This window comes from Corynebacterium callunae (assembly GCF_046592015.1).
Lineage (GTDB): Bacteria > Actinomycetota > Actinomycetes > Mycobacteriales > Mycobacteriaceae > Corynebacterium > Corynebacterium callunae_A.
This window is the reverse complement of record NZ_JAWVOB010000001.1, coordinates 114,781-172,451: the sequence shown is the minus strand read 5'-3', so window position 1 is coordinate 172,451 and position 57,671 is coordinate 114,781. Positions and strand designations below refer to the sequence as shown.

General features: G+C 53.0%; 52 protein-coding genes and 1 pseudogene (2 of these 53 only partly in view). 20 read left to right on the top strand and 33 right to left on the bottom strand.

The genetic code is table 11. The features are described from left to right. Together SFC07_RS00815 and SFC07_RS00810 are read left to right on the top strand one after the other, a co-directional pair. Positions 1 to 602, top strand: the 3' portion of a protein-coding gene (locus SFC07_RS00815; protein ID WP_411206331.1) for an ABC transporter permease. 226 nt of this gene lie to the left of the window's left edge; 602 of the gene's 828 nt are visible here — the last part of the coding sequence; the start codon falls outside the window, past its left edge; its stop codon occupies positions 600 to 602. Beyond that, positions 553 to 2,031 carry an ATP-binding cassette domain-containing protein gene (locus SFC07_RS00810; protein ID WP_411206330.1) on the top strand — a complete coding sequence of 493 codons (1,479 nt, stop codon included), beginning with the start codon at positions 553 to 555 and terminating at the stop codon, positions 2,029 to 2,031. Before SFC07_RS00815 ends, SFC07_RS00810 begins: the two co-directional genes overlap by 50 nt. 4 nt (positions 2,032 to 2,035) lie before the next feature. On the opposite strand, the gene thpR is transcribed toward SFC07_RS00810, so the two are convergent. Together thpR and SFC07_RS00800 are read right to left on the bottom strand one after the other, a co-directional pair. Beyond that, complete coding sequence (thpR, locus tag SFC07_RS00805) at positions 2,036 to 2,587, bottom strand: RNA 2',3'-cyclic phosphodiesterase (RefSeq protein ID WP_411206329.1); 552 nt, start codon at positions 2,585 to 2,587, stop codon at positions 2,036 to 2,038. Positions 2,588 to 3,037: 450 nt separating this feature from the next. Continuing rightward, complete coding sequence (locus SFC07_RS00800) at positions 3,038 to 4,033, bottom strand: bile acid:sodium symporter family protein (protein ID WP_411206328.1); 996 nt, start codon at positions 4,031 to 4,033, stop codon at positions 3,038 to 3,040. Positions 4,034 to 4,184: 151 nt separating this feature from the next. Between SFC07_RS00800 and SFC07_RS00795 the strand changes: the two genes are divergently transcribed. Continuing rightward, positions 4,185 to 4,952 carry a D-hexose-6-phosphate mutarotase gene (locus SFC07_RS00795; protein ID WP_411206327.1) on the top strand — a complete coding sequence of 256 codons (768 nt, stop codon included), beginning with the start codon at positions 4,185 to 4,187 and terminating at the stop codon, positions 4,950 to 4,952. On the opposite strand, the gene glcB is transcribed toward SFC07_RS00795, so the two are convergent. Then, positions 4,949 to 7,162 carry a malate synthase G gene (gene glcB / locus SFC07_RS00790; RefSeq protein ID WP_411206326.1) on the bottom strand — a complete coding sequence of 738 codons (2,214 nt, stop codon included), beginning with the start codon at positions 7,160 to 7,162 and terminating at the stop codon, positions 4,949 to 4,951. The two genes, SFC07_RS00795 and glcB, sit on opposite strands and share 4 nt — an antisense overlap. A gap of 496 nt (positions 7,163 to 7,658) precedes the next feature. Between glcB and aceA the strand changes: the two genes are divergently transcribed. Both aceA and SFC07_RS00780 read left to right on the top strand, forming a co-directional pair. Further along, positions 7,659 to 8,957, top strand: a complete 1,299-nt coding sequence (gene aceA / locus SFC07_RS00785) for an isocitrate lyase (RefSeq protein ID WP_411206325.1) — start codon at positions 7,659 to 7,661, stop codon at positions 8,955 to 8,957. A 449-nt stretch (positions 8,958 to 9,406) separates the two neighbouring features. Next, positions 9,407 to 10,582, top strand: a pseudogene (locus tag SFC07_RS00780) (FUSC family protein); the annotation flags it as partial. A 367-nt stretch (positions 10,583 to 10,949) separates the two neighbouring features. On the opposite strand, the gene SFC07_RS00775 reads toward SFC07_RS00780, so the two are convergent. Beyond that, positions 10,950 to 11,597: a metallophosphoesterase gene (locus tag SFC07_RS00775; RefSeq protein WP_411206324.1), complete on the bottom strand. Its 648-nt coding sequence runs from the start codon at positions 11,595 to 11,597 to the stop codon at positions 10,950 to 10,952. A gap of 80 nt (positions 11,598 to 11,677) precedes the next feature. Here SFC07_RS00775 and SFC07_RS00770 point away from each other — a divergent pair, with 80 nt between their 5' ends. After that, positions 11,678 to 13,543, top strand: a complete 1,866-nt coding sequence (locus SFC07_RS00770) for a BCCT family transporter (protein WP_411206323.1) — start codon at positions 11,678 to 11,680, stop codon at positions 13,541 to 13,543. A 58-nt stretch (positions 13,544 to 13,601) separates the two neighbouring features. Here SFC07_RS00770 and SFC07_RS00765 read toward each other — a convergent pair whose 3' ends face one another. After that, a complete protein-coding gene (locus SFC07_RS00765) occupies positions 13,602 to 13,874 on the bottom strand; it encodes a three-helix bundle dimerization domain-containing protein (protein WP_411206322.1) in 273 nt (90 codons plus the stop codon). Between the two features lie 375 nt (positions 13,875 to 14,249). On the opposite strand from SFC07_RS00765, the gene SFC07_RS00760 reads away from it, so the two are divergent. From SFC07_RS00760 to SFC07_RS00735, 6 genes are all read left to right on the top strand, one after another. Continuing rightward, a complete protein-coding gene (locus tag SFC07_RS00760; protein WP_411206321.1) occupies positions 14,250 to 15,248 on the top strand; it encodes a hypothetical protein in 999 nt (332 codons plus the stop codon). 132 nt (positions 15,249 to 15,380) lie between these two features. Beyond that, positions 15,381 to 16,991: a lamin tail domain-containing protein gene (locus SFC07_RS00755; RefSeq protein ID WP_411206320.1), complete on the top strand. Its 1,611-nt coding sequence runs from the start codon at positions 15,381 to 15,383 to the stop codon at positions 16,989 to 16,991. Positions 16,992 to 17,276: 285 nt separating this feature from the next. Further along, positions 17,277 to 18,680, top strand: coding sequence for an Abi family protein (locus SFC07_RS00750; RefSeq protein ID WP_411206319.1), 1,404 nt, complete (start codon positions 17,277 to 17,279; stop codon positions 18,678 to 18,680). A 56-nt stretch (positions 18,681 to 18,736) separates the two neighbouring features. Further along, positions 18,737 to 19,114 (top strand): hypothetical protein, encoded by a 378-nt coding sequence (locus SFC07_RS00745; protein ID WP_411206318.1) that lies wholly within the window; start codon positions 18,737 to 18,739, stop codon positions 19,112 to 19,114. A 216-nt stretch (positions 19,115 to 19,330) separates the two neighbouring features. Further along, positions 19,331 to 19,717 carry a hypothetical protein gene (locus SFC07_RS00740; protein WP_411206317.1) on the top strand — a complete coding sequence of 129 codons (387 nt, stop codon included), beginning with the start codon at positions 19,331 to 19,333 and terminating at the stop codon, positions 19,715 to 19,717. A gap of 97 nt (positions 19,718 to 19,814) precedes the next feature. Continuing rightward, positions 19,815 to 20,111: a hypothetical protein gene (locus tag SFC07_RS00735; protein WP_411206316.1), complete on the top strand. Its 297-nt coding sequence runs from the start codon at positions 19,815 to 19,817 to the stop codon at positions 20,109 to 20,111. A 177-nt stretch (positions 20,112 to 20,288) separates the two neighbouring features. Here SFC07_RS00735 and lepA read toward each other — a convergent pair whose 3' ends face one another. After that, complete coding sequence (gene lepA / locus SFC07_RS00730) at positions 20,289 to 22,136, bottom strand: translation elongation factor 4 (protein ID WP_411206315.1); 1,848 nt, start codon at positions 22,134 to 22,136, stop codon at positions 20,289 to 20,291. Between the two features lie 237 nt (positions 22,137 to 22,373). Here lepA and SFC07_RS00725 point away from each other — a divergent pair, with 237 nt between their 5' ends. Together SFC07_RS00725 and rpsT are read left to right on the top strand one after the other, a co-directional pair. Beyond that, positions 22,374 to 22,979 carry a type II toxin-antitoxin system PemK/MazF family toxin gene (locus SFC07_RS00725; protein WP_411206314.1) on the top strand — a complete coding sequence of 202 codons (606 nt, stop codon included), beginning with the start codon at positions 22,374 to 22,376 and terminating at the stop codon, positions 22,977 to 22,979. A gap of 198 nt (positions 22,980 to 23,177) precedes the next feature. Beyond that, complete coding sequence (rpsT, locus tag SFC07_RS00720; RefSeq protein ID WP_411206313.1) at positions 23,178 to 23,441, top strand: 30S ribosomal protein S20; 264 nt, start codon at positions 23,178 to 23,180, stop codon at positions 23,439 to 23,441. 53 nt (positions 23,442 to 23,494) lie between these two features. On the opposite strand, the gene SFC07_RS00715 is transcribed toward rpsT, so the two are convergent. From SFC07_RS00715 to obgE, 15 genes are all read right to left on the bottom strand, one after another. Beyond that, positions 23,495 to 24,166 (bottom strand): LysE family translocator, encoded by a 672-nt coding sequence (locus SFC07_RS00715; RefSeq protein ID WP_411206312.1) that lies wholly within the window; start codon positions 24,164 to 24,166, stop codon positions 23,495 to 23,497. A gap of 4 nt (positions 24,167 to 24,170) precedes the next feature. Further along, positions 24,171 to 24,572, bottom strand: coding sequence for an ankyrin repeat domain-containing protein (locus SFC07_RS00710; protein ID WP_411206311.1), 402 nt, complete (start codon positions 24,570 to 24,572; stop codon positions 24,171 to 24,173). Positions 24,573 to 24,615: 43 nt separating this feature from the next. Beyond that, positions 24,616 to 25,563, bottom strand: a complete 948-nt coding sequence (gene holA / locus SFC07_RS00705) for a DNA polymerase III subunit delta (RefSeq protein ID WP_411206750.1) — start codon at positions 25,561 to 25,563, stop codon at positions 24,616 to 24,618. A 55-nt stretch (positions 25,564 to 25,618) separates the two neighbouring features. Continuing rightward, on the bottom strand, positions 25,619 to 27,271 hold the full coding sequence (locus SFC07_RS00700) for a ComEC/Rec2 family competence protein (RefSeq protein WP_411206310.1): 1,653 nt from the start codon (positions 27,269 to 27,271) through the stop codon (positions 25,619 to 25,621). Beyond that, positions 27,268 to 27,939: a ComEA family DNA-binding protein gene (locus SFC07_RS00695; RefSeq protein WP_411206309.1), complete on the bottom strand. Its 672-nt coding sequence runs from the start codon at positions 27,937 to 27,939 to the stop codon at positions 27,268 to 27,270. The genes SFC07_RS00700 and SFC07_RS00695 overlap by 4 nt, the downstream gene beginning before the upstream one ends. Positions 27,940 to 28,002: 63 nt before the next feature. Next, complete coding sequence (locus SFC07_RS00690) at positions 28,003 to 28,827, bottom strand: DegV family protein (protein WP_411206749.1); 825 nt, start codon at positions 28,825 to 28,827, stop codon at positions 28,003 to 28,005. A 30-nt stretch (positions 28,828 to 28,857) separates the two neighbouring features. Beyond that, positions 28,858 to 29,568, bottom strand: coding sequence for a histidine phosphatase family protein (locus tag SFC07_RS00685; RefSeq protein ID WP_411206308.1), 711 nt, complete (start codon positions 29,566 to 29,568; stop codon positions 28,858 to 28,860). Positions 29,569 to 29,581: 13 nt separating this feature from the next. After that, positions 29,582 to 30,055: a ribosome silencing factor gene (gene rsfS / locus SFC07_RS00680; RefSeq protein ID WP_411206307.1), complete on the bottom strand. Its 474-nt coding sequence runs from the start codon at positions 30,053 to 30,055 to the stop codon at positions 29,582 to 29,584. Positions 30,056 to 30,225: 170 nt separating this feature from the next. Further along, positions 30,226 to 30,891, bottom strand: a complete 666-nt coding sequence (nadD, locus tag SFC07_RS00675) for a nicotinate-nucleotide adenylyltransferase (protein ID WP_411206306.1) — start codon at positions 30,889 to 30,891, stop codon at positions 30,226 to 30,228. Between the two features lie 55 nt (positions 30,892 to 30,946). Continuing rightward, entirely contained in the window at positions 30,947 to 31,897 is a 951-nt protein-coding gene (locus tag SFC07_RS00670) for a hypothetical protein (RefSeq protein ID WP_411206305.1), read from the bottom strand. A gap of 85 nt (positions 31,898 to 31,982) precedes the next feature. Continuing rightward, on the bottom strand, positions 31,983 to 32,894 hold the full coding sequence (locus tag SFC07_RS00665; RefSeq protein ID WP_411206304.1) for a hypothetical protein: 912 nt from the start codon (positions 32,892 to 32,894) through the stop codon (positions 31,983 to 31,985). Positions 32,895 to 33,042: 148 nt separating this feature from the next. Beyond that, positions 33,043 to 34,341 carry a glutamate-5-semialdehyde dehydrogenase gene (locus tag SFC07_RS00660; RefSeq protein ID WP_411206303.1) on the bottom strand — a complete coding sequence of 433 codons (1,299 nt, stop codon included), beginning with the start codon at positions 34,339 to 34,341 and terminating at the stop codon, positions 33,043 to 33,045. 123 nt (positions 34,342 to 34,464) lie between these two features. After that, a complete protein-coding gene (locus SFC07_RS00655) occupies positions 34,465 to 35,379 on the bottom strand; it encodes a D-isomer specific 2-hydroxyacid dehydrogenase family protein (protein WP_411206302.1) in 915 nt (304 codons plus the stop codon). Between the two features lie 74 nt (positions 35,380 to 35,453). Then, positions 35,454 to 36,563 carry a glutamate 5-kinase gene (gene proB / locus SFC07_RS00650; RefSeq protein WP_411206748.1) on the bottom strand — a complete coding sequence of 370 codons (1,110 nt, stop codon included), beginning with the start codon at positions 36,561 to 36,563 and terminating at the stop codon, positions 35,454 to 35,456. Between the two features lie 229 nt (positions 36,564 to 36,792). Next, positions 36,793 to 38,301 (bottom strand): GTPase ObgE, encoded by a 1,509-nt coding sequence (obgE, locus tag SFC07_RS00645; RefSeq protein WP_411206301.1) that lies wholly within the window; start codon positions 38,299 to 38,301, stop codon positions 36,793 to 36,795. A 228-nt stretch (positions 38,302 to 38,529) separates the two neighbouring features. Between obgE and SFC07_RS00640 the strand changes: the two genes are divergently transcribed. Next, positions 38,530 to 40,464, top strand: coding sequence for a solute carrier family 23 protein (locus SFC07_RS00640; protein WP_411206747.1), 1,935 nt, complete (start codon positions 38,530 to 38,532; stop codon positions 40,462 to 40,464). 82 nt (positions 40,465 to 40,546) lie between these two features. Here the strand turns inward: SFC07_RS00640 and SFC07_RS00635 are convergent, their stop codons facing one another. Then, entirely contained in the window at positions 40,547 to 41,464 is a 918-nt protein-coding gene (locus SFC07_RS00635; protein WP_411206300.1) for an aldo/keto reductase, read from the bottom strand. A 64-nt stretch (positions 41,465 to 41,528) separates the two neighbouring features. Between SFC07_RS00635 and SFC07_RS00630 the strand changes: the two genes are divergently transcribed. Continuing rightward, positions 41,529 to 42,197 carry a hypothetical protein gene (locus SFC07_RS00630; RefSeq protein ID WP_411206299.1) on the top strand — a complete coding sequence of 223 codons (669 nt, stop codon included), beginning with the start codon at positions 41,529 to 41,531 and terminating at the stop codon, positions 42,195 to 42,197. A gap of 72 nt (positions 42,198 to 42,269) precedes the next feature. Here SFC07_RS00630 and rpmA read toward each other — a convergent pair whose 3' ends face one another. The 4 genes from rpmA to SFC07_RS00610 form a co-directional block, all read right to left on the bottom strand. Further along, complete coding sequence (rpmA, locus tag SFC07_RS00625; protein ID WP_411206298.1) at positions 42,270 to 42,536, bottom strand: 50S ribosomal protein L27; 267 nt, start codon at positions 42,534 to 42,536, stop codon at positions 42,270 to 42,272. 48 nt (positions 42,537 to 42,584) lie between these two features. After that, entirely contained in the window at positions 42,585 to 42,890 is a 306-nt protein-coding gene (gene rplU / locus SFC07_RS00620; RefSeq protein ID WP_003859302.1) for a 50S ribosomal protein L21, read from the bottom strand. 217 nt (positions 42,891 to 43,107) lie between these two features. Then, positions 43,108 to 46,131 carry a translation initiation factor IF-2 N-terminal domain-containing protein gene (locus SFC07_RS00615; RefSeq protein WP_411206297.1) on the bottom strand — a complete coding sequence of 1,008 codons (3,024 nt, stop codon included), beginning with the start codon at positions 46,129 to 46,131 and terminating at the stop codon, positions 43,108 to 43,110. 257 nt (positions 46,132 to 46,388) lie between these two features. Further along, entirely contained in the window at positions 46,389 to 47,069 is a 681-nt protein-coding gene (locus tag SFC07_RS00610) for a hypothetical protein (RefSeq protein WP_411206296.1), read from the bottom strand. A gap of 489 nt (positions 47,070 to 47,558) precedes the next feature. On the opposite strand from SFC07_RS00610, the gene SFC07_RS00605 reads away from it, so the two are divergent. Continuing rightward, entirely contained in the window at positions 47,559 to 48,602 is a 1,044-nt protein-coding gene (locus tag SFC07_RS00605; RefSeq protein WP_411206295.1) for a pirin family protein, read from the top strand. Then, positions 48,603 to 49,055 (top strand): carboxymuconolactone decarboxylase family protein, encoded by a 453-nt coding sequence (locus SFC07_RS00600; RefSeq protein ID WP_411206294.1) that lies wholly within the window; start codon positions 48,603 to 48,605, stop codon positions 49,053 to 49,055. 54 nt (positions 49,056 to 49,109) lie between these two features. Here SFC07_RS00600 and ndk read toward each other — a convergent pair whose 3' ends face one another. Further along, positions 49,110 to 49,520, bottom strand: a complete 411-nt coding sequence (ndk, locus tag SFC07_RS00595) for a nucleoside-diphosphate kinase (protein ID WP_015651862.1) — start codon at positions 49,518 to 49,520, stop codon at positions 49,110 to 49,112. A gap of 48 nt (positions 49,521 to 49,568) precedes the next feature. Further along, complete coding sequence (locus SFC07_RS00590; RefSeq protein ID WP_411206293.1) at positions 49,569 to 49,889, bottom strand: hypothetical protein; 321 nt, start codon at positions 49,887 to 49,889, stop codon at positions 49,569 to 49,571. Positions 49,890 to 49,938: 49 nt separating this feature from the next. On the opposite strand from SFC07_RS00590, the gene SFC07_RS00585 reads away from it, so the two are divergent. Then, positions 49,939 to 50,280 carry a GNAT family N-acetyltransferase gene (locus tag SFC07_RS00585; protein ID WP_411206292.1) on the top strand — a complete coding sequence of 114 codons (342 nt, stop codon included), beginning with the start codon at positions 49,939 to 49,941 and terminating at the stop codon, positions 50,278 to 50,280. A gap of 57 nt (positions 50,281 to 50,337) precedes the next feature. On the opposite strand, the gene SFC07_RS00580 is transcribed toward SFC07_RS00585, so the two are convergent. Genes SFC07_RS00580 through SFC07_RS00570 form a run of 3 tightly spaced genes read right to left on the bottom strand, consistent with a single transcriptional unit; the run spans position 50,338 to position 54,973 of the window. Next, on the bottom strand, positions 50,338 to 50,763 hold the full coding sequence (locus SFC07_RS00580) for a DUF4233 domain-containing protein (RefSeq protein ID WP_411206291.1): 426 nt from the start codon (positions 50,761 to 50,763) through the stop codon (positions 50,338 to 50,340). Next, positions 50,760 to 52,235, bottom strand: a complete 1,476-nt coding sequence (folC, locus tag SFC07_RS00575) for a bifunctional tetrahydrofolate synthase/dihydrofolate synthase (protein WP_411206746.1) — start codon at positions 52,233 to 52,235, stop codon at positions 50,760 to 50,762. The genes SFC07_RS00580 and folC overlap by 4 nt, the downstream gene beginning before the upstream one ends. 26 nt (positions 52,236 to 52,261) lie before the next feature. Next, positions 52,262 to 54,973: a valine--tRNA ligase gene (locus SFC07_RS00570; protein WP_411206290.1), complete on the bottom strand. Its 2,712-nt coding sequence runs from the start codon at positions 54,971 to 54,973 to the stop codon at positions 52,262 to 52,264. A 159-nt stretch (positions 54,974 to 55,132) separates the two neighbouring features. On the opposite strand from SFC07_RS00570, the gene SFC07_RS00565 reads away from it, so the two are divergent. Next, positions 55,133 to 56,587, top strand: a complete 1,455-nt coding sequence (locus SFC07_RS00565) for an Hsp70 family protein (RefSeq protein ID WP_411206289.1) — start codon at positions 55,133 to 55,135, stop codon at positions 56,585 to 56,587. Here the strand turns inward: SFC07_RS00565 and SFC07_RS00560 are convergent. After that, a complete protein-coding gene (locus tag SFC07_RS00560; RefSeq protein WP_411206288.1) occupies positions 56,584 to 57,171 on the bottom strand; it encodes a TIGR00730 family Rossman fold protein in 588 nt (195 codons plus the stop codon). The genes SFC07_RS00565 and SFC07_RS00560 overlap by 4 nt on opposite strands. A 9-nt stretch (positions 57,172 to 57,180) precedes the next feature. Further along, on the bottom strand, positions 57,181 to 57,671 hold the 3' portion of the coding sequence (locus SFC07_RS00555; protein WP_411206287.1) for a malate dehydrogenase. 481 nt of this gene lie beyond the right edge of the window; 491 of the gene's 972 nt are visible here — the last part of the coding sequence; the start codon falls outside the window, past its right edge; its stop codon occupies positions 57,181 to 57,183.

The window sequence follows — 57,671 nt, the reverse complement described above, 5'->3', positions numbered from 1 at the left end:
TCGGTGTGGTGGCAGTTGCTGTCTCCGGGCTGCTGGGCACACCTCTAGGAATTATCGCTGGTATGCGCGGTGGCTGGTGGGAGGCCCTGATTATGCGCGGAGCTGACCTTTTGCTTGCCTTCCCAGCGCTGCTGCTGGCGATTGTCTCCGGCGCAGTCTTTGGTGCTTCCACCTGGTCTGCAATGTTAGCAATTGGCATTGCAGGCATTCCCAGCTTTGCGCGCGTGGCACGCGCAGGCACCCTGCAAATAATGAGCCGTGACTACATTGCGGCGTCGAAAAGCGCTGGGGTAAAGGCCCTGGTCATAGCCTTAAGGCATGTGCTGCCCAATATTATGAGCATGCTCATCGTGCAGGCCTCGGTGGCGTTTGCGCTGGCGATTCTGGCGGAGGCGGCGCTGAGTTTTCTGGGGCTGGGCACTACCCCGCCCGATCCGAGCTGGGGCCGCATGCTGCAAAGTGCGCAGGCTTCCCTCGGCGTGACCCCGATGCTGGCAATCTGGCCCGGACTGGCGATTGCGCTGACGGTGCTGGGCTTTAATCTTTTTGGCGATGGTCTGCGCGACGCCATCGATCCACAACGGGAGGTCGGACGTGCTTAAAGTTAAAAACCTCACCATCGGGCCGGATTTGGTCAAAAATATCTCCTTCGACATCGCCCCCGGCGAGCGCCTCGGCCTCATCGGCGAATCCGGCTCCGGAAAATCGCTCACCGCGCTCACCATCATGGGCCTTGCCGACCTCCCCCACACCGGCACTACCACCCTCGACGGCGAACCCTCATGGACCCACCGCGGCAAGCGCATCGCCATGATCTTCCAAGAACCGATGACCGCCCTCAACCCGCTCATGCGCGTCGGCCGCCAAATCGCAGAGATCATGCAGGTGCATGGCGTGTCCAAAAAGCTTGCGCAGGAGCGCATGAAAAAGATGCTTCTCGACGTCGCCCTGCCCGAGCGGGTTGCGCGCGCCTATCCCCATGAGCTCTCCGGAGGTCAGCGTCAAAGAGCTCTCATTGCGATGGCCATGGCTAATGATCCAGAACTGCTTATTTGTGATGAGCCGACCACCGCTTTGGATGTGACCGTACAAAAACAAATTGTGCAGCTGCTGCTCAAACTCAGTGCGGAACGTGGCACCGCCTTGCTTTTTATTACCCATGACCTTGGCCTGGTTGCGCAGACCTGCGAAAGAGTCCTGGTGATGAAATCCGGCGAAATTGTCGAATCCGGACCTATTGCATCGGTATTGGAGCAGCCCGCCCACCCCTATACCCAGCGCCTTTTGGAAGCCTCCGTGCTGGACACTCCCGAGGTTGTGGAAAATTACGGCAAGCCGGTGGTGTCGGTTTCTTCCGTATCTCGGATGTACCGGAAGAACACTGCGCTTGATTGCGTCTCCTTGTCCGTGCGCAAGGGCGAAAGGCTGGGCATTGTGGGCGGCTCCGGCTCTGGTAAAACCACTCTGCTTAAACTCCTCGCCGGTCTAGATAAACCCAGCTCAGGCACTATTTCTGTGGAGGGCCGAACCCAAATGGTCTTCCAAGATCCACAGTCCAGCCTGGATCCGCGCATGAAAATCCGCTCCATTGTTGGCGAGACCCTCATCGGCTGGCCTGCTGCTGAAAAGGATGCACGAGTAGCCGAGGTCCTTAGCCAAGTTGGGCTAGGCAGCGACGCCCTGGATAAATATCCCCATGAATTTTCCGGTGGCCAGCGCCAACGCATTTCCATTGCGCGCGCCCTTGCCCCCAAGCCCGCCATTTTGCTTGCCGATGAACCCGTTTCCGCCCTTGATGTTTCCGTGCGCAAACAGGTCCTTGATTTGCTTTCCTCCTTGATCGAGGAATATGGCATCACCTTGGTATTTGTATCCCATGACCTCGCAGTGGTGCGCCATATTTGCACCAGCGTCATAGTGATGAACCAGGGCGAAATTATCGAGCGTGGCCGCGTGGACTTAGTCTATGAAAACCCGCAGGCCGACTATACAAAAGTGCTGCTAGAGGCAGTACCACGGCTTGAGCTTTAGGTGTCTAGACCAGCGCTGAGGACAAGCTCAGGGTAGCAATGGTGGTGTACAGTGGCCCACCACTTCTACCCTTGCCCGGCTCGGAGGAAATAAGTTCAATATCTTCCACAGGCCAATCCGGACCATCATAAACAGACAAAGCACGGACCAAATCCGGAATAACTGGATCCCAACCATTGCTTCTTTGGCGCTGCGTGGGCCGCGCCACCGTTAGATGAGCCCTTTGGCGTTTGCGTTCCTCCGGATCCAGCGAGGAATCGGCCATGAGCTGGCGCAACTTCTTAGTTTCCCCGCCTACACCCATCCACAGATTTTTGCGATTAAAGGAACCAGCGCCTTTGATCCTGATGGTGAATTCTTCATTGAGGCGGGCTACCTGACTCAGGTGTTCCACCAGGTCATCGACTGCTCCATCGGGCAATTCCCCATAAAAGGCCAGGGTGATATGCCAGTTATCGGGATCTGACCAGCGCAAATCATCCTTATAGGGGCGCAGGGCAGTAGCTAGATGCTCGGTAACCTCAACCGGCGGAGTGATGGCTGCGAACAATCTCATGCAGCCATCTTAGTCACCACTTCCCCACTTTTAGGAGGAAGTAATGTGCAAAAGAATGTCAGTGGAAAGAATTCTCTCCTCTGACACTTCAAAAACTTGGTTGAGGTACTCAACCTGAGCATCAAATTCATGTGCATTCATCATTGCTGACTATCATAGACCTCCCCCAGCCCGAATACACGTCCACCGACACCAAAACTGTGCCAGAACCTACAAAAAGTTACTGCACATGTTCTACCTTGTAGATTCTGGCACGAAAAAGGGTGCTATATTGTGCCAGAACCTACAGAACACACATTCCCATAGTAGTTTTTGCAGAATCTGGCACACTTTGTGAATAGAATCCCCAAAAGGGCGAAAAAGTCGAGGCTCTAGAATCGATTCTGAGCCTCCAACAATACGCCCTAAAGGGTAAAACTCATAGCACTATGTTCGACCCTGGAAATCGGATTAGTTAGCGATAGTCGCTTTCTCCCCTGCGGACGCCTTTTCAAGCGAACGATTTCGCATCAAAGCCACATAAACAGCACCAGTAATATTGTGAACCACTGCTGCCACTGCACCGGGAAGCGCTGCCTCTGGAGAGAAGAAGCGACCGGCCATTCCTGAAGAGAGACCTGCAGATTGGGTACCAATTTCAATAGCCATGGTGCGATTAACGGCCTCTGGGAATTTAAATAGACGACCGGTGAGATAGCCCAACACATAGCCCAAAACATTGTGCAAGATCACCGCTAGAAAAACGATCAATCCAACATTTAGCAAGCGTTCGGCGTTGGCAGCAACCGCGCCAAAAACAACTCCTCCGATGCCAAGAATGGATAGATAAGGTAGTACCGGCAGAATTTTATCAATCCACTTATTGAGGAAAACTCGCAGAAAAAGGCCAATGATCACCGGAAGGAGCACTGTCTGAACCAGACTCCAGGCCATTCCCCAGCCATCAACTGCAGTTTCAGTTCCCGCCAGCATGAGCATCAAAAATGGAGTCATAATAGGCGAAACAATGGTGGAAACCGAGGTCATGGTGACAGACAGCGCCACATCTCCACGCGCTAAAAAGGCAATAACATTTGATGAGGTACCACCTGGAACAGAACCCAGCATTAACAATCCCACTGCCAGTGCAGGATTAAGATTCAAGGCTTTCGCCACAAATACAGCCAATAAAGGCATGATCACAAACTGGGCGATTACGCCAATAATTACTGGAAGCGGCCTCTTAAGGACCATTTGAAAATCTGGCACTGTGAGTGTCAGACCCATGGTGAACATGATGATGGTGAGAAAGAGGTTGATATAGCTGGTCAGCGGCACAAATGGGGCTGGAAAAAGGAAAGCAATAATTGCACCAAGCAAAATAAAGGTCGGAAAGGCATAAACAATAATGGCTGCAGATCGGCCTTCTTGCTGCTCTTCTGGTGCACTTTCAATTGTTGAGGACACGGGGCAACTCCAAAAAATCAAGAAATATAGGGAGATAAGCCGTGCTTTGGGTGGGCACAGAAAATAGTTCACTGATGTGCGAACGCTCATATTCTATGCATATATGTTATCCCCGACATTTTCAGGGGTACTCAGCTTAGAATCAACAACTATGAATACCTATTTCTCAACCAGCAACCTAAAAATCTCCGCAGCTGGCGGCCATCTCACCTCCGCCAACTCCCCCAGCGGTGAACTTCTTTTCCTCAGCTCCGCCACCGAAGAAGGAGAAGGCAAGGCAATTCGCGGCGGTGTCCCGATTATCGCGCCGTATTTTGGCACCCTGCTAGGAATTGAACCTTCCCACGGCTGGGCCCGACGCTCCATCTGGGAAGTTACCCAAGCCGAAGCAGAAACCGAGAGCCTGCACGCCAGTATTTCCCGCGAAGGTCTCGCGCTCGACGTGCACGCCCAAGAACTTGACGATGGTTTTAGCATTTCTTTGCGCCTGACAAATACCACCGACGCCGTCGAAACTGTTCAACTTGCTTTCCACCCGTATTTCAAGGTGTCCAATATCGGTGACGCGCAGGTAGAGGGCTTTGACGGCGTGGAGGTTCTCGATCGCCTCACTGACACCACATCCACCCAGGTAGGCGCGATTACCTTCGATGGAGAATTTGATCGCATTGCTTTGGGTACGCCAACGGCAATTATTTCCGATGCTAAGCGCACCATTACGATCACCGCACAAGGCCATGATTCCACGGTGGTGTGGAATCCAGGCGAAGCACGTGCGGCGGAGCTTAAAGATCTAGGCGCTGGTGAATGGCAAGATTTTGTCTGCGTGGAACCAGCGCTGCTTGGTGCCGATCAGCAGGGAGTGAAGGTGGCTCCCCAGGAATCGGTCACCCTCGAGATGACGGTGCGCGCTAACTAGGCTTGGGCTTTGAACTGGCGGCGGCGTGCGTGCAGGATCGGCTCGGTGTATCCGGCCGGGGACTTTGTCCCCTCGAAGATTAGGTCGTGCGCCGCTTGGAAAGCCACGGAGTCATCAAAGTTGGGCGCCATGTTGCGGTAGAGCGGGTCCCCAGCGTTTTGCTTGTCGACGACAACCGCCATCCTTTGGAGGGCTTCCGTCACATCATTTTCAGAAACGATGCCGTGGCGGAGCCAGTTTGCGAGGATCTGCGAGGAAATACGCAGCGTCGCACGGTCTTCCATGAGGTCAATATTGTGAATATCTGGAACCTTGGAACATCCAACTCCGTGCTCGACCCAACGAACCACATAACCCAAAATGGACTGGCAGTTATTGTCCAGCTCTTCGCGCTTTTCTTCAGCACTCCACTCGGTGTTTGGTGCGAGCGGAATGGTGAGGATCTTGCGCAGGCTATCGCGTCGACCAGCTGAGCGCAGCTTTTCCTGCACCTTGAATACATCAACAAGGTGGTAGTGGGTGGCGTGCAAGGTCGCACCAGTTGGTGAAGGAACCCAAGCGGTATTAGCACCCTCGCGTGGCTGACCGATCTTCTTCTCCAGCATCTCGGCCATCTGCTCGGTCATTGCCCACATACCCTTACCAATTTGGGCCTTGCCCGGAAGTCCACGCTGAATACCAGCATCAACGTTATTGTCCTCATAGGCCTGCTTCCACGGTGCGCTCTGCATATCTGCCTTGCGAACCATTGCGCCGGCTTCCATGGAGGTGTGGATTTCATCGCCGGTACGGTCAAGGAATCCGGTGTTGATGAATGCTAGACGATCGGCAACCTCCATAATGCAGGCATCGAGGTTGACGGAGGTACGACGCTCCTCATCCATAACACCAACCTTGAGAGTGTGGCGTGGCAGGTCAAGCAGATCTTCAACACGGCCGAAGAGTTCATTGGTGAAGGCAACTTCTTCTGGGCCATGCTGCTTTGGCTTCACAATGTAGATGGAGCCCTTGCGGGAGTTGCGCTTCTTGTTCTGCGGTGCGATTCCTGGAATTGCGCAGACAGTGGTAAGTACTGCGTCCATGATGCCCTCGTAGATTTCCTCGCCATCAACCAAAATGGCAGGGGAAGTCATCAAGTGTCCAACATTGCGGACAAAGAGCAAAGAGCGGCCATGCAGTACTAGCTCGGTGCCATTGCGTCCGATATAAACACGGTCATCGTTGAGCTTGCGGGTGAACGTCTTGCCATTCTTGGTAATATCCTCGTGCAGCTCACCGGTGTTGAGGCCAAACCAGTTTTCATAGCCCAAGGTCTTATCATCGGCATCAACTGCTGCGACAGAATCCTCGAAGTCCATGATGGTGGTGATGGCGGATTCCAACACAATATCCTTGAGGCCGGTCTTATCGGACTGACCAATAGGGTGAGTTGGATCAATGTGCAGCTCGATGTGCAGGCCGTTGGTCTCCAACAAGATGGTGTGGGGATCCAGGAAGTTGCCATTGAAGCCACGGTAAGAATCGCGGTTCTTTAGACGGTAGGTGCTTTCACCAATATGAGCTGCCAGTTTGCCATCAGTGATGTTGTACTTTTCAACATCGGAGTGGGAGGCGCCATCGAGTGGAACAACCTTATCCAGGAAGTCACGGCCCCATTCAATAACCTTCTGACCGCGGATAGGGTTGTAGCCTTCTCCCCTTTCTGCACCTTCGGTATCGGGAATTGCGTTGGTGCCATAGAGCGCATCGTAGAGGGAACCCCAGCGTGCATTGGCGGCATTGAGGGCAAAACGAGCGTTGAGAATTGGCACAACCAGCTGTGGGCCGGCGGTGCTGGCGATTTCAGTATCAATGTTTTGGGTGCGGATTTCTGCCTGCGCTGGCTGCTCAACCAAGTATCCGATTTCCTTGAGGAATGCCTCATAGGCCTCTTGATCGATGTCACCTGGGTGTGCACGGTGGTAGTCATCAATTTTTTGTTGCAGTTCATCACGACGCTGCAGCAATTCGCGGTTACGCGGGGTCAGCTCGCGAACTAGATCGCCGAAGCCCTGCCAAAAACCCTCTGCCTCTACGCCCACGCGAGGAAGAACGGACTCAGTGACAAAGTCATAGAGCACCTGTGCCACTTGCATTCCACCGGCGTCGACGCGGACAGTGTTGTCGTTGTTCTTGGCTGCTTGAGCCAACAGCTGTTGCTGTGTAGCCATGGGGATCTCCTTTTTTAAAGCGTGGATTTCAAGATCAAAGTGTGGGGAGAAGCTCCGCCAAACCTCTTGTGGGTTTGTGCGTTGGGATCAGACTAAGTGATCGGGGTCACCTAGCCAATAGCTTTGCCAACTTTACTGCTACTTCACCCCCGCTCCACACCCCGTCATTATTGAGAATTTTCTAGATTTTCCCACCGAGGCGGTTTTTACAGGTATTTTCCCTCAGCCATCATTTGCACTGCACATGGAAGAATTCAACATTTTTTGTGAATAATTTTAAGCACGATAAGTTTGCAAACTTAACAACAGGGGTAGTCACCCCCGCGCAAAACTTAAAAGGCCAAACCCATTGACCACACCATGTCCGATAGCGCAAAGTGTGAAGCACGCCACCACAGCACGAGGTACAGATCACTTAAAGATCTTCTCCTTATTCAACCTCACACCTGAGGCTGGCAGCCCCCATTGCGTATTAGCACTAAAGGAAGTGACTCGGATGTCCAACGTAGGAAAGCCACGCACCGCACAGGAAATTCAGCAGGACTGGGATAACAATCCACGCTGGAACGGCATCACCCGCGATTACACCGCGCAGCAGGTAGCAGAACTTCAGGGCTCTGTTGTTGAAGAGCACACCCTCGCCCGCCGCGGCGCTGAAATCCTCTGGGATGCAGTTTCCCAGGAGGGCGAAGGCTACATCAACGCTCTTGGTGCACTCACCGGTAACCAGGCTGTGCAGCAGGTTCGTGCTGGTCTCAAGGCTGTTTACCTTTCCGGTTGGCAGGTCGCTGGCGATGCAAACCTCTCCGGCCACACCTACCCTGACCAGTCCCTCTACCCTGCTAACTCCGTTCCTAACGTAGTTCGCCGCATCAACAACGCACTGCTACGTGCAGATGAAATCGCTCACGTTGAAGGCGATGATTCCGTTGACAACTGGCTCGTTCCAATCGTGGCTGACGGTGAAGCTGGCTTCGGTGGCGCACTCAACGTCTACGAACTGCAGAAGGCCATGATCAACGCAGGTGCAGCCGGCACCCACTGGGAAGATCAGCTCGCTTCCGAAAAGAAGTGTGGACACCTCGGTGGCAAGGTGTTGATCCCAACCCAGCAGCACATCCGTACCCTGAACTCTGCACGTCTGGCTGCTGACGTTGCTAACACCCCAACCGTGGTTATCGCTCGTACCGACGCTGAGGCTGCAACCTTGATCACCTCCGATGTTGATGAGCGCGATCAGCCTTTCATCACCGGTGAGCGCACCGCTGAGGGCTACTATCACGTCAAGAATGGTCTGGAGCCTTGCATCGCTCGCGCTAAGTCCTATGCTCCTTATGCAGACATGATCTGGATGGAGACCGGCACCCCAGACCTCGAGCTGGCCAAGAAGTTCGCAGAAGGCGTGCGTTCTGAATTCCCAGATCAGCTTCTGTCCTACAACTGCTCCCCTTCCTTCAACTGGTCTGCACACCTGGAGGCAGATGAGATCGCTAAGTTCCAGAAGGAACTGGGTGCCATGGGCTTCAAGTTCCAGTTCATCACCTTGGCTGGTTTCCACTCCCTCAACTACGCAATGTTCGACCTGGCTTATGGCTATGCCCGCAATGGCATGACCTCCTTCGTCGATCTGCAAAACCGCGAGTTCGCAGCAGCTGAGGAGCGCGGCTTCACCGCCGTTAAGCACCAGCGCGAGGTTGGCGCAGGTTACTTCGACACCATCGCCACCACCGTTGATCCGAACTCCTCCACCACCGCCCTTAAGGGTTCTACTGAAGAAGTTCAGTTCCAGCACTAATCACTAGCTTCTCCTATATAAGGACAGCGGCTGATATGACCAATCCCAGGTCATATCAGCCGCTGTTTTGCGCGCCGACCCCGGCAGTGACTTCCCAGTCACCTTCTCCAGGGCAAAGATAGTTGATCACACTTAACTTGTTGAAGTAACACCTTCCTATTTCTGCGCCATAGAATTAGCCTTAAACGCAAAGAGCGTAAACGAAACTCACTGAGGCGTTTTTCTTTTTGTTCCAGTACCCGAGCAAACACTCAAAACAGCACCAGAAGAGAAACCCAGAGTAAACAATTGACACAGCTGCACTATGAAAACCACCACAACGGCCCAATCCGCTTAAGCTTTTTATCGCCTTTCACTCACCTGGCCCCCGTTGGCCCGGTGCGCTTCATGCAGCCCTAGCCCTTCTTATCCCTGGCTCCATTGCCCTGCTCTTTGGTTATGAACAGGAAATGCTGCTGATTGCTGCCTGTGGCTTCACTGTTATTTATGGTGAAGGCCATCCCTATCGCAAGCGTTTCCAAGTCATGCTCATTGCTGGCATTTTGCTAGCTTCGGGAGCTTTGTCGGGAGCACTCGTTGGTGAAGTTGTGTGGTCGCATATTAATGCGGGTGGCTCACATTGGTGGCTGATCATTATTGCGCTGTTTACCACTGCAATTGCCACCATCGGCGCGTGGATTCAAAATGCGCTGCGCTTGCCCCCACCCGGTAGCTTTTTCATTGTCATGGTGGCAGGTGGTTCCACCATGGTGGCAAAGCTTGGTCTAAACCCAATTGAAGTAAGTCTGTGGTCTCTGGTGGGTGCTGCCACCGGCCTTACTCTGGGTATGTTGCCAATGTTGCTTAACCCGCCCCGCCCCGAGCAGCAAGCGGTAGAGGTGCTGGAAAAGGCCGTTAAGGATTTTGCTGATTCCCCCACACCTTCCGTGGCTAAGAATCACCAGGCGGAAACGGCATTGTCTACGGCGTGGTTTGCACTGTCTGATGCGGGAATTTTGTCCGGTGGCCGGGTGCGCCGCAAGGATCAAAGTGATTTGGTCGCTCGCGTGCACCGCGCACATACCAAGTTGGCTATTTTGAATACGCGCACCAAGCACAAGGAATCCGATGAGATTTCGGATACCCCCAACTACCTGGACTTGTCGCGAACCGCAATCCCGCACAGCCGCCCGTCGATAAGCTATCGCTTTTACCGCAGTGCCTCCCCGTACAGCCACGCCACGCAGACGGCGCTGAAGGTAATGATGGCCTCGCTGCTTTGCGGCGTGGCCGGTATCGCACTGGGCATGGGGCGCCCTGACTGGGCAATTGTTTCGGCGCTGCTGACCCTGCAATGGGGTCCGGATAAGATTCCGGGCACGATTCGTGGCCTGCACCGTTTGATCGGTTCCATGGGTGGCATTTTGCTTTATGCTGCATTCCACCTGGCTGGCGTGCATGGCTTTAGCTTGTTAATTGCGCTGGCTGTGTGTCAGTTCTTCGCGGAATTTTTTGTGGTCCGCAATTATGCGCTCGCCGTTATTTTCACCACCCCGCTGGCATTGCTCATGGGTAACGCTGTGACTGAGCCCTTGCAGTACATCATGGTTTCACGCACCGTGGAAGTTGTGCTTTCCATCGTGTTTGCGCTGCTAGTGCTATGGTTCTTCCTACCCGATACCGAGGCTCGCCACCACGATCGCCTGCGTCGCCGCACGCACCAGGCGATGGGTGCCCTACTCGGCCGTTTGCTCGGGACAAAACCTGCAGATGCCCTCAATGAGCGCCGTGACCTGCAGTATGAGTTGCTGGGTGAGCGTCGCGCCGCGCAGACTTTGTCCAACAACCACCCCACACGGGTGCAAGAAATCTGGCCTGAGCACCTACGTTTGCAAAGAGCTGGTTATACCCTTTTGGACTATTGCACCACTAATGACTCCCGCGAGCTCAGCCTTGAGGAAATTGGCCAATTGGCTGCGATGGTGCGTGAAACAGCCTCCGTACCAGGACGTTTTAGGGTGGCAACTCCAAAGAATCCCACAGCCGCTGACGCACCAAATGCTCCGGAGCGGGCTGCAGATTCCACGCCTCCACGCCCACATCAACCTGGCCGCGAGCAGTCATCGGAAACTGGGAATGCAGATGACCATGGATCAACAAAGGAACATTAAGCCTTAATTCGTCATAACGCGAGGGCATGCCCTGGTGATCCTGCCCCGGGCGCGGAAAATGCGATAAGTACACATCCTCGCCCTCCCATTTCATCCGCTGCGCCGACTGCACCGAGTCAAAAACCTCCAAAAACCGCGCCTGCCGCTTATAGGCATCACGGAAAAGTGGGTGGCAGGAATCATGATTACCAGCAATAAGATGCTTTTCGACGCCGCCCAGCCGGTTGCCAATGAGGCTTAGCGCGCGCTCTTCAGCGCCGCGACTTCCGCTGGAAATATCTCCCAGAATCCACAGGGTATCGCCTGCTTGCAGCAGTTTCTCCAGGTTTCCCAAAATAACCTCATCATGATCTTCAGGGTCCTCAAAACCACGTAGTGAAGCCACAAAACTATGGCCCAAGTGGAGGTCGGAACTAAACCAGGTTGCACTCATGCCGGCCAGTCTAGCTTTTGCTCTCTTGCAGCTGGGCGGGAATACTGGATTGTCCATGCTTAATTGTGAATATCATCCCCAACCCCGGCCCGCGACATCTTTCATGATGCTGTGCGCTTAAAGGAGTAGGACTTATTGTGTCCACCGTCCCTGGAAATCAAGAACGACAAGAAGAGAGCTCACACTATCCGCATGACACCCACCCTGGCCTTGTGCCGGGTATTTCAGTAGAAGATCAAAGAAATAAATTTGGCATTGATAAAACCGTTTTTGGTGCCACTGCCGTACTTATTGTGGGCTTTATTATCTGGGGCATTTCCAGCCCCGAGTCCGTCTCCTCAGTTTCATCCTCAATGTTTAGCTGGGCCATGACCAATACTGGTTGGCTGCTTAACTTTGTCATGCTCATTGGCTTAGGCACCATGGCCTACGTGGGTTTTTCCCGCTATGGACGTATCAAATTGGGCACTGATGATGACGAGCCCGAATTTTCCCGTTTTTCCTGGATCGCCATGATGTTTGGTGCTGGCATTGGCGTCGGTATCTTCTTCTTTGGTCCTTCCGAGCCACTTTGGCACTACCTCGCCCCACCGCCACATACTGTTGCCGGATCCACCCCGGAGTCCCTGCATCAAGCGTTGGCGCAATCCCACTTCCACTGGGGTTTAAGCGCTTGGGGTTTATATGCCCTAGTCGGTGGCGCTTTGGCTTATTCCAGCTATCGACGCGGCCGAGTCACCCTTATCAGTTCCACCTTTAGATCCCTTTTTGGTGAGCGCACTGAAGGTATTGCTGGCCGACTCATTGACATTATGGCGATTATCGCCACCCTCTTTGGCACTGCTGCCACTTTAGGTTTATCTGCCATTCAGATTGGTCAAGGTGTAGAGATTGTCTCTGGTGCCTCTGAAATGAGCAATAACATTTTGCTCATCATCATTGCGGTCTTGACCATCTGTTTTATTGTCTCTGCTGTATCTGGTGTTTCCAAAGGCGTGCGTTATCTCTCCAATGTAAATATCACCCTTACTTTGGGGCTCATCCTCTTCGTCTTTATCTGTGGCCCCACACTTTTCCTGCTTAATCTCATTCCTTCCGGAGTTTTGGAATATGGCAATCAATTCCTCTCCATGGCGGGTAAATCCCTTTCTTGGGGTGAGGAAGCAGTAGATTTCCAAGCCAGCTGGACCGCATTCTATTGGGCGTGGTGGATTGCCTGGACTCCTTTTGTGGGGATGTTTATCGCCCGTATCTCCCGGGGCCGTACCCTGCGTGAATTCACCTTGGTTACCATCGCAGTTCCCTCCTTCATTCTGATTTTGGCCTTCACCATTTTTGGTGGCACCGCAATCAGCATGAACCGGGATGGAGTTGCAGGTTTTGATGGCAATTCCTCCAAGGAGCAGGTGCTCTTTGATATGTTCAATAATCTGCCACTACAGATGCTGACACCTTTTATTCTCATCTTTGTTTTGGCGGTATTTTTTATTACCTCCGCCGATTCCGCGTCGGTAGTGATGGGAACCATGAGTTCTCGGGGCAACCCAGCCCCCAATAAGTTGGTTGTGGTCTTCTGGGGGCTGTGCATGATGGGCATTGCCATTGTCATGCTGTTATCTGGTGGTGAATCCACCTTAACGGGCTTGCAGAACCTCACCATTTTGATCGCTATTCCATTTGCTTTGGTGTTGATCGTGATGGCCATTGCTTTTATTAAGGATCTTTCCACTGACCCCGCGGCGATTCGCCACACTTATGCGCGAGCTGCAATTTCTAATGCAGTGGTACGTGGTTTGGAAGAACATGGCGATGATTTTGAGCTGGCTGTGGAGCCTGCTGAAGAAGGTCGCGGTGCCGGAGCTGATTTTGATTCCACTGCTGATCACATCACTGAGTGGTATCAACGCACCGATGAGGAGGGAAATGACGTGGACTATGACTTCACCACTGGCGAATGGGCCGATGGTTGGACCACGGAGGATTCCTCGAAACAACAAGATTAAGGCATAAAAATAGCCCGGATGTGCAAAGTGCACATCCGGGCTATTTTGAGCTTGGGCTTTAAGCAGCCATGCCACGGTTTAGGGCAATGAAGTCAAGCAAATCTGCATTGACGTTGCCAGCAACCTGCTGCAGTGCAGCGGTAGCCTCGCGGGCGATAAAGATCTTACTGAACATAGTGATCTTGGCATCGCGACCTGCGGCCACGGAGTCAAGAATTGCATCCACGTGGTTAGGTGCGACGAGGCCATCAAATCGTGCATGAAGGTCTTCACGCACGCTCCATAGGCTGTCGTGCTTTGCGCTGCTGATGGAAGTGATATTAGTAGCCATGGTCGTTTTCCTTTCTGGGTCCGAGGGAGTTAATTTTTTGACCCCTGGTTGTTCATCTTGTGTTAACTTTAATTCACCTTTTGGAAATAAACAATCAGGAACTTTAAGAAAGTAGTGGGATCGCCCCCATTATTAGACTCAACCCTTTATCGAAAGTCACCCAACAATCGCGGTAGCAACTTTCACACCCCGATATCACCCCAGCTCAAAGCCACTTCAGTAAATTTTCTAAAATCTAAGTCACTGTGGTTAGAAAAAGTGACGGATTCCACCCCCGCCGGATGGTCAATTGGCGGATTTTTGTTCCGCTAGACCCCTCGAATGCATATGCTTAAGCGCAAGAAAATCCTGGAACTATCTAAGGCAGGGGTCGAAATGAACGACTTCGAAACCACAATCGACCGGATCACCAAGGAAAATGATCCCGCGGTTCGTTTGCGAGTGCAGCAATTTATTGTGGAAACAGTAAGAGCACTGCCCAACCTCACCACTAAACAAGGTGCTTCCCTAGCCATTCAGCTGCTTGAAACCCTGCACTTTGCAGATTCTCCAGGAGTATCGAGGGGTTCGTCGACAAGCAGCCACGCCAGCCAGACACCCAGCTTTGATGCGCTGAGCACCTTAATTGCTGACCTCGATGTGCGCAGCGACGCCGAATGGCGGTCTTTTGGGTTCCAGCCCACCGAGGATGCGCACCCGCTGCTGATCGCGATTCCGGAAATTGAGATTTTTTATCGCCATACTGATGTGGCACCCACCAGTAGTGAAGCGACGGCGCCAAGTTTCCATGAAAATCAAGCCATGTGGCGCCGGCGGATTGGCTCGGTAACGGAACCTAACCTTATATATAAGGAATTCACTGGACCCGGGCGTGCACAACGTGCTGTAGAGATGTTCGGCAATCTGTGGAAGATTGGCGCCGTGGTCACCCGCGATACTCAAAGCCGACTAGGCATGTGTACGCAGGTATATACGCCGGTAAAGGGCGAGAAACCGATTCCAATGATGAGCGAGAAAGACTGTTGGTATCACATTCAGATTTCTGAAAGCATTGGCGAGAATCAGGTTCCAGAAATTGTGCGCTGTGTAGCAGAAATTTTCTGCGGATATGTGGCACAAGTATGGACCACTACTCCCGTTCCAGCAGGAAAATTGCGAATTCAGGAATCTGAAGCGGCCGCGTATATCGCTTTGGCTCGGCTTGACCTCCCGGCGCGCACGGGCAATACCACCTGGAGCAATAGCTATTTGTCCACGCAGCCGTTGTCACCAGCATTCCGTTGGGATGTGGTGTTGGAGGCATCCCACCAAATTGAAAACCTTCTGCGTGGGGATACTGCTCCCGTTACTGCAATTGGGCCGGAGGGAAGCTAGAGGCTGGAGTACCCGGAGCGCCCGGGCGGAGTTAATCAAGAGTTCACCTGAAGATAATTTAGGCATTACTCACCTCACATAGGTTTCTTATGTTCCCTCATAGTTATCTTAAGTTTTGTGAAAGTGGTTGAAGTGAATAAGCGCACTCTCCTTGTCACACCTGTTGTGGCTTCCTTAGTATTTTGCAATCTTGCTGTTGCCAACTCCACTGCCGCGGAAGTCACCACTTCCCCCATCGTGATCAATGAGGTTGAGTCCAATGGCGATGCTGTCGGCGACTTCGTAGAACTTGCCAACACCGATACCAATAACTCCGTTGATCTCTCCGGCTGGAGCCTGGTTGACGAAAATGACCAGAACCCAATTGTCTTGCCAGCAGGCACTGAGATCGAGTCCGGCGGATACTTCCTCATCTACCCAGATACCGCTGACATTTCCACCAGCAATAGCTTCGGTGCTGCACACTTTGGCCTGGGCAAGGATGACACCGTTACCCTGCGCGATGCAGCCGGCAATGACGTAGCCACCTACAGCTGGGCAGATCTTGGAGCACATGCTGATACCACCTACGGCCGTGTTCCTGATATGACTGGCGAGTTCACTACCACCGGTGCATCCACCCCAGGGCTGGCCAACATTGCTGGCACGGACACTCCTGACGATGGAGACGATCTTGTTGCAAATGCAAAGCTCCCACTCCACGAGGCTGAGGTTTCCGCAGTAGCTCTTGGTGGCGCATTTGAATCCGGCGATATGTCCGGTGTGGATTTTGATGCCGAAGGTAATGCCTGGGTAGTTAACAATGGCAGTGGCGTTATTTACGCACTTAGCTTCGATCCTGCAACCAACACCTACACCCAGCTGGGCCAGTGGCAAACCACCTACGCAGAGGGAACCGGCACCCTGGATGCAGAGGGCATTTCTGTAGCAGCCAACGGTGATATTTACCTGGCTACCGAGCGCAACAACACTGACAAGAACGCTTCCCGTCCCTCCATCCTCCGTTTTGCCAATCCACTCGGCAAAGAAGGCACCCAGGTTGCGCTGCACGAATGGAACCTGGCTGAGTTCGCCAACGTCACCGACGCAAATGGTGGTTTGGAAGCAATCGAGGAGCTCGAAGAAAACATCTTCGCTGTTGGCGTAGAAGAGACCGGCGATGTACTCGTTATCAACACCGCCGCTGACGCTCCAGTTTTGGTACAGCGCTATGAGTCTGTCTTCCCAGGTGTTATGGCACTTGACTACAATGCCGATTCCAAGAAGCTCAGCGTTATCTGCGATGAAGACTGCGAAGGCATGTCCGAGATTCTGACCTGGGATGGAGCTCAGCTCACCAAGGCTGATGACAAAGTCTACGAGCGTCCTGCCAACTTGGGCAACTGGGCTAACGAAGGTTTTGCAGCCTACACCTCTGAGCTCGAGTGCACCGATGGCTCCACCACTACCGTGACCAGCTACCTGTGGGCAGATGACGCCGCAACCAATGACTTCAAGGCACTGAACTCCGCTCAGGTCATCGAAGGCGATTGCGAACCTGTTGGTGGCGAGGTTCCAGGTGACGATGAAGAAGGCACTACCTCCTCCAATAACAAGGGTTCCACCACCTTCGCTGCAGGTAGCGTTGTAGGTTCCCTCGCTACCACCTTGCTGGCAGTGGTCGGAATCGCCGGCGCAATCGGTGGTTTCGTACAGCAGATCCTGAATGCTTTCCCTGAACTGAAGAACTACATCCGCTTCTAAGCTCTTAGCTTCTTTCCTCTTTCACTCCTCGGCTTGAGCTGGTCGAGTGGATTGAGCGAAGTGAGGGACAGAATTCGCATAAAATAAAGGCCGGCGCTTTTAGCGTCGGCCTTTTGGTGTCCTCTATGGAAGGGGCGCTAGAAGAAAGTACGAGCTAAGAATCTAAATACAGCTCTATTCTGCAGATCCAATCCACCCCTTGCTCATTGAATCCCCCTGAGGTAAATTAATTTTCATCATGACTAGCCGTTCTCTTCGTATGAAGAGGCGGCTAGTTTTTTCTTTATGGCAAACACTAGTAGTCGGTATGCTAAGCCTTCTACTTCTGTGCCGGAACAGGTTGAAACACTCCGGAAGCGTGGGCTAGATGTCGGCAACATAACAGATGCCGAAGCATTGCTTCGACAAATTGGCTATTACCGACTTTCAGGTTATTCCTATTTCTATAAGGAGCCACCTCCCGCTGACAACTTCAAAGCAGGCACCACCCTCTCTCAAGTTAAATCCCTTTACGATTTCGATGAACGACTGCGGTCAGTCCTGCTCGAGGGAATTAGCCAAATCGAAGTTGCGTTGAGGTTTCACATTGGTCATCGATTAGGCAGAAGGGACACTTTTGCACATTTTTTCAGTACGGAACTAGATGAAAATTTTGGTCGGTGGACCGCAGGGGCTAATTTCATAGAGAAATCTGAACATCAGAGATGGCTACATGACTTTCTTAAGGCGGAAAACCGGTCTCAGGAAGCATTTGCCCAGCACTTTCGCCGAAAATTTGGCCCACATTTTCCTGTGTGGGTTGCCACAGAGATCATGTTGTTCGGAATCCTCAATCAACTCTTTAAAGCGATGCCAGAAAACGATCGGAAACTCATCGCACTTCGATTGGGCCTTCTTACAAATGACGAAGATGTCGATTCTGCTACCCTGACGAATTGGCTCAATCACCTAAAGTACGTTCGTGACGTATGTGCTCACCAATCTCGGGTCTGGAATCGAACATTCGACAAGCTCCTTGCCAAACCCACCAGCAAGAATGTCGATGAACTCTCCCATTGGAACAATATTTCAATTAGGAAACTTTACGGGACGATCTCAGTTATTCGTTTCCTGCTTGCACGAATTAACCCGTCCTCCAACTGGCATATATTTATCAACTCACTTATCAGTGACTTTTCACGCCTAAGTGGAATCAGTATGCAAGAGCTGGGGTTCCCGAAAAATTGGGAAATAGAGCATATTTGGCAGCCTTATTACCAAGCAGATTTCAATCTCATCAAAATAGTTGACGCTATTGACAACACTTCAACTGTAAATCGACCTGAGGCGATGCGGCTCTTAACTGTTAAAGAGAATGAGGCTGAACAAAAACGATGGATACGCTATCTTTACTCCCACAATTCGATCATTGGCCACAAAATCGGTCCCCAGATGTATTACCCCGATTTCCAATTCAAGAACGGTGACGTATTTCAACCCGTTGCGGAAACGAACCGGAACCTTTTTAGAAGATTCTCAAATTCCAAATTGGACAAATCTGAAATTTCTCTCCACGTCCAAGACTGGTGGCTTCGTGCTTCCACAAGAAATGGCTTTGAAATGGCACCTATTGAACTAGTTGTTACACATCCAAATCACGTTATTTTAGCCAGTAGACAATGGTCGTGTACTACAATTTCCCTGCGCTAAGTTCTTCCTTCTTTCTGAAAAGTCCAATTAACTCCCTTCTCCGTTAACATTATGGGGTGTCCTTCCTCGATCGTTTTCGCCGCCAAGAACCAGCGCTTATGGCCTACCCCAAAACCTTGACCGATATTAAGGTAGCTCTGCTCAAGGTTTATATGGCCGAGGACTTAGTGATCATCAATATTGATGCCACCGGAGCTCATGCGCTTCTCGACGCCGCCCACCACCTCACCCCCACCCGCCTCAGCGCGCAACAAGGTCGGCCCCTCACCCTTATCCCAACCAAAGATTCCGCAACTCCGCCCACTCTGGATCCAAATCAGGGCTGGCTCTTGCCACTTTCCCCTGCCGTAACTAAGGAAATTTTGAACTCTGGACTTCCCATCGGTGAATTCGAACTTGCCAGCATCAATGTCGCCTTTGTTGTAGAGCCTTAAATCAAGATTGCTATTCCCCCAGGTCACGTCCGAACAGTCCCCCAAATAGGGGTGAAGAAACCACGTGAACCAATTAGCAAAAATTTAGTTATCCATCACATATTTTTGATAGCCTCCTGGTGAAACTACACCCCTTGCAAGTAAATTTGCATTGGAGTGAAAGTATTACCCACCCTATGATTTCTTTTTTGAATGCTTAGGTTTAGATTCTTAAAAATGAATCCTCGTACACCTACTTATAGGGCAGTCGCAACGGTCACCCTGGAAGTCGAGTTCTCAGGCTTGGCGGGGATTAAGCGAGCTGTCACCGAGAAGTTTGCAACCATTCCAGAACACCTCACTGAAGAATCACTTAAAGAAAAGATCGACAAAGATTTCTGCGAAGCCTTGGTCCTCGCCCTCGACCCTAACCTTGGGGTAGATGTCGGATCCAAAATCCTAGTCACCCGCCAAACCGCAGAAGTAGTGTCCATCCATGAGATCGAGCCAGCAATTGATGACAATAGCTCTGATCTAGAACCTTTTAGTGTCGATACACTCATGGAAAAAGCTCTCATGGTCACCGGTTTTGCTGGACTGTGCCAGAACCCCCTTCGCCTTTAGACCCCATTGCGGCGAGCGAGGAGCGTATGCGCATTGAGGTCATGCTTGGCCTGCTATGGCAAACCTCGCACATGCTCACCGATGATCTCTTTTTGATTTGGATATCCTCGGCGATCCCGATCGCGACATTGCCGAAACCCAGGTGCTCTCCATGCTCCCGGCACACTTTGCCGAGCACTATGACCTGGAATTCGCGCGCCGCTTTTTGGTGTGCGTGGTCGAGGTTTCCCAATCCCTGACTAGCAAGAGCGTTTTGCCCAAAACCGTCGCCCACGCTTTGGCTTTACATGTCCTTTTTGAACAAGCCACTTTCTATGGGGAGTTCTACAATCTACCTCTCCCCCTCAAATGGCGCGAAAACCTCAACAAGCTGGTGTTCCTCAAGGCTTTGTAGAGCCAGCAGCCAGTAGCCCTCACCACGGATTTGCACATCCTGCACCATGATTTCCTGTGGTGGTTCACCCCGCTGCACAATGACAATCTGGCTTCGCCTTATACAACCGACCAATAAGGCGCTTTTCGACGCCGCAAAGCCCCGCTGAAAATAAGATTTCAGCGGGGCTTTAGGTTTTTAGGCCTCGTCGGTGGACAGCGCTGCGACGAATGCTTCCTGTGGGACTTCCACAGAACCGATATTCTTCATGCGCTTCTTACCGGCTTTCTGCTTTTCCAACAGTTTGCGCTTACGGGAAATATCGCCACCGTAGCACTTGGCCAAAACGTCCTTACGTAGGGCGCGAATATTTTCACGAGCAATAACCTTGGCACCAATAGCTGCCTGTACGGGAACCTCAAATTGCTGACGTGGAATTAGTGACTTCAACTTCACAGTCATCTTATTGCCGTACCACTGTGCATTATCACGGTGCACGATAGCAGAGAATGCATCCACTGGCTCACCCTGCAGCAAGATATCAACCTTAACCAGATCCGCCTGCTGCTCGCCAGCTTCCTCATAGTTCAGGGAGGCATATCCCTTGGTGCGAGACTTCAACATGTCAAAGAAGTCAAAGATAATCTCACCCAATGGCATCACATAGCGCAGTTCCACGCGATCCTCAGAGAGGTAATCCATACCTCCCATTTGGCCACGCTTGGTCTGACACAATTCCATGGTGGGACCAACAAATTCAGAAGGCACAATGATGGTGACCTTCACAATTGGCTCATAGACCTCACGCAGTTTACCGCCTGGCCAATCTGAAGGATTGTGCACACGATATTCCTTGCCCGCTTCATCCACCACGCGGTAATTCACCGATGGTGCAGTCGAAATAAGATCCAGACCAAATTCGCGCTCGAGGCGGTCACGAGTAATTTCCATGTGCAGCAAGCCCAAGAAGCCACAGCGGAAACCAAAGCCCAAGGCCACGGAGGTCTCTGGCTCATAGGTCAAGGAGGCGTCATTAAGCTGCAGCTTTTCCAGTGCGTCACGCAAATCAGGGAAATCTGCCTGAGAAATTGGGAAGAGACCGGAGTACACCATAGGGTTGGGATCTTCATAACCCTTGAGTGCTTCTTCGGCACCATGGACAGCAGAGGTGACAGTATCGCCAACCTTGGACTGGCGCACGTCCTTCACACCAGTAATAAGGTATCCAACCTCGCCAGGACCTAAGCCATCACATTTTTTGGGAGTGGGGCTCACGATGCCGATTTCCAGCAATTCGTGGGTGGCACCGGTAGACATCATCTTGATCTTTTGACGTGGGGTCAAACGGCCATCCATCACACGCACGTAGGTGACCACGCCACGGTAGGTGTCATAGACAGAGTCAAAAATCATTGCACGTGCTGGTGCATCATCAGAAATGCCGCGGGAAGGAGAAGGAATAAGTTCCACAACCTTATCCAGCAGTTCTGGCACACCAACACCAGTTTTTCCGGATACGCGCAAAACATCTTCTGGCTCACAGCCGACAATATTGGCGATCTCGAGAGCGTACTTATCAGGATCTGCTGCAGGCAGGTCAATCTTGTTAAGGACGGGAATGATCGTAAGATCATTTTCCATGGCCAGGTAGAGGTTAGCCAGGGTCTGAGCTTCAATACCTTGAGCTGCATCGACGAGCAGAATTGCACCTTCACAAGCTTCCAAGGCACGGGAAACCTCATAGGTGAAGTCCACGTGGCCCGGGGTATCGATCATTTGCATGACGATTTCCTGGCCTTCGTATTCACCACTGCGTGGAATCCAAGGCAGGCGAACATTTTGCGCCTTGATGGTGATGCCACGCTCGCGCTCGATGTCCATATTGTCCAGGTACTGATCACGCATATCGCGTGCATCTACAACATTAGAGAGCTGCAGAATACGGTCGGCGAGTGTTGATTTACCGTGGTCAATGTGGGCAATGATGCAGAAGTTACGGATCTGTGACGGATCCGTAAAGGTCTTTTCTGCAAATTTCTCTGCCATATGCGTTAGTGGTCCCTTCAATTAAATATCGAAGTCCTACTCTACCTGAGCATTCCCCAGCTGTTAAACAGCCGTAGCAGTCGTGGTGAGCATTGCATTTCCGGAAAGTAAATTACCCCTAAACTCACCCCCTAAAAGGTAACGAATGGCCATTGCTTGCGATATTCCTTTAACAAACCCAAAATGAAAAAACAGGGTTTAGATAGAAGACCCACTTCGAATCAAAGGTGAGATGCAATGAGCTCCACGCTCGCACGCAAAGCTTCAGGCAAGGGAAAAGGCAAGCCTGGCTTGATCAAGCGCGCTGTTCGTTTTCTCACCCATCCCCCACACAAGCAGGTCGACAATAGTTTGGCCCATATTCGTGAAGGCTTGGGCATCGGGGAAACAACACCAGCTACCGGTGAATCCAAAGACGCAGCTGCGACCATATTCCATGAAGCAACGGAAATTACGGTTGTACCAAGTGAGTCCATGGCGCGCATGCTTTTTTATGCGCCCGATATGGATGGCCAAGCAGATCCTGGTGAAGTGGTATGGATTTGGGCGCCAGCTGAAGGCCCAGGAATGCCACCCCGTGAACGCGCGATGATGGTTGTTGGTCGCAATCGCAGTTCTATCTTGGGACTTCTTGTCTCCTGCAATCCAGAGCACCGCGGTGAAGAATCATGGATCGATATTGGAGCCGGTGGTTGGGATCCTCGCGGACGTCAAAGTTGGGTTCGTCTCGACCGCGTTTTAGAGGTCTCTGAACTGGGAATTCGCCGTCAGGGCACGGTTATCCCCAAGAGCCGTTTTGAAAGAGTGGCTAATCGCCTGCGCAGCGATTTTGGTTGGGTCTAAGCGGTTTTGGGTTTTACCCCCAATACCTGCTATTGTTGACTGCTGTTGTCCATTGTGGAATTTGAGTTTGTTGGTGACATACGAACAGGACCTTGGGTTCGTAGCACGGCAGGCCAAGTAGAAGAAAAATCTGCAGGAGAAACAATCTGCAATGGGTTTGTACACAACTTTAACTAGAAAGTTCAAGAGGTAACTTCGATGGCAAACATCAAGTCACAGATCAAGCGTATCAAGACCAACGAGAAGGCACGTCTGCGTAACCAGGCTGTTCGTTCTGCAGTTCGTACCGAGATCCGCAAGTTCAACGCCACCATTGAGGCTGGCGACAAGGGTGCAGCTGAGACCCAGCTCCGCGTTGCATCCCGCGCACTGGACAAGGCAGTCACCAAGGGTGTCTTCCACCGCAACAGCGCTGCAAACAAGAAGTCCAACATGGCACGTGCTTTCAATAAGCTTGGCTAATTTTGCTTCTTAAAATGCGGTGTTCATTTCATGTGAAATGAACACCGCATTTTTTATTTGATGAGATGGATCGCACCTTCATAAATTAGGGCAATGCCAGCCAGAACAAAGACGACACCGGCAAGCAGATCAAACCACGGGCCATTGCGCAGCACTGCTTTGCGGATCTTCTCTGTGGACACAAAAACACAAATGGTGGAAAACACCACGAAGGTCTGCAGCAAAATAGCCACCACAATGCCCACCGCCAATAGGGGCGAAGGATGCGCTGGCATTAAAGGCGCCAAAATAGCGGCAAAGTACATCACCACCTTGGGGTTTGAAAGGTTGGTGGCAATACCTTGGCGATAAACCTGAGCATGAGTGCCCAAAAGTTCGGTGGCATCTGGAATAGGCCGAGCCGCGGCGTGAAACCGGAAGGAGCGTGCGTCGAAAAGCTCAGGTAACGCTGAGCGCAACATGCGGTACCCCATCCAGGTTAGGTAGCTGCCGCCCACCAGTTGGATGAGGCCCAGGATTGAGGGGTAGGTGGACAGCAGGGCTGCTGCGCCTACCACGGTGAGTGTCACCCACACGCTCAGGCCGGTGATGATGCCGGCCACGCCAGCTATGGCGTGAGAGCGTGAGTGGGTGGCCAGGCGCAGGAGGAAGAAGGTGTCTGGCCCCGGCGACAAACTGCCGACGATATTAAGCAGAATGAGGGTGCCAAATGCAGTCCATGCCACGGGTCTATGACCCGAAGCGGGCTACGAGGTCCTCTCGACCAAACATTTTCGCAGTATCCACCGCCGTGGGGGTACCTGCCAAAGGATCAGCGCCTGCTGCCAACAATGCCTCGATGACGCCATCTTCCTTCTTAAAAATGGCTCCCGCCAGTGGCGCCTGATTACGGCCATTAACGCGGTTAACGTCAGCACCAAGTTTGATCAAGGTTTGGACTACATCTTCATGCCCGGCATAGGCTGCCAACATCAACAAGGTATTGCCATCTTGATTGGAGAGGTTTACATCCACTCCATTTTCAATATATGCCTGCAGCGTTTGCACAGCTTCTGCTCCGCCTTCGCGTGCCAGTCCAAAAATCTTGTTTACAAGTTCCTGCACATCATCTGGTAATTGGGATTGCGTCATAATGGCCTATCTTACCCATGTGGCAGGTGGCCACCCAGGTGGCCTACTTGCGCGCCAATTCTGCTATTCGACGCACCGCTGACTCAATGGCAAACTCGGCATCGCCGTTTTGGCCTTTAACTGCTGCATCGAGATCAGCCATCAAAATCACGGCATCACTGACCGCGTCTCCTGACCATTGACGTGCTTGTTTAGCCACTTTTTCCACGACAAACGGCGGCATGCCCAATTCCCCGGCGAGCTGATTGCTATTAATGCGCCCGCGGGTGGAATAGAGCCTTGCGATCTGTCCTACTTTCATGCTGAGTGCTGCGGCTAGAGCAACTGGACTAGTGCCCAATTGCAAAGCACGCCGGGTGCTGGCAACTGCTTTTGAGAGCTGGCCTGCGCAGGCAAGATCTGCCACATCAAAGCCAGAGACCTCTGCAACACCCACATAATAGGCACGCACCTTGGCCACAGTGACATCTCCACCGGTATCTGCCACCAACTGGTCTACTGCCGAGGCAAGTTCACGCAGATCAGAACCCACGCCTTCGAGCAGTGCATGCACCACATCAGGGGTGACCTTGACATTGTGGTTTCTAAACTCTTGCTGCACCCAGGACGGGCGCTCGCGATCTTTGAGCTTAAAGGCCTCATGCACGGTGCTGATTTTTTCCAGCTTTTTCACCATGGCTTTGGTACGGCCACCGCCAGAATGCACAATCACCATATAAATTCCCGGTGCTGGGTCTAGGGCTGCGGCGAGCACTAAATCAGCTGCTTCTTGGCCAGCTTGATCCATATTGGTCAGCACAACCAGGCGGTCTTCGGCAAAAAGTGAAGGGCTTAGAAGATCCAGCAACTCACCTTTGGTTACCTCACCAGCTTTCATGGTGGTGACCTGAATTGCCTCAGCATTAGCAGAGCTCTCGCGGATTTCCGCAACGATTTTTAGGCGCGCGCGTTCTGCAAGAAATTCATCATCACCGAGGATGAGATGAACCATGGGACGAGGTGAGGTGATTGCTGGTGACACACCATCTATCGTGCCATAGTGCACCTTAAAAACGCCCGTCGCTAGCATGTTGTGAGCCATCCACATGCAAAGTCACTTCCCCATCGCGCTGCGGATACAACACCGGCACACCATCGGGAGTGATAATTGGCCGCTGCGCAGCCCTGCCGGCAGGATCTGTCACGATGATGAGTTCCGTCCCGGCGGGTACCTGGGAGATTTCTGATTCATGGTCAATAACCACATATTGCAACTGGCTGGGGTCCACCTGAGGCGGCGCCCTATTTCCCCATAATCCCAGCGTGCAGAGTACTAGATAGGCCACGGCCACTATCTTGGCTAACCCATAGTGAAGAGCCACGATGATCCACAAGGCTGCGCACAAAACCCACGCTATGCCCAACCATCCTGCTGGAACCTCCAGGGTGGAGCGCGGTAATTGTTGGCACCGCGTGGCAACCTGAAAAATCCACCAGGTAAAGGGTTCAATAAGTTTCAGCGCAAAAAACTCCAAAGACCCTGGCAGCAGTGATAACACAACGGCAATCAGCCCAATGAGTGTTACGGGAGCAACAGCTGCATCAACCAGGACATTGGCTAGAACTGCAACCATGGAAACCTTGCCCGACATCAACGCAATAATTGGCAAGGTAACCAGATCCGCAGCTATGGCCACCGCAATTGCGCGGATAAGAATATCTGGCCCAGGGAACTTCGCGCAGGCCTTATAGAGCAGCGGAAAGAACAAGATAATTCCGGCAGTGGCGGTTACCGACAAAATAAAACCAAAGTGAATGGCCAGATCGGAATCCCACAAGAGCAGGAAAATCATTGCCAAGCTGAGCCCGTGTATTGGTTCAATGCGGGAGGAATTAAGCACTGCCAATAGGCTCACCATGCCGGTGGCAGCAGCCCGCAAAACACTTGGTTCTCCGCCTACGAGCAGTAGATAAACCCCAAGCACCAGCAGCGCCACTATTACCCGCACCCGCGGGCCGAAGGTAAAGAAGTACAAAACCACCACCACAGAGCTGACCAAGATAGCTACATTACTGCCGCTAACTGCGGATAAATGTGAAAGGCCAGTATCGATATAAAGCTGGGTTTCGCCCACATCTTGGAGGCGTTTGTCTCCCAGCACCATACCTGGGATTAATCCTTGGGAGGACTCCCCCACGGTGTCCACTACTGATGTTTGAAAATTATCGCGTACATTGTTAACCCAAGCCGCATATCCCCGCGGAGGCGCGATCTCCTCCACTGATTGAGCACTCATGATGAATTCCCCAATGCCCACTCGAGTGTCAGCCTCAATTTTTCCAGCCACACTAATCAAGGTGTTCGGCTGCACCTCTTGCTCGCTGTGCAGAAAAACGGGTAAGTCAACCGGATACCCTGGCACCTGCACATTGATTAGTTGTGCACCTGAGTCCAATTTCTTGGTCGAAGTTACGGTGCCATGCACAGGTTGGGAAAGTGTGAAGGCTTTGGCAGTGCTCAGTCGCAGCCATGCCATCAATCCGCCCACCGCCGTCAAGGCTCCCACTAGCAGCGCCTGACCCCACTCTTTGAGCACCATCGCCAAAAGAACGCCTACTAGCACAAGCCCCACGGGAATCGGCCAGCTTTCAGTGAGAATAAGGCTCATTACCACCAGCCATAAAAGTACCGCTGCGGGTAAAAGCCGAAGCTCCCTCATAGGCTTACCGCCGGTTTAATTTGCTCAAATTTGGCTTGGCCAATGCCTTTAACTCCGAGCAGTTCATCAACTGCTCCAAACCCTCCCTGAGCATCGCGGTAGTCAATAATGGCCTGCGCCGTTTTCTCTCCCACCCCGGGAAGGGTGATGAGATCAGCAATGGTGGCTGAATTCAGCGAGATCAGCCCCGTGCCAGCCTCACTGCCTACGCCACCAGCACCGTTCGCGTCAGGAGGTGGTGCTTGTCCAATAGCCAGCACATTAATTTGGGTGCCATCGCTTAAAACCTGCGCCAAATTTAAGGCAGCTACATCAGCATCAGGAAAGGCGCCGGCAGCTGCCAAAGCATCAGCCACACGGTCGCCTTCTTTTAAGGTGACAAGGCCAGGATTGGAAACATGCCCCACTACAGAGACCACAATCTCGGTACTCAACTCAGACGAAGTCGCTGCGCTTGATGCCACCAGCGTGCTCACGCTAGGTGGAGTGGCAGCTTCTTTGTGATAAACCAGCCACCCCACACCAAGTATGACCACAGCAATGGCAGCGATAACGGCATGTTTGAGGGAAATGTGAAACCGTGGCCGGGGATACTCCACACGTAGGAGGTCTTCGGTACCAGTGGGCCTGGTTAAATCCTTTAAACGAGCTAGAACATCGGTTTTCATGCCTGCAGGCTAAACCACCTGCGCGTGAGCGCTGAAAAACCAGGACGGCCCTACTGTGGAAAACTACTTCACAGGAGGTTTAACTGTGGATAACTCCGGCGCCTCATTGCTAAACACGGCAGAAACTGATACCGCGCCAGGGCCTGCATGAACGGCCAAGGTGGGATCAACATCCACAAACATAAAACTAGAGCCTTCTGGCAGGCTGACCTGCAATAATGCCTCTAATTGCTTAGCTGCTTCACGGGCTTCATTTTGGGTGATAGCCACAAAAACAGGCTGTCCCTCAGCTCGGATCTGAGCCATCTCCACCAATTTGGCAAAGGCCTTGGACTGGGTGCGAGTTTTGGCTGCGATCTCCATCCGGCCATCGTGGACCCGCATAATAGGGCGGGTTGCAAGTGCAGTGGACACTACAGCAGTTGCCGCAGAAATACGGCCTGACTTGCGGATCTCATCAATGCGATGCAAATAAATCCAGGTCTCGGAACGGCGCAAAGTATCAACGGCAATGTCATAACACTCCTCTAGGGAAGCGCCGTCTTTGGCTAGCTTGGCCGCAGCCATCGCGGCCGCTCCCACCGCCATTCCAAGCGAGGAGGTATCGACCACGCGCACAGCACCCTCATCAAAGACAGCAGCAGCTGTTACCGCGGCTGACCAGGTGGAAGAAAGCTCCTTGGAAATATGCAGGGCCAAAACGCCCTCATCACCGCCGCGTTCTAATTGACGCGCATAGGCAGCAGCCAATTCCAAGGAGGACAGTCCCGAGGTGGTGCGATCTTCACCATCTTGCATCACATGCAAATTAATGACGCTGATATCTAAATCTTTCGCCACTTCAGGGGGCAAACACGCCGAGGAATCAATAACTACCCGCACTGGCATGGCCACTGACCTCCTCTTTTAAAAACACTTTTATCCGTTGACGCCCATATTCCACCCATCCAAATACCACTGTGCATTGTCCACATTATTGCGGTCAAAGCTAGGTCCAGCGGTATGAACCTGAGTGTTTTTGAGATCCTCTTCAGGATTTTCACTACCTGCATAGTAGCGCGGACGCGCGGTGAGCTGTGCCCAACAGGTATTGCCTAACCCCGAAAACATCGGGTACTGGCTATAGTCCAAATCCAAAAGATTAGAGGTCAGAGCATTAATTGTGCCGCCATGGGCGACAATCAATACGGTGCCATCATTCCAATCATCGAGGGTAACCATAATCTCATCAACAAATTGACGAGCCCGGCGCGCTACCTCAATGCGTGACTCGCCACCTGGCGGCGCCCATTGCGGGTTGTGCCGCCACTGGGCGCGCGCGCCCGGATAAGCCGCATCGATCTCGGAGTGGGTGTGTGCTTGCCACTCACCCAGGTGCGTCTCCCGCAGACGCTTATCGACGCCCACCTCAGCGTCGATAAGCGCCCCGACGGCTTTAGCCGTTTCATAAGCGCGGGTGAGATCCGAGCTGAAGATATGGGTGATGCTTTGCTGTGCCAGGACAGCAGCAGCCCGCTGCGCCTGCAGAATCCCCAGTTCGGACAAATCTGTGTCCAGTTGTCCCTGCATGCGGGAGGTGGCGTTATATTCTGTTTGCCCATGGCGGAGCAAAATCAGGCGGCGAGTCATGCGCTGTTAGTCCTTAGTCTTCTTCGTAGCCAGGCTCATACTCAGCTGGCAGCGGTGGCAGCTCATCAATGGAAGAAATGCTACGCACATCAGCCTCATCAGACCAAGAAGCCTCACGCTTCATGGTCTCAAGGCCTTCAACCTCAATGAGCGGGCAGTCGCGGTAGAGGCGATCAAGGCCATAGAACTCACGCTCAGCCTGACGCTGAACGTGGACAACCACGATGCCATAATCCAGCAGCACCCAGCGGTTCTCGCGGTTGCCTTCACGGCGCTTTGGTTCAAAACCAGCCGCGGTCATTTCGGTTTCGATTTCTTCAACGATGGCGCCGACCTGGCGCTCGTTATCAGCGGATGCCAACACGAAGCAATCGGTGATTGCGATCATGTCGGAAACATCGATAACTGCAATGTCATCGGCGTTCTTCTCATCCGCTGCTTTAGCCGCGATGGACGCGATGCGAATTGACTCATTTAGTGCAGACACAAAATTCCTTAAAACTGCTCATTTAGCTCTTCCCGAGCAGGAAGAACCGACGTCAAGGAGAGATTCCTGGCGTCAACTCCTCCCAGTTTTCCATGAAGCAGGCCCAATCACCTACTTTTCCGCAGAAGTTGAAACTTTTCGACGATCCCCACCCCTGCAAAACCCAGGTTTTAACTTTCGTTTCCGGTGGGATCCATATCCTGATCCGAGCCTTCGGGGCGATAGAGCTGTCGCTTGGCGATGTACTGCACCACCCCATCTGGGACCAAATACCACACTGGTCGATCTTCACTAGCGCGCTCGCGACAGTCGGTGGAAGAAATAGCCATGGCCGGAATATCAATTAGCGATACTCGGTCTTTATGCACCTCAGGAATGATATTGGCATCAAGTTCATAGCCAGGTCTGGTCACGCCCACAAAGTCAGCCAACTCAAAGGTCTTTTCCCAATCCCGCCAGGTAACAATCTGTGCGAGTGCATCAGCACCAGTAATAAAGAATAACTGCGCATCGGGATATTGTTTGCGCAGATCCTGCAGCGTATCGATGGTGTAGGTATCGCCACCGCGATCAATATCCACACGGGAAACGGTAAAACGCGGATTCGAGGCAGTCGCAATAACTGTCATTAAATAGCGGTCTTCGGCAGGACTTACTTTTTTATCTGCTTTTTGCCACGGTTGCCCAGTGGGAACGTACACCACCAAATCTAAATTGAACTGGTCTGCTACTTCAGAGCCTGCCACCAAGTGGCCGTGGTGGATGGGATCAAAGGTTCCACCCATGATGCCGATTCGATGCCGGCGCGGTGCCTTTGTGCTCGCCTGTGAGGTCATGAGAAGGAAGTATAATGTTTCACCCCACTGGCGCTCACAATAAATACACTAAGCCCTAGGCCGCAGCCCCTTTAATCCACGAACCGACCTCGGCGAAGATCTGCTCATCCCAAGAATGTTCTTGGGCAAAATACTGCAAATGAGTTCTGCCATTTCGGGAATTTCCGGTGCTTAATTGTGCACTCACGAGGGAGGATCCACTTGCAGAAAATTGCTCAAAACTACGATCACAAACAATGTCACCCGGAAGACAGTAATTGATCTTAGGAGTACCAGTTGTGGGATCTTCCATGGAACTTAAGAGCCCTCCAGTTGTTGGTTGGTGCCCAATCACTGTTGGATCATCACTTTGCAAAGCGGGGTTCGCAACAAAAAGCGATCCCAGATATTGATCGCGAGCAATAAGTTCTTGTTCCTGTCCATCTAGCACCAACACCCCCTGGGAGAAACCAACGAGGAGATAATCTGGAGTACACCCAGTTTCTCCTTCAAATCGATCGATGGCAGAAATGACATTTTGTCGGCCACTTGAAACAGAGTTGCTAACTGAAATCGCGCTACTTCCCTCGGAGGATAAAGGAAAGGAAGCGGAATATTCGGAATTGGTGAGTCCAAGTACATAAACATCCTTCATCACCGAAGTACCAGTGGTTTCCAGCTGCAGTTGCTCCATCCGAGCAAAAAAGGCTTTGATATTTCTTTCCTCAAAGCCGTTGGAGGTCCACGGAGACTCTGGGCTGTAGCGGGTGGGACGAAATTGTGAATTTTGTTCACTGCCACGAGCGGCAATAGCAACAACGGATGGGCACTCACCCACCTGGGGAGGATCAAAAACCTGATTATAAAGTTCCGGATCTTTCTCTGGTGTGATGGGAATGTAGCTGTTGTCATGGGGATCTATGATGCGGTCCAATAGATCTTCATCACTTGCAAAGGCCTGGCTGGTTCCTCCGAGGATGCTAAGAATTGAGATTGCCCCTACGCATAATGCCTTTTTAAAAAACATCCCGTTCTCCATCTCAATTTCTTCCCTTTGTTAAAGCCGCGATATGAGCTTAATTGAAACTCACTATGGATTACCTTTGATTTAGCTAAGTTTTTGTCTCAGATTCGCTAATCCATGATCCGACCTTCACAAACACCTCTTCATCCCAGGGTTTTTCCTGGATAAAATACTTCAGGTGTTCCCAGCTATCCAAGGCAATTCCAGTGTTAAACAACGATTGCGCCATGGATGATCCTGTTTCAACAAAATTATTTATTGCCCGGTCACAGACCAGATCTTGAGGCAAGCAATAATTGATACGCTTCTCATTTTCTGGAGTGGCATTGCTAGAACTGATTAGGCCGCCACGAATCGGCTGGTGCCCCACCACACTAGGATCTCCGGGTTGAAGCGCTGGGTTTGCAATATAGAGGGATCCTACAAACTGTCCGCGCTTCGTTAATTCTGCTTCTTGGCCCTCAATGACCAAAGAACCTTGGGAATATCCAACTAGTAAATACTGCGAACGGCAACCTGTCTCAGACTCAAATTGATCAATGGTAGAAATTACGCTCGCCCGCCCGCTAGATAAAGATTTACTAAACTCCAATGCGGTGCTTCCAGGCCTATCTAAGGGCATAGATGCTGGATAGCCTTCATCCTCCAGTCCCAGAACATACACATTCTTCATTATTGAAGTTCCGGTTGTCTCCAGGTGGTATTGCTCCAAACGTGCAAAAAATGCCCTAATATTTTCAGCTTCAAATCCATTGGAGGTCCAAGGAGATTCTGGGTGATATCGAGTAGGTCGAATTTTAGAATTCTGCTCACTACCGCGGGCAGCAATCGCTACCACGGCAGGGCATTCCCCATTTTGCGGTGGGTCAAAAACATCCTGATAAAGGTCTTGGTCTTTATCAGGATGAATTAAAATTTCACTGCTGTCCTGCGGATCAGCTAGCTTTTGCAGATAGATCGCATAAGTGGAGGGAACCTGCGACTGCGCAGCGGTCGACATCGCAGCAAGGCTTAGGACTGCCGCAATCCCGGCTTTGAATACAAACTTCCGCAGCCCCATTTGTCTCTCCAACCCAATGTGCGAGTATCAACTTTTCTAAAGGATACTTCGTGAATTCACGATGTGCTGGGTTGAAGAGGAATTTAGTTTAGGGGCGAATCTGTCCAGTACCCTGCAAGATCCACTTGGTGGAGGTCAGCTCAGGCAACGCCATAGGACCACGGGCATGCAGCTTCTGGGTGGAGATGCCAATTTCAGCACCCATGCCATATTGTTCACCATCGGTAAAGGCGGTGGAGGCATTAATCATGATGGCAGCAGCATCCACGCGATCAGCAAAACGCTGCGCCGTTTCAATGTTCTTGGTGGCAATAGCCTCGGTGTGCTGGGTGCTATACTTGGTGATGTGCTCGATAGCGCCATCCACACCATCAACCTCGGCAACTGCGATATCGAGGGTGAGGTACTCAGAATCCCAGTCGGTTTCGGTAGCTTCCACCACGTCAGTGGCACCAAACTCAGCCAATTCTGCAACCCTGCCGTGTACGGTCACTCCGGCAGCTTGAAGGGCCTGCACAACCGCAAGCTTGTCTGCGGCGCTGAGGGAGGCGTCGAGAAGCGCGGTTTCAGTGGCGTTGCAGACGCTGGGGCGACGGGTTTTGCCATTAAGCAGCATGGAAATTGCTTGCTCAAGATTGACCTCGTGGTCGATATAAAAGTGGCAATTGCCGGTGCCGGTTTCAATGGTGGGCACAGTTGCGCCGGTGACCACGGCATTGATCAGTCCGGCGCCGCCGCGGGGAATAACCACGTCAACCAAGCCGCGGGCGGTAATAAGATCCTGCACAGAAGCGCGGGTCTCACAAGGCAAAAGCTGGACGGCCTCGCGGGGCAGATCAAAACTTGCTAACACATCCTGCAGGATCTCAACCAAAACGGTGTTGGAGTGAACCGCAGTGGAGGAACCGCGCAGCAAAGCCACGTTGCCGGACTTGAGTGCCAAACCAAAGGCATCCACGGTGACGTTGGGGCGGGCCTCATAAACCATGCCCATGACACCCAAAGGCACGCGGATCTGCTTCATCTGGATGCCATTTTCCATCACATGGCCACGCAGCACCTCCCCTACTGGATCCGTGAGCGCTGCTACCTGGCGCAAACCGCCAGCGATGCCTGCAATGCGGGCTTCATTTAAAGACAGGCGGTCAATAAGGGATTCTTCCATCCCGGACTCACGTCCTGCTGCAATATCTGAAGCATTAGCCGCAATAATTTCTTCTGCCCGCTCCTCGAGTGCTACGGCAGCGGCTTGCAAAATGTCATTTTTAATGCCGGTACCCAGCACTGCTATTTCCGGAGCTACCTTCTTGGCAACCTCGGCTTTAGCTAAAACTTCTTTGCGTTCGTTTTCGCGGATTTGTACATCATCAATTACTGGTGAACTCATGGTTGTACAGTGTACAGACCTTGCAGCAGCCTGAGCTAAGTAAATTTCTCGCCCTCCCCCCAGCTCAAGCTGCCCCACTCAGGCCGCCCCACCCAGGCACCGAGCCCGGGCTCCAAAGCAGGTTTAGTAACCGGCTACCACGTCAACTTCAGTGTCCATCTTTTCCCCGGCTTCAAAAAGCTCGATATTGCGCAGGGTTTGGGCGCCCACCAGGCTGCGGATGCGCTCGGTGGTATTGGCAACGTGCGGGGCAATGACCACATTTTCCATCTCCCACAGTGGATGTCCATCTGGCAGTGGTTCTGGATCTGTAACATCCAAGGCAGCGCCAGCAATGGTGCCAGCTTCCAGCGCTGCAACCAGGTCATCGGTATTAATCAGCGGGCCGCGGCCAACGTTGACAATCACTGCACTGGACTTCATTTTGCCCAAGGTCTCGGCATTAACAATATGGTGAGTGTCCTCGGTCAAAGGCATAATCAACACCACAATATCGGCTTCGCCCCACACATGATCAGCCTCAGCCATGGCGAAGGTTTCATCGGCACCAGCAACTGGACGTCCGGAGTTATTTACCGCAATGGTCTTGACATTAAAAGGCTGCAACATTTCAATCAAACGCACACCAATTCCGCCGGCACCCATGATGGCGACTGTCTTATTGTCATGCAACCAGGTCTTTTTCTCCTCGACCTCATCACGTACATCCCAAGATTTAGCCAAGCGCGCAATCGCATGCTGATGCATCTGCGCCAACAACAAGCCGATGGTTGATTCCGCCACGGTATCGGCATAAAGTCCACCGGCATTAGCCCAACGGGTTTGCTCATTGACCACACCGCGGCGCACTAGCGCATCAATTCCAGCCATTGAAGCCTGCACAAATTGAATATTCTCCGGCAGCTCCGGGAACTCAGGAGCAGAACCATTAAAGAAGATGAAATCTGCGTCTGCCAGCCTCTCGACCTGCTCATGTCCCCCATTTTCAATGACAGCTGCGGTGTCGGTCCACAAATGTGGATACATAACAAACTTCAATTTCGGCTCCTTAAAATGCTTTAAAAAATGCTTTTCGACGCACCCCTCGCCCGCTGCCTGACCGGCAGCGGGGTTTAAGCACGGCTTGCGTAATTGGATAGATAATCTGCGTGAACCACGGGACGCCGCATTTCTTCGGGCAGGTCCTGTGTTTGTTGTCCCAGCATTGATTGCAAGATATCAGAGTCATAGGACACTTCGCCGCGGCCGATGATTTCACCACCGGGTCCGAGGATCTCCACGATCTCTCCCTGTTGGAAATCGCCGATCACTTCGGTGATGCCCACGGCCAATAAGGACTTGCCTCCTGAGGTCACCGCATCCACAGCACCTGCATCGAGACGGATCTTGCCCGCGGTATCGGCAGCATAAAGCGCCCAGAATTTCCATGCAGAAAGTCGGTTTTCCTTGGGATGGAAGACAGTTCCCACCTGCGCGTGTTCCAGGGCTGGGCCAATATTTGCAGCCGAGGTCAGCAGCACTGGCACACCACTGCGCGAGGCCAAACGTGCAGCTGACACCTTCGATGCCATGCCACCGGTACCTACTTTGCCGCCGTCACCTGCCACCACACCTTTAAGGTCATTGCCGTCGCGGACCTCGGAGATAAAACGAGCAGTGGGATCAGCAGGGTTCTTATCAAAAAGTCCATCAACATCGCTGAGCAACACGAGGGCATCAGCAGAGACAAGGTGTGCCACGATAGCAGCGAGGCGATCATTATCGCCAAAATTCACACCGGTGGTTGCCACGGTGTCATTTTCATTAACAATGGGCACCGCACCCAGGATGCGTAGCTTATCGATGGTGCGCTGAGCATTGCGGGCGCGGTCGCGTTTTCCGGCGTCGGCGGCGGTGAGCAATACCTGGCCGATGGGGCGACCGTATCGGGCAAAGGAGCGACCCCACTGGTGCATGAGGTGAACCTGGCCCACAGCTGCTGCTGCCTGCTTTACTGCGAGATCAGTGGGGCGCACGCTAAGTCCCAGGGGCGCCATTCCGGCGGCGACTGCACCAGAGGACACCACGATGAGGTCAGAGCCGGCTTCCATACGAGCTTGGAGGGCATTGACAATGGTGTTAATGCGGTTGGGGTCAACCGTGTGGCCATCTTCATCATTAGTCAGTGAAGATGATCCGATTTTTACCACCACGCGCTTGGCTCTGGTGATGCGATCACGCATATCAGACTCGTGTCCGTAGGCGGCGCTTTCTTTGGTTTCCGGGTCTACTGCCGGGAAGGTAGCGCCGATGCTAGCTTCCTGGCTGTAGGGGGTAACGGGAAGTCCCGTTACCGGCGCCATTTGGGTTGGCGTAGGGAGTTCATCCCGAAGTCGAACGCTTTCTGGAGTATTCTGCGTGTCATTCATAGCCACCCTATCGTATACACGCAGACTCTCCTTATGTCGGGTTTTATCCCTCCCAGCGGTCGCGGGTGGCCTCCTGGCCGTCACCAAAGTCAAGCTCATCAATCAGGCCACGACGGACCTGAGATGCGCGTTTACGCTCTGCAGCAGAGATACGAGCAGACTGCTCGAGGCGGACGTCAGTGCCACGGCCGGTGAGCAATGGATCATCGCCAGCGGAGGTCATTGGCTCCCACTCGAAGGTGACACCGTTGATGGTGACACTTGCTCCCACGCGGGCGCCAGCCTTACGCAGGCCATCTTCAATACCGAGCTTGGCCAAACGGTCAGCGAGGTATCCCACTGCTTCATCATTTTCAAAGTCGGTCTGCAAAATCCAGCGCTCTGGCTTATCGCCGGTGATAACAAAGCCACCTGGGATCTCTGGATCGGGCTTGATCTGGAACTGACCCTTGGTGCGGTGATCCACAGCCTTTGGCTTGATGATGATAGTTTCTGCCAACTTCTCCTTGGGGCGCTTCTTACGGTCTGCCTGAACAATCTCCAGCAGCTTGTACTTCAGCGGATCAAGGCCCTTGCGGGCAACAGCAGAGATAATAAAGACTGGCCAGCCGAATTTCTCAGCGATTTCATCCTTGAGGAACTCTGCCAGTTCAGCAGCTTCAGGGACGTCAGCCTTATTCAGCACCACTACACGAGGACGCTGGCTAAGGTCTCCCAGTCCGGTGTCCTCATCAAGGGCGGAGCGATAAGCATCAAGCTCAGCTTCCAAGGCCTCAATATCAGAAATAGGATCGCGGCCAGGATCCATGGTGGCAGTATCCACCACGTGTACCAGCACGGCGGTGCGCTCGATATGGCGCAGGAAGTCCAGGCCAAGGCCCTTGCCTTCAGAAGCACCTGGAATCAGACCGGGAACATCCGCCATGGTGAAGGTTTCATGGCCTACGTTGACCACACCCAGGTTTGGCTGCAGGGTGGTGAAGGGATAATCGCCAATTTTTGGCTTGGCTGCGGACATCACAGAAACCAAAGAAGACTTACCAGCGGATGGGAAACCCACAAGTCCCACATCTGCCATGGACTTCAGCTCGAGGGTAAGGTCACGCATTTCACCGGGCTCTCCCATCAGTGCGAAGCCAGGTGCCTTACGGGCTTTGGAAGCCAAAGCTGCGTTGCCGAGGCCACCATTACCGCCAGCAGCAGCAATAAACTTCATGCCCACGGTGGTGAGGTCAGCTAGGACTTCGCCCTTTTCATCCACCACGACAGTTCCTGGTGGAACTTCCAAAACAAGGTCTTCGCCGCGGGCGCCGTTGCGGTGATCGCCGGAGCCATTGGTACCACGTGGGGCTTTTACGTGTGGGTGGAAGTGGAAGTCCAGCAGGGTGTGTACCTGTGCGGATACTTCCAAGACGATGTCTCCACCGTGTCCACCATTGCCACCATCGGGGCCGCCGAGGGGCTTGTACTTTTCGCGGTGCACCGAGACGCAGCCGTTGCCGCCGTCGCCAGCGGCGAGGTGTAGCACAACGCGGTCAATAAAGCGGTTCATAAGTCGGTGTCACTCCTGATCAAAAATAATGCGAGCGCCCGTTCACCTATGAAATTTTAAGTGCGTTTGGTCCGAGCGCCAAGGTTCTTCGATCCTACCAGTGACAATGCCATCTTGAATAACTGAAAATCTAGGGTGCCTGCCCAACATTTTGTCTGTCCTAGCAAAAAGGTGACAATAGTGAAGGATAAATTTCATATCGAGGACGAAGGGACACTGCCAACCGCCGTGACAATTTCAACCCAACCTCGGGCTAAACACCCGGTAGATCAGGTGCCACCAGCACCCAAATTGGCAGCTCTCGGGCTCCAGCATGTGCTTGCATTTTATGCAGGTGCGGTTATTGTGCCACTGCTTATTGCGCAGTCACTCAACCTTGATACCGCAACCACCATTCACCTTATTAATGCCGATCTGCTCACCTGTGGCATTGCAACGCTGATTCAGTCGGTAGGCCTGGGCCGTCATATTGGTGTGCGTTTGCCGATTGTTCAAGGTGTGACCACTACTGCCGTCGCCCCAATCATTGCTATTGGCTTGGGCGTAACTGATGGCGCAGGTGGCGTGGCAGCATTGCCAGCTATCTACGGTGCTGTCATTATTTCCGGTATTTTTACCTTCTTTGCAGCTCCTGTTTTTGCTCGCTTCCTCAAGTTCTTCCCTCCTGTGGTTACGGGCACTGTGCTGCTGGTGATGGGTACTTCCCTGTTGTCGGTATCAGCCAATGACTTTGTAAACTATGTCGAGTCCACCCCGGCGGCGCGTGACCTCGCCTATGGTTTTGGCACCTTGGCTGTAATCATTTTGGCGCAGCGTTTCCTCCGCGGATTTTTGGCTACCCTGGCTGTACTCATTGGCCTGGTTGGAGGCACCGCCGTAGCCGTGCTCCTCGGCGATGCCAACTTGGACAATGTGGGTACTGCAGCAGCCTTTGATGTCACCACGCCGTTTTACTTTGGCGTGCCAGAGTTTAACGCTGTTGCTATCTTCTCCATGATTATTGTCATGATCATCACCATGGTGGAAACCACTGGTGACGTATTTGCCACGGGGGAAATCGTCGGCAAGCGTACTCGCCGAGATGACGTCACGCGTGCCCTGCGCGCTGACGGCCTGTCCACCTTTATTGGTGGTGTGATGAACTCTTTCCCCTATACCTGCTTCGCCCAGAACGTGGGCCTGGTACGTATTACCAACGTTAAATCGCGCTGGGTGGCTGCGGCCGCGGCGGTCTTTATGATCATTTTGGGTGTGCTGCCCAAGGCTGGCGCCATTGTTGCCTCCATCCCTTCCCCGGTGCTCGGTGGCGCTTCCCTGGCGCTTTTTGCCAATGTGGCGTGGGTGGGTATTCAAACCATTGCCAAGTCTGACCTGCGTGATGGCCGCAATTCCGTTATCGTAACCTCCGCGCTGGGCCTGGCTATGCTGGTGTCCTTCCGCCCTGAGGTTGCGCAGGCTTTCCCGGAGTGGGCACAGATTTTTGTGTCCTCTGGCATGTCTGTGGGTGCTATTACTGCCATCGTGCTTAACCTGCTGTTTTTCCATGTGGGCAAGCAAACTGGCGGCAATATTGCCACCTCCAAGTCCGGTGAAGCACTTAGCCTGGAGGCCGTCAACCAGATGGATCAACAGACCTTTGTGGACACTTTTGCCTCTCTGTTTAATAGCAAGACCTGGCCTTTGGCAACGGCGTGGGAATCACGTCCTTTTGCCAATGTCACAGAATTGCGCGAGGCCATTCAGATTGCCGTGCTCACCGCGCCCGCGCAAGACCGCGAGGACCTAATCCGCGATTATCCGGATATGGCTCAGCTGCTCTTGGCCTCTGAGGAGGAAGCAGCCCAGATTTCCCAGGACCGCGGTTCCCTCGGCCTGGTAGACCTCGATGATGTGGACCGCGAGAAGCTCATCACTGTCACCGAGCAGTACCGTGCGCGTTTTGATATGCCTTATGTGGCCTATTTTGACACCATGGACACCGTTGACACGGTGGTTGCCGCAGGTCTTCGCCGTTTGGATAACTCCAATGAGCAGGAGCACCGGCAGGCACTGTCAGAGATCATTGAGATCGCCAATGATCGCTTTGATATATTGCTTGCCGATGCCAACCCCGCGCGCACGGCCTTTGACCGCAAGTTCACCGACGCCGATTTCATGAACTAAAGCGCTTTTCGACGAAAAACCTGCCCCTTTATCCTTGTGGAAAAGGGGCAGGTTTTTGGCTTTATTGGGCTCTAGTTACGGCCTAGTTGAGATCGTTGGGGTGGGAGCCGCCACGCGCATTGCGTTCCAGCGCAGTAATCGCAGCCATCTCTTCTTCGCTCAGCAGGAAGTCAAAAACATCCAAGTTTTCAGCCATGCGGGATGCAGTCACCGTCTTGGGGAAAACAATGGTGCCATTTTGCAAGTGCCAGCGGATAACCACCTGAGCTGGAGTCTTGCCATGGTGCTGGGCAGCTGCAGCAATCGGAGCCTCTGCGCCCAGGTCATATTTGCCCTGGCCGAGAGGTCCCCAGGACTCAATGGCAATGCCCGCAGCCTGCGAAGCTTCTACCGCATCGCGCTGCTGCAGGGCTGGGTGCAATTCGATTTGATTAACGGCAGGCACAATTTCAGCCTCTGCCAGCAACTTCTCCAGATGCTCGGGCAGGAAGTTACATACACCGATGGAACGGGCACGCTCCCCCAGCTTTTCCATGGCCTTCCAGGCTGCCACGTAGTTATCATTGGCAGGGGCTGGCCAGTGCACCAAATAAAGGTCTACATAATCCAGGCCCAGCTTTGCCAAAGACTCTTCAAACGCGGCTTCCACATCCAGCTGGCGATCATTCCAGAGCTTCGTGGTGATAAAAAGCTCTTCGCGGGGAATGCCAGACTTGGCAATCGCGCGGCCCACGCCTTCCTCATTGCCATAGATGGCAGCGGTATCAATATGACGGTAACCGGCTGCCAGGGCTTCGCTGACAACTCGCTCAGCCTCAGCCGGATCAACCTTAAAAACGCCAAAACCTAGCTGCGGAATGGTGTGGCCGTCATTGAGGGTAATGAGGGGAATTCCCTCTGGCTTGGATAGCTTATTCTTTTGGTCCATGAGGGATTGCAGCAGCTTATCGCGTTCTTCCTCAGGGGATCCAAAATAATTGCCGGTTCCAACAACAGACATAAAAGCTCCTTTAAGGTGATGTCATTTCGAGTGCCCAGGCTACACCTCCCTACACTGGCATACCATGAGCTATGACTTTGTCCTTTTTGAAACTGATGGCGATCCGGGTAGTGCGCGCATTTCCAAATCTCCACTCACTGAGCGCATCGATTTTGCCACCCCGGCTACTACCCCAGTTCTAGAATCCCTTGCTGCGGGCTTGGCTGAAACCGCTCCCCTCACCGTAAAACTGGAAGACGACGCCATCCAGCTTTCCGGCGATCGTTGCCTTTATGTGGTCACTTCCTATAACAGTGCAGAAGATGCAGCTCAGTGGCTGGCCAATGTGGCCCTCGATTATGGGCTGGGTCTGGCCGATATGAACTCAGATACCATTTTGCTTTTTGGTGATGAAGACACCGACGCCGTGGTCCAAATTGAAAATTGGTACTCCCCCGCATTTTCCGCCTATGGTCTGCCACACCTGCTGATTGAGGTAATGCGCCTTAAAGACACGCAGCTACCTTATCTCCGCGTTACCCGCACAGCTGATGATTCCCGCTTCATTCAGACGCTATACCAGGTGGAGAACAAGCAGTGGCTGGTGGAGTATTCCGCTGGTGCAGAAACCCTTGGTACTCAGGTAGCCACCATCAAGGATGTCATTGGGCTTATCACTGCGTGGTTTGAGGGCGCCCAGGATTTTGGCGCAGAACACTCCTGGACCCCAGCCAAAGACTATAAAGGAAAATAGAAAAAGCTACTCCCTACAGACCCTAAGGTTTGTGGGGAGTAGCTTTATACCGTTTAAAGCTAAGAAGCTGACTTAAGCGTCAACTGCCTCGGTCTCAACGATGTTTACCAGGCGACGGTTACGCTTGGTGGAGAACTCCACAGCGCCGTCCTTCAAAGCGAAGAGAGTGTCGTCGCCACCGCGGCCGACGTTCTCACCTGGGTGGAACTTGGTGCCGCGCTGACGGATCAAGATCTCGCCTGCGGATACCTGCTGGCCACCGAATCGCTTCACGCCAAGGCGCTTGGACTCGGAATCACGACCGTTGCTGGAGCTAGATGCACCCTTCTTGTGTGCCATGTGGTAATTCCCTCCTTCAAAAGGAAAAACTCAAAGAAACCCGAGGGTTTACTTGATTCCGGTGACCTTCAGAACGGTCAGGGGCTGACGGTGTCCCTGGCGCTTCTTGTATCCGGTCTTGTTCTTGTACTTCAGGATCTTGATCTTCGGGCCCTTGGTGTGCTCGACGATCTCGGTGTTGACGCTCACAGAAGCGAGCTTGTCAGCGGCGGTTGTTACATCGGCGCCATCGACGAGCAGAACCGGGGTGAGAGCCACGGATGCACCCGGCTCACCCTCGATCTTCTCGACCTTAACGAGGTCACCTTCGGCAACCTTGTACTGCTTTCCGCCGGTCTTGACGATCGCGTACATAGAGGGCTACCCCTTATCTGATTCTCGGCTCAGGCACTCGGAGTTGAGTCCCTGATTGGACTTACGTTTTACAATTGCGTTTTAGGCATGAGAAGCCACAAAATAGCTTCCGTCACGCGCTCATTCGCCGTGTATGGGCTAATGGGCATTACGAACACAGCCTAAAACAGCGACTGTCCAAGATTACCCCTAAAGGCAGCTTTAATACAAACTGCCCTTATACCCTATCTGCGTGGGGACTTCTTGGTAGCCCGGCGACGTCGTCCTTGCGGTGCTGCTTTTGCGGGCTCAGCCTGCTGAGATTCCGTTTTAGCCACAGGTTTTGCACAGCTTGTTGCGCAGCCTTGGCCGGAGCAGCCTTCACTCGCACCACACGACGCCTATTGCGACGTCCCTCAACACGCTGCACTACTACTTCTGGTTCCGGGCTGGTGCTTACTTCAGGAGTTGCTTCCACTACTGCTTCCACCACGGGCTCAGCCATTCGACGTCGAATAGCACGCCTTCTAGTGCGGCCTGGCGCACCCACACTGACCTCGCTCGGGAGGTTTCGGCGCGCAGGCTTTTCAGGCGCCTCAGGCGCCGCGGTTTTAGCTTTACGACGACGCGGTGCCGCAGGTTCTGCGACAGTCTGGAAGACCTCAGGACGTGGCGCACGATCAGAACGGGAATTACCGCGGGTGGAGCGACGACGGCGTGGACTTGCCTCAAACTCCGCCAGCGCAATCTCATAATCCGAATTAGCTGGTGCAGCTGGAGCTTCCGCTGGTTCCTCAGTATCCGCAGTGTCAAAATCGGAGACATAGGAGGAACCTGAAGGCTCATCTGGGTCTTCATCATCGGCAATCTCTACCGCAGCAGCAGCGATGGCCAAAATGTCATCGGCAGAGTTGTGCTCAGTCTGGGTCTCGCGCTCCTGACGTTCCTGGCGCTCCCGGCGCGCACGACGGCGTGGACCTTCCTCGGGTTCCACGGTGGATTCCACCAAATCAACATCATCAAGGACCAAAACGGAAGCAGCCAGCTCCTCAAATTCTTGGTCCAGATCATGCTCATCGTCTTCCACCAGATCACGCATGGCCACAACCATGGGGTGCTCAGCTGGGTTTTCATGGTCATCGTCCATGTCTCGGCGGTGACGACGGGAACGCTCCTCAGCCTTGGCCTCCACGCGAGCATCCACATTTTCTACTGGATCCTCATGGATTACCACACCGCGACCACCACAGTGTTCACATTCGGTGGTGAAGGTTTCAAGCAGACCAGCACCAATGCGCTTACGCGTCATCTGTACCAAGCCCAGAGAAGTTACTTCCGAAACCTGGTGGCGGGTGCGGTCATTTTCCAAGGCCTCATTAAGGCGACGCAGCACCAGCTCGCGGTTTTCTTCCAGCACCATATCGATGAAGTCCACCACAATCATGCCGCCGAGATCGCGCAAACGCATTTGGCGCACGATTTCTTCAGCTGCCTCAATATTGTTGAGGGTCACGGTTTCTTCCAGGTTACCGCCACCTTTACCGGTGTAGCGGCCGGTGTTGACGTCAATAACCGTCATCGCTTCGGTGCGGTCAATAATCAGGGAACCACCGGAAGGCAGGTTAACCTTGCGGGAAAGTGCTTCCTCCAGCTGGCTATTGAGGTCAAAGGCCTCAAAGGCATCCTTGCCATCAAAGTCATCACGGTTAAAGTGCTCAACGCGGCTCACCAGGTCAGGTGCAACGGACTGAATGTAGGCGCGCACAGTATTCCAGGCGCGGTCACCATCAACGATGAGTGCGCTGAAATCCTCGTTGAAGAGGTCACGAATAACCTTCACCAGCATGTCTGGTTCTTCATACATGGTGATTGGCTTGGAGCCGCGGTTCTTCTTTTCCTGCTTGGTGCGCTCCTGAATCTGCTGCCAGAGAGTGTCCAAACGGTTGACATCGGCTGCGATATTTTCCTCGGACACACCTTCTGCAGCGGTACGAATAATTGTGCCACCTTGTGCTGGGACAACGCGTCCCAAAATTTCCTTCAGACGCTTGCGCTCTGGTCCAGGTAGTTTGCGGGAAATTCCAGCGCTGCGACCACCCGGAACGTACACCAAATAACGCCCTGCCAGAGAAATCTGGGTGGTCAGGCGTGCACCCTTGTGACCGACTGGATCCTTAGTCACCTGCACCAACACCTGGTCACCGGACTTCAATGCCTGCTCAATGCGGCGTCCGCGGCCACCGAGGCCAGCAGCCTTCCAGTCCACTTCGCCGGCATAAAGGACACCATTGCGTCCCTTTCCGATATCAATAAAGGCAGCTTCCATGCTTGGCAGCACATTTTGCACCTTGCCCAGGTAAATATTGCCAACCATGGACATCTGGGAGTCAGAGGTGACAAATTGCTCCACCAATTTATCGTCTTCAATCACGCCCACCTGGGTAACCAGACCGGGGTGATCATGGCGCTGACGTTCACGCACCACCATGCGGCGCTCAATGGATTCACGACGCTCCATAAATTCCTGCGTGCTCACCACATGGCGCTTCTTCTTATTTTCCTCGCGCATTTCACTACGGCGACGGCGCTGCGCCTCCAGGCGAGTGGAGCCCTTAATACCCACCGGTACTTGCTCTTCAACCGCGCTTGTCGACGCGTCCTCGTGCGTAGGTGTCACCGTTTCTGCCTCGGTACCACGTCCACGGCTAGTACCCCGACGACCGCGGCGCTTGCGCGCCGAACGTTCGCGGGCCTGTTCATCATCGGTATCGGCGACGTCCTCGGTAGGAATAATCGCAGGTGCCTGGAAGATCGGAGCATATACCGGTGCTTCAGCAGGAGGAGGGGTTACCTCTGGAACGATATCTTCCAAGAGTTCAGCATGTGCTTCTTCTTCAACTGCGGTGGCAAAATCATTGGGCTCAATGGCAGCTGCCAATTCGCGCTCAATTTTTTCTTCAATCTGGTGGATCTCATTGGCCACGTTCTTTTCCACGCGCCTTCTGATCTTCTCCACTGGTTCTTCATCCACGGCCACCGGTGCAGAAAGAGCGTCAAGCAGCTTTTCCACCTCAGCCTTGTTGAGGTTGGATTGCGCGACCTTGACCAGCCCGATGCTATCGAGTGCAACCACAATATCTTTGGAGGCCAGGTCTAGTTGTTTAGCCAATTGGTGGACACGGGTTTTTTCACCCAAGGTACTACGATCAAATTCCGCTGCTGAAGTAGCCACTTCAGTTTCTTTTGCCTGCTTTTTTGGCACAGCAACACTCCTATTTTCTTATCTCATGATTGCGCAGAAGTCCCGGGCGCTGGCGGGTGACGTACACCCAGCCGCCGCCGCACAGGTAGAGCGACAATCAAAAACGTCTATGTATAAAAATTCTCGGTCTATTTTTAAATAGGCCTGCTGCCATTGTTCCACAAGTTAGGGTTGCAATTGGTATTGCTTGGAGCAAATCTAATTTCAAAAAGAAATAGCAGCTCGTCTCAAATTGAGGCGAGCTGCTATTTCTTTAGTTAGACAGCTGCAGCTGCGAGAGCATAATTACCTGCATGCTCCGTATTTGCTCTAGTCAAGGACATAAACTGGGCCACGGTAGCTCTATGTCCCAACCCTAGATTAGAACTTGGCTTAGATTTCTCCGGATTAAAGTCCAACGCAACCGGGGAGGTCAGTGCCTGCCAAACCAAACGCGAGGAATTCGGATCAGGCATACACACATAAATACGATCTGAGTCACCAACCTGCTCTAATACGCTTTCGAGCATATCGTCAGGAAGTGCAACAACAGCAATAACGTCTCCGGTGGATGCTAAACCAGCACCAAAGGTATCCTTCACTGCTTCTGGGTTTTCTACAAGATATTTCCCAATAAATTCTGCAATTTCCTGGCGGCGAAGCAATTGATTGACCTCATCAGGCTTCGGATTGTCGTGCCCGTTTAACGGAAATGGTACTCGGACCCACACACTTGGAAGGTCGTCTGTTTCTTCAAAAGCCTGACACTCGTGAAACTCACAGAGATCAAACTCATCTGCTTCCAAATCAAACAAAGCGGCTAGTGATTGCTTCATATCCTCACGAATCTCAGGAAGGCTATCACCTGCTGCATATACAGCAGCATTTAGGCCAGAACCTTTCCAATATGGTTCGAGAGCAGAGTAATGGCGAAAGACCACATTCTGAATGGAGTTCACTTTTCCACCTCTTTTCTTGCTTCTTCTGTAAGTCCAATATCTTTAGTCAGGATTTTCTTAACGATGCTGAACAGGAAAAATTGTTTCCTTTTAGAAAATACAAATTTATTGCCGGTTCTGCGACTTTGATATTTATCGTGTGACCCACCATTTTTGTTAATGGGTCCATCACGGTACTTCAGAACAATTTTGAGAAGTTCATCGTAATTCAGAGTGGGGAAATTACGCGACAATAATTTCTCCCACCGCCTCACTCGGTCAATTCAGAAAAGATACTGTCGCCGATTGTAGTATATCTGCGATCAGTTTTCTGATATTTAAAACCAAGCTACAAAGTTGTTAGCGCAGATCTACCACAACTACATTGATCCTCAATCGAGGTAACTGACTACCTCTCATTAATTCCTGGTTTGGCTGCATACAAAGCCTTGCGCAAGGGCCGGTAGATATACTTTAGGGAATTTATCCTTCAGCCCAGGAGCACACGTAATGTCGAATACTGAATCTGCGCTGGAGACCTTTGAGTCTGCGCAGTTTGCACCCGGAACCGCCCAAAATCCGCAGTGTGAAGATGGTGCAAATGTAGAGATTATTACCGCTCGTGACGTTCCACTTGGTGGCCCGCGTGCGATGACCGTGCACCGCACGCTCCCCCAGCGCCAGCGTTCGCTGATTGGGGCATGGTGTTTTGTGGACCACTATGGTCCCGATGATGTTTCCATCACTGGCGGCATGGACGTGGCACCGCACCCACACACCGGCCTACAGACCGTGACCTGGCTTTTTGAGGGCGAAATTACCCACCACGACGCTGGCGGTAACCATGCTGTGGTGCTTCCAGGCGAGGTCAACCTCATGACTGCCGGCGCGGGCATTTGCCACTCCGAGATTTCCAGCTCCTCCACCACTATTTTGCACGGTGTGCAGCTGTGGACCGTGCTGCCGAAAAAGGATCGCAATGGCCCTCGCCGTTTTGATCACTTTGCGCCGGAGGAGGTCACCGTTCCCGGCGGTTCCGTCCGCGTCTTCCTCGGTGACCTTTTTGGCCAAAGCTCTCCCGTGCCCACCTTCACCCCGCTAGTCGGCGCCGAAATCCACATCAATCCCGGCGAAACCGTCACCTTTAAGGCCAACCCCGAATTTGAGCACGGATTGCTTGTCGACGCGGGCCAGGTGCAGCTTGAAGGCGTGAACGTCCGCCCTGCGGAGCTTGCCTACACCGGCATTAATGAAACCCAGCTGCGCATTAAAAACACCGGCACCACCCCGGCGCGCACTCTCCTAATCGGTGGTGAGCCTTTCACCGAAGAGATCGTGATGTGGTGGAATTTTATTGGCCGTAATCACGCTGAAATTGAGACCTACCGCGAAGAGTGGGAAAACCACTCCGACCGTTTTGGAGTTACCCACGGTTATATCAGCTTGGACCGCGATGGCCTGCTGCGTTTGCCTGCGCCGAAGCTACCCAATGCTGCTATTAAAGCCCGTATAAATCCAGAACCAACCGCACGACCAGGAATGAGAATTGATTAAATGGCTGCCGAGCATGGCCCGTACATTGATAAGTTTTTCCCGGAGCCATATAAGCAAATGCGTGAGGTTTCCAAAACCCTGCGCAAGATCTATCCCGAGGTTGACCTTCCCGAAGCTTTGATTGAGCTGGTCAATGTACGAGTTTCCCAAATCAATGGCTGTGGCACCTGCCTGAGCATTCATATGCCGCAGGCTCGTAAGGCTGGTGTTCCGGAGTGGAAACTTGATGCACTTGCAGCTTGGCATGTGGTCAGCGAATTCAGTGCTGAAGAACGCGCTGCCCTGCAGTTGGCGGAATCCTTGACTCTGCTGCAATCTCACGAAGGACATCTTGCTGCCCGCAAAGCGTGCAGCGTTTTTGCCGAGGAGCAGGTAGCTGCTTTGGAATGGGCGATTATTACCATTAACGCCTTTAATAGAATTTCTATTGCCAGTGGCCACCCCCTGCTTTAAGCACAGCAAAAGCTCCCAACAAATTTTGTTGGGAGCTTATATTTTTTGTCTATTTTAGACGTTTGGGAACCAGATGGAGATCTCGCGCTCAGCGGACTCTGGGGAATCAGAACCGTGAACAACGTTCTCGCCAACGGTCAAAGCGAAGTCACCACGGATGGTACCTGGGGTTGCCTTAGCAACTGGGTCGGTGCCACCAGCAAGCTGACGCCATGCATCGATAGCGCGCTCGCCTTCAACGATGCCAGCGATCAGAGGTGCCGAGGTGATGAAATCAACAAGCTCACCGAAGAAAGGCTTGTCAGCATGCTCTTCGTAGTGCTTCTCAGCGGTCTCGCGGTCTGCAACGCGCAGATCCAGCGCAGCCAACTTCAGGCCCTTGCGCTCGATACGTGCGATGATCTCTCCAACGTGGCCGTTGTTAACACCGTCTGGCTTAATAAGAATAAGGGTACGTTCAGTCATGCTGAAAAATTCTACCCAATGGTGTTTGATCTCGCGCACTAAGCCCGACTAGAGCTTCCTCACAGCATCGGCAACAGCCTCGTTTGAGGAACCTCGACTCCATAACTGCGCCTGGCGAATAGCCGCTGCTTCCTGTCCCCTGCCTTTTAATTCCAATAGCTGCTGCCGTTGTTCATCGCTAAAAACCACCGGCTTATCTTGTAGTACTCCACCGGAACGAATTTTAAGACCAACACCTAATGCAATGGTCGCCACCACAATCGCCAAGATGGGGACGATAACTGGAGAGCCGGCAAAACGGGTAATAAGCGCAACTGCACAAAAGAGCGCAGCTGCGGAAAACGCCAAAGAAGACTGTGGATTGCGCATAAGCACCAAGTTACGGCGGTTACACAAATTTTTCCATAGAGTAGAGGGAATGACTCTACAAGATAAGCTCGGAAACGACGTTCAGTTCAGCGATAATCAAGAACTCAAGCAATATGAAATCAGCTACGCAGACGAAGATAAAGCTGCTGGTTTTACCGCCTACTTTGATCACGATGGCGAACGGATTTTCTACCACACTGTTGTTGGCGAAGAATATGGCGGACGAGGCCTAGCATCCATCCTGGTTAAGGCAGCCCTTGAAGATACCCAAGCTGCCGGACTAACCATTGTTCCGCTCTGCCCCTTTGTGAAGGGCTACCTGGAAAAGCACCCCACTACCGGCACTCGTCCGGGCACCCGCGAAGATGTCGAGTTGATCCAAGCTCTGTAATTAAAGCAGCTCGGCGACGTCGAAAAGCAAAGAAGAGGCCCTCGGGCCTCTTCTTTTTTATAGGTGCTGGGTGCTGAGCAAGCCGCGTTTCATGCGGTCAATCAAATTGGAACGCAGGTAAAGCAGGTAAGCCCAGACGATGATGAAAATAATCGCTGCGAAGCCCATCGCGGGGTGGATAAAAAATCCCAGGAGGGCAAGCACCTGCAACCCAATATTCAGCGGAATTGCCCAACTGAATTTTTGCAGGAAGGCCGCCACCAGGTGTGCCAACGCAATGACCGTGACATATACCCAGTTGAAGGTGGTCCAGTGGACGCCATTGTCCACGCGCAGGATCACCGTAAGCACGAGGGCGATGGTGATGGCTTCCATAACCAAGGTGCCCGCCATTACACCGCGGATACCTTTCATCGGGTCCTTTACTGGGTCATGGCCAGGTCCAAGGGGGCCATACTCCACCGCTTCATCGCGCTTGCTCATGCAGGTTCCTTTCCAAATAGCGTGCGCGCATCGCCGGCGGTGACAATGGAACCGGTGATAACAACACCAGAACCTGATTGCACATCGGTATCCTCAGCCAATTCAATGGCCAATTCCACCGCGCCTGGCAGATCTTCTTGTACGTGCACGCGCTCATCGCCATAAATCTCGCGAGCATATTCTGCCAGCTCATAGGCATCAAGTGCGCGCTCTGACTTGGTTTGGGTAACCACAACCTCGTGCAGATATGGCTCCAAGGCTTCCAAAATGCCGCGGGCATCCTTGTCGCCCAATACGCCGATGACGCCGATCAGACGACGGAATTCAAAGTCACGATCCAGGGCTGCGCCCAAGGCTTTTGCACCATGTGGGTTGTGGGCGGCATCAATAAAGACGGTTGGCGCAGAACGCAGGCGCTCGAGGCGACCTGGGGATTCCACCTGCGCAAAACCCTCGCGCACGGTATCAATATCAAGGGTGTGACCAGCGGATACACCAAAGAATGCCTCCACCGTTGCGAGTGCTACCGCGGCATTATCTGCCTGGTGCGCGCCGGAAAGTGGCAGGAAGATATCGGTGTATTCGCCACCCAAGCCCTTGATTGTTAGCTGTTGTCCGCCCACGGCAATGGTGGATTCCACCACGCCGAACTCGGTGTTAAGGCGGGCCACTGCTGCATCACAATCAATGGCCTGCTGCAAGATCACATTCATGGCCTCAGGCTCTTGTTTGCCCACGATAACCACGTTGCTGTTGGGATCAATATCATCCTCAGCAACAGGGCGTCGCTTAATAATGCCAGCCTTTTCACCTGCAATTTCCGCCAGGGTATTGCCCAGGCGGTCGGTGTGGTCCATGCCAACCGGGGTAATCACAGATACTTCGGCATTGATGACGTTGGTGGCATCCCAACGTCCGCCGAGACCAACTTCCACCACTCCCACGTCAACGGGAGCATCAGCAAAACCGGCGTAGGCCAAGGCAACGAGCACCTCAAATTTGCTCATCTTTGGTCCGCCCTCAGCCTCTGACCAGGCGTCAGTCATCTCAATATAAGGCTTGATTTCCTCATAAACACGCACAAAATCACGGGGATGAATCGGCTTGCCGTCGATAGCAATACGCTCGGTGACCAGCTGCAAATGCGGACTGGTGGTACGGCCGGTGCGACGGTGGAAGGCACGCAGCAAAGACTCAACCATGCGGGTGGTCGAGGTCTTGCCGTTGGTTCCGGCAATGTGGATTGCTGCGAAAGTGTTCTGAGGCTGTCCCAGCAGGTCCATCAAATAGCTCATGCGACGGAAGGTGGGATCAATTTTGGTCTCTAACCACCGCTGATCAAGTTCGGCTTCGACAGCTGCCAGGCGTACCAAATCCTCGGAAGTAATTTCCACAGGAGCTGGTTTTTCCCTTTCACCGGCGAGGTCGATTGGGAGGGATAATCCACTTTCCCCGAGTGTGACATCACCCATGGTGATGTCATCTTCATGTTCAGCCACTAAACCAATTCCTCCAGACGCTTATTAATGCGTTCAACTTCTTCTTGAGCGATCTGCTGACGCTCACGGATCTTGTTTACCACTGCATCCGGAGCCTTGGCCAAGAAAGCCTCATTGCCCAGCTTCTTTGCGGTGGTATCGAGTTCCTTTTCAGCAGCAGCAAGGTCCTTTTCCAAACGCTTGCGCTCAGCTGCCACGTCCACGGTGCCAGAAGTATCCAGCTCCACGGTGATAGTGGCAGTGCTCAAACGAATTTCCAGGCTGGCAGAAGTGGCAAAATCTGCCTCTGGAGCCTCAATGCGAACCAAGGAACGCACTGAATCTTCCAGCTCGCTCAAGTCGCAGGCAGCAAAGTCCAGGCGTGCTGGAACCTTCTGAGAAGGCTTCACGCCCTGGTCAGAGCGGAAACGACGGATCTCAGTAACCAGCTTTTCGACGTCAGCAATGCGTCGCTTAGCGTCGGCGTCAACCTCAACGCCGCCGTTGGTATCAGCTGAGTTGGGCCAGCTTGAAACTACGATGGACTCGCCATCGGTAAGAGCCTGCCACAACACCTCAGTAACAAAAGGCATAGCTGGGTGCAGCAAACGCAGCAGGGTGTCAAGAACGTGGCCCAAGACCTTCTGGGTGTGCTCGCCGCGCTGGGTGGTGCCCTCGCGTGGGATCTGAACCTTGGCGATTTCTAGGTACCAGTCGCAGAACTCATTCCACGCAAATTGATAAAGCTCTTCATTGGCCTTGGCAAATTGGTAGTTATCCAGGTAGGCATCAACATCAACGCGTACCTCTTCCATACGGTCCACAATCCAGCGGTCCGCGTCGGTAAGTTCTGCACGTGGAGGCAGGCCTGCAGACACAGCACCATTCATCAGCGCAAACTTGGTTGCATTAAAGAGCTTGGTGGCAAAGTTACGGGAGCTCTGTGCAGAGTCCTCGCCCACTGGCAGGTCAACACCAGGGTTAGCGCCACGAGCCAGGGTGAAACGCAGGGCGTCAGCGCCATAGTTTTCCACCCAGTCCATGGGATCAATACCATTGCCCAAAGACTTGGACATCTTGCGGCCATGCTCATCGCGAACCAGACCATGTAGGAAGAGATCCTTGAATGGAATCTCAGGGCGGCCATCCTTGCCGGTGCCCAAAAGCTCTGGGGTCTTCTTGGCAGCGTAGGTGCCAAACATCATCATGCGGGCAACCCAGAAGAACAAGATGTCATAGGCGGTAACCAGCACGGAGGTTGGGTAGAACTTCTCTAGTTCAGCAGAGCTCTCTGGCCAACCCATGGTGGAAAATGGCCACAGTGCAGAGGAGAACCAGGTATCCAAGACGTCTGGGTCCTGGACATAGCCTTCTGGAGCCTGCTCATCTGGGCCAACGCAGACGATTTCACCATTGGGGCCGTACCAAATTGGAATGCGGTGGCCCCACCACAGCTGACGGGAGATGGTCCAGTCATGCATATTGTCTACCCACTCAAAGAAGCGAGGCTCCAAAGACTTGGGGTGAATGGTGGTGTTTCCTGCGCGGACAGCGTCGCCAGACATCTTGGCCAGCTCTTCTACCTTGACAAACCACTGCAAAGAAAGGCGTGGCTCGATGGCTTCGCCGGAACGCTCGGAGTGTCCAACGGAGTGGACATAAGGGCGGATTTCCTTAACAATGCGGCCCTGAGCAGCCAAAGCTTCGCGGACCTTAATGCGGGCTTCTTCGCGGGTTAGGCCGTCAAACTCGGTGCCGGTATCGGCGATCTTGCCGGTCTTGTCCATGATGGTAGGCATGTCCAAGTTGTGGCGCAGGCCGAGAGCATAGTCATTAGGGTCATGAGCTGGGGTGATCTTAACGGCACCGGAGCCGAACTCAGGATCCACATAATCATCGGCAACAACCTTGAGGGAAAGGTCATCGCGGAAAGGATGCGGGAAGGTCAGTCCCACGAGGTCCTTGTAGCGCTCATCCTCTGGGTGCACTGCGATGGCGACGTCGCCCAGCATGGTTTCCACACGAGTGGTGGCCACAATAACGTGTGGCTCATCATCGTTGAGGGAGCCATAACGGATGGAAACAAGCTCGCCTTCGACGTCCTTGTATACAACCTCGATATCAGAGACCGCGGTTTCCAAAACTGGAGACCAGTTAACTAGGCGGTGTGCCTGGTAGATGAGGCCGTCGTCGAAAAGCTGCTTGAAGATGGTTTGGACGGCGCGGGACAGGCCCTCGTCTAGGGTGAAGCGCTCGCGGGACCAATCCACGGAATCGCCGATGGCACGCATCTGGCCACCAATTTTGCCGCCAAATTCTTCTTTCCACTCCCAGACCTTGGCAATGAACTCTTCGCGTTCATAGTCGTAGCGAGTCTTGCCCTCGGTCTCTTTCAGCATTGCCTCAACCTTAGTTTGGGTGGCAATACCTGCGTGGTCCATACCTGGCAGCCACAGCACCTCAAAGCCCTGCATGCGCTTGCGGCGTGCCATGGCATCCATGAGGGTGTGGTCAAGGGCGTGGCCCATGTGGAGCTGACCGGTCACATTTGGCGGTGGCAAAACAATGGAGAATCCTGGCTTGTCACTGGACGGGTCGGCGGTGAAATAACCCGCATCTACCCATCCTTGGTAGAGATCCGCCTCCACGGCCTTGGGGTCCCAAGACTTAGGTAGTTTGTCGGCGCGATTTTGGCTGGTGTTCTCATTATTCTGCTCAGTCACGCAGACCATCTTAGCCCCTGCGTCAACATATCAAGTAGATGGTCTCTGATCTGTGCTTCCGAGGGCGAAAAGTGCCTGTGATCTGAACAAAACTACCGTGCCGAATAAAAGAGAGACACCCTTCTTTCTTGCCCTGCACCGCGCAAAAATCCTGCTAGGGTCAAATGCATGCGATTTGGAATCGACGTCGGAACGACGCGCACTATTGTGGCCGCTGTCGACCGCGGAAACTATCCAATTGTCAACGTCGAGGATGCTCTAGGTGATGCGCATGAATTCATCCCCTCTGTAGCAGCTCTTGAAGGTGATGAGATTAAGGCCGGCTGGGACGCCGTGGCACTGGGCACTGACCACCCCACTTTTACGCGTTCCTTCAAAAGGATCATGTCCGAGCCTTCAATCACCAGCCAAACTCGGGTGCAGCTCGGCGAACACAGCCGCAGCCTCGGCGAGGTGTTAAGAGCACATGCCGATATGGTGGTCGCCGCGATCAAGGGCTACCAAGCTCAAATCAACGACACCTCCGAAATCGAAGCTGTGCTGGGTGTGCCCGCCAATGCTCATAGCGCGCAGCGTCTGCTCACCCTTTCTGCGTTTAGCGAAGCAGGCATCAAGGTTCTTGGCCTTATTAATGAGCCCAGCGCCGCCGCCTTTGAATACACGCACCGCCACGCCAATACTCTAAATTCCAAGCGCCAGTCCATTGTGGTCTATGACCTCGGCGGTGGCACCTTCGATGCCAGCCTCATCCGTATAGACGGCACCCACCACGAGGTCATTTCCTCGCTCGGCATCTCCCGCCTCGGCGGCGATGACTTTGATGAAGTCCTGGCCAAGTGCGCCCTCAAGGCCGCCGGTCGGGAAAACGACGCCTTCGGGACTCGGGCTAAAACCAAGCTTTTCGACGAAGCCCGCACTGCCAAGGAAGCCTTGGTCCCGCAATCACGCCGTCTGGTGTTGGATATTGGTGATAAGGATGTCACCATTCCAGTGGCTGATTTCTACCAAGCAGTCACCCCACTAATTGAGCAATCACTTTCGGTTATGGATCCGCTCATTGGCACCGATAACCTTAAAGATTCAGATATCGCCGGCATCTATTTGGTAGGCGGCGCCTCTGCCCTGCCTCTGGTACCGCGCATGCTGCGCGAACGTTTTGGCCGCCGTGTACACCGCTCCCCTTATCCTTCTGGTTCCACCGCAGTAGGCCTTGCCATTGCTGCTGATCCTTCCTCTGGTTTCCACCTTAAGGATCGGGTATCACGTGGCATTGGTGTTTTCCGCGAGTTTGATTCTGGCCGTGCGGTTAGCTTTGATCCGCTGATTGCTCCAGATACTGATCGTTCCACCGTTGCTACTCGCCGTTATCGTGCAGCGCACAATATTGGTTGGTTCCGCTTTGTGGAATATTCCACTGTGAATGCTGATGGCAGCCCGGGCGATATTTCCTTGCTCAGTGAGGTCAAGATTCCTTTTGATTCCAGCATTGCGGACGTAGAAAACACGCCCATCCATAAGTTTGCGGGCCCAGAAGTAGAAGAAACCATCACCGTTAATGGTGATGGCGTGGCTTCAATTCAAATCAAGGTGCTTGGTGGCGTCACTGTGGAGCACACCATTTAGTTCCATTTGGGTGCTGGTGGAGTCCAGGCTCGCATGGCTGCAAGCAGCTCATGGGGGTCTGATTCCACAATGAGGGATTCAAAAAAGTCCCTCTTAATAAAGCCACTTTGGGTCATCTGCTCCAGCATGTCCAAAAGCGGCTGCCAAAATCCGTCCACATTATAAAGTGCGACGGGTTTGTGGTGGAAGCCCAATTGTTGCCAGGTCCAGATCTCAAAAAGTTCTTCCAAGGTGCCGGCACCACCGGGCATGGCAATAAATCCATCACCGAGTTCTGCCATGCGCGCCTTGCGGCTGTGCATATCGGGGACTACTTCTAACCTGCTAAGGCCGCTATGGCCAAGTTCCTTTTCCATCAAGGATTCCGGAATGACACCGAGCACCTCGCCGCCATTGGCCAAGAAGGCATCGGCAATGACCCCCATGAGTCCAACTTTGCCGCCGCCATAAACCAGACCAATATTGTCGGCTACTGCAGCTTGGCCCAAACTCTGAGCAGCCAGGGAATAAACCGAGGTAGTGCCCAGAGCTGAGCCGGTAAAAATGGTTACGCGATTAAGGATGGGGGTTTCGTCGAAAAGCACCCTTAAAGCTTAAAGCAGGTCGCGCACGGCCTCGCGCTCGGCCTGGAGCTCAGCAACGTTAGCGTTGATGCGCTCGCGCTGCCAGTCGGAGATCTCAAGGCCTTCGACGATTTCCCACTCGCCATTGCGGGATACGGTTGGCAGACCCAGGATAATGCCTTCTGGAATGCCATAAGCGCCGGTAGAAGGTATAGCAGCGGAAGCCCAGTGCTCAGTACCCTGAACCCAATCGCGCATATGATCCACTGCGGAGGAGGCAGCAGAAGCAGCGGAGGACTTGCCGCGGACCTCAATAATTTCCGCACCGCGGTTGGCTACGCGGGGGATGAATTCATTGAGGTACCAGTCCTGATCAACAAGGTCGCTGACCTTCTCTCCGCCGACAGTTGCGTAGGTGATATCTGGGAACTGGGTGGCGGAGTGGTTGCCCCAGACAACGAGGTTTTCAAAGTCGGCAGCGCCGCGGCCCAGCTTGGACGCCAGCTGAGAGATTGCGCGGT

Bases quoted from the DNA above. Each gene is read 5' to 3' on its own strand.
- SFC07_RS00670 (WP_411206305.1), bottom strand. From the start codon at position 31,897: ATGTTTTTTAAAAAGGCATTATGCGTAGGGGCAATCTCAATTCTTAGC.
- SFC07_RS00685 (WP_411206308.1), bottom strand. From the start codon at position 29,568: ATGACTCGCCGCCTGATTTTGCTCCGCCATGGGCAAACAGAATATAAC.
- rplU (WP_003859302.1), bottom strand. From the start codon at position 42,890: ATGTACGCGATCGTCAAGACCGGCGGAAAGCAGTACAAGGTTGCCGAA.
- SFC07_RS00700 (WP_411206310.1), bottom strand. From the start codon at position 27,271: ATGAGGGAGCTTCGGCTTTTACCCGCAGCGGTACTTTTATGGCTGGTG.
- rpmA (WP_411206298.1), bottom strand. From the start codon at position 42,536: ATGGCACACAAGAAGGGTGCATCTAGCTCCAGCAACGGTCGTGATTCC.
- SFC07_RS00665 (WP_411206304.1), bottom strand. From the start codon at position 32,894: ATGTCGACCGCTGCGCAGTCGCAGGTTCCCTCCACTTATGCGATCTAT.
- SFC07_RS00570 (WP_411206290.1), bottom strand. From the start codon at position 54,973: ATGGTCTGCGTGACTGAGCAGAATAATGAGAACACCAGCCAAAATCGC.
- obgE (WP_411206301.1), bottom strand. From the start codon at position 38,301: ATGAACCGCTTTATTGACCGCGTTGTGCTACACCTCGCCGCTGGCGAC.
- SFC07_RS00585 (WP_411206292.1), top strand. From the start codon at position 49,939: ATGACTCTACAAGATAAGCTCGGAAACGACGTTCAGTTCAGCGATAAT.
- holA (WP_411206750.1), bottom strand. From the start codon at position 25,563: ATGGTTCATCTCATCCTCGGTGATGATGAATTTCTTGCAGAACGCGCG.
- SFC07_RS00660 (WP_411206303.1), bottom strand. From the start codon at position 34,341: ATGAGTTCACCAGTAATTGATGATGTACAAATCCGCGAAAACGAACGC.
- SFC07_RS00590 (WP_411206293.1), bottom strand. From the start codon at position 49,889: ATGCGCAATCCACAGTCTTCTTTGGCGTTTTCCGCAGCTGCGCTCTTT.
- proB (WP_411206748.1), bottom strand. From the start codon at position 36,563: ATGCGTGATCGCATCACCAGAGCCAAGCGCGTGGTGGTAAAAATCGGA.
- SFC07_RS00750 (WP_411206319.1), top strand. From the start codon at position 17,277: ATGGCAAACACTAGTAGTCGGTATGCTAAGCCTTCTACTTCTGTGCCG.
- SFC07_RS00600 (WP_411206294.1), top strand. From the start codon at position 48,603: ATGGCTGCCGAGCATGGCCCGTACATTGATAAGTTTTTCCCGGAGCCA.
- SFC07_RS00725 (WP_411206314.1), top strand. From the start codon at position 22,374: ATGAGCTCCACGCTCGCACGCAAAGCTTCAGGCAAGGGAAAAGGCAAG.
- SFC07_RS00690 (WP_411206749.1), bottom strand. From the start codon at position 28,827: ATGCCAGTGCGGGTAGTTATTGATTCCTCGGCGTGTTTGCCCCCTGAA.
- SFC07_RS00740 (WP_411206317.1), top strand. From the start codon at position 19,331: ATGAATCCTCGTACACCTACTTATAGGGCAGTCGCAACGGTCACCCTG.
- nadD (WP_411206306.1), bottom strand. From the start codon at position 30,891: ATGACCTCACAGGCGAGCACAAAGGCACCGCGCCGGCATCGAATCGGC.
- thpR (WP_411206329.1), bottom strand. From the start codon at position 2,587: ATGAGATTGTTCGCAGCCATCACTCCGCCGGTTGAGGTTACCGAGCAT.
- SFC07_RS00810 (WP_411206330.1), top strand. From the start codon at position 553: ATGGTCTGCGCGACGCCATCGATCCACAACGGGAGGTCGGACGTGCTT.
- SFC07_RS00605 (WP_411206295.1), top strand. From the start codon at position 47,559: ATGTCGAATACTGAATCTGCGCTGGAGACCTTTGAGTCTGCGCAGTTT.
- glcB (WP_411206326.1), bottom strand. From the start codon at position 7,162: ATGGCTACACAGCAACAGCTGTTGGCTCAAGCAGCCAAGAACAACGAC.
- SFC07_RS00760 (WP_411206321.1), top strand. From the start codon at position 14,250: ATGAACGACTTCGAAACCACAATCGACCGGATCACCAAGGAAAATGAT.
- SFC07_RS00565 (WP_411206289.1), top strand. From the start codon at position 55,133: ATGCGATTTGGAATCGACGTCGGAACGACGCGCACTATTGTGGCCGCT.
- SFC07_RS00635 (WP_411206300.1), bottom strand. From the start codon at position 41,464: ATGTCTGTTGTTGGAACCGGCAATTATTTTGGATCCCCTGAGGAAGAA.
- SFC07_RS00695 (WP_411206309.1), bottom strand. From the start codon at position 27,939: ATGAAAACCGATGTTCTAGCTCGTTTAAAGGATTTAACCAGGCCCACT.
- ndk (WP_015651862.1), bottom strand. From the start codon at position 49,520: ATGACTGAACGTACCCTTATTCTTATTAAGCCAGACGGTGTTAACAAC.
- aceA (WP_411206325.1), top strand. From the start codon at position 7,659: ATGTCCAACGTAGGAAAGCCACGCACCGCACAGGAAATTCAGCAGGAC.
- SFC07_RS00795 (WP_411206327.1), top strand. From the start codon at position 4,185: ATGAATACCTATTTCTCAACCAGCAACCTAAAAATCTCCGCAGCTGGC.
- SFC07_RS00630 (WP_411206299.1), top strand. From the start codon at position 41,529: ATGAGCTATGACTTTGTCCTTTTTGAAACTGATGGCGATCCGGGTAGT.
- SFC07_RS00775 (WP_411206324.1), bottom strand. From the start codon at position 11,597: ATGGACAATCCAGTATTCCCGCCCAGCTGCAAGAGAGCAAAAGCTAGA.
- folC (WP_411206746.1), bottom strand. From the start codon at position 52,235: ATGGGTGATGTCACACTCGGGGAAAGTGGATTATCCCTCCCAATCGAC.
- rpsT (WP_411206313.1), top strand. From the start codon at position 23,178: ATGGCAAACATCAAGTCACAGATCAAGCGTATCAAGACCAACGAGAAG.
- SFC07_RS00580 (WP_411206291.1), bottom strand. From the start codon at position 50,763: ATGAGCAAGCGCGATGAAGCGGTGGAGTATGGCCCCCTTGGACCTGGC.
- SFC07_RS00710 (WP_411206311.1), bottom strand. From the start codon at position 24,572: ATGACGCAATCCCAATTACCAGATGATGTGCAGGAACTTGTAAACAAG.
- lepA (WP_411206315.1), bottom strand. From the start codon at position 22,136: ATGGCAGAGAAATTTGCAGAAAAGACCTTTACGGATCCGTCACAGATC.
- SFC07_RS00765 (WP_411206322.1), bottom strand. From the start codon at position 13,874: ATGGCTACTAATATCACTTCCATCAGCAGCGCAAAGCACGACAGCCTA.